48 protein-coding genes (2 of these 48 running past the window's edge) are annotated in these 57,671 nt (G+C 48.2%); 12 read left to right on the top strand and 36 right to left on the bottom strand.

Translation table 11 applies throughout. The features are described 5' to 3' along the window. The 10 genes from FXO21_RS22450 to FXO21_RS22410 all read right to left on the bottom strand — a co-directional run. Positions 1–534: the 5' end (the start) of an FAD-dependent oxidoreductase gene (locus FXO21_RS22450; protein WP_149642180.1), read on the bottom strand. Its footprint begins 1,125 nt before the window's first position; the window shows 534 of its 1,659 coding nt (coding positions 1–534); it begins with the start codon at positions 532–534; the stop codon falls past the left edge of the window. 38 nt (positions 535–572) lie between these two features. After that, positions 573–1,295: an SGNH/GDSL hydrolase family protein gene (locus tag FXO21_RS22445; RefSeq protein WP_149642179.1), complete on the bottom strand. Its 723-nt coding sequence runs from the start codon at positions 1,293–1,295 to the stop codon at positions 573–575. Position 1,296: 1 nt separating this feature from the next. Beyond that, positions 1,297–2,727 carry a RagB/SusD family nutrient uptake outer membrane protein gene (locus FXO21_RS22440; protein ID WP_149642178.1) on the bottom strand — a complete coding sequence of 477 codons (1,431 nt, stop codon included), beginning with the start codon at positions 2,725–2,727 and terminating at the stop codon, positions 1,297–1,299. Positions 2,728–2,759: 32 nt separating this feature from the next. Beyond that, positions 2,760–6,152, bottom strand: coding sequence for a TonB-dependent receptor (locus FXO21_RS22435; RefSeq protein WP_225865804.1), 3,393 nt, complete (start codon positions 6,150–6,152; stop codon positions 2,760–2,762). A gap of 186 nt (positions 6,153–6,338) precedes the next feature. Next, positions 6,339–7,463: a FecR family protein gene (locus FXO21_RS22430; protein WP_149642177.1), complete on the bottom strand. Its 1,125-nt coding sequence runs from the start codon at positions 7,461–7,463 to the stop codon at positions 6,339–6,341. 108 nt (positions 7,464–7,571) lie between these two features. Continuing rightward, positions 7,572–8,174 (bottom strand): RNA polymerase sigma factor, encoded by a 603-nt coding sequence (locus FXO21_RS22425; RefSeq protein WP_149642176.1) that lies wholly within the window; start codon positions 8,172–8,174, stop codon positions 7,572–7,574. A 126-nt stretch (positions 8,175–8,300) separates the two neighbouring features. Then, complete coding sequence (locus FXO21_RS22420) at positions 8,301–11,183, bottom strand: glycosyl hydrolase (RefSeq protein ID WP_149642175.1); 2,883 nt, start codon at positions 11,181–11,183, stop codon at positions 8,301–8,303. Between the two features lie 97 nt (positions 11,184–11,280). After that, positions 11,281–11,643 carry an SxtJ family membrane protein gene (locus FXO21_RS22415; RefSeq protein WP_149642174.1) on the bottom strand — a complete coding sequence of 121 codons (363 nt, stop codon included), beginning with the start codon at positions 11,641–11,643 and terminating at the stop codon, positions 11,281–11,283. A 92-nt stretch (positions 11,644–11,735) separates the two neighbouring features. Next, positions 11,736–11,885 carry a DUF5989 family protein gene (locus FXO21_RS28850; protein WP_015812275.1) on the bottom strand — a complete coding sequence of 50 codons (150 nt, stop codon included), beginning with the start codon at positions 11,883–11,885 and terminating at the stop codon, positions 11,736–11,738. Between the two features lie 81 nt (positions 11,886–11,966). Further along, positions 11,967–13,829, bottom strand: a complete 1,863-nt coding sequence (locus FXO21_RS22410; protein ID WP_149642173.1) for a carbamoyltransferase family protein — start codon at positions 13,827–13,829, stop codon at positions 11,967–11,969. Positions 13,830–14,196: 367 nt separating this feature from the next. Between FXO21_RS22410 and FXO21_RS22405 the strand changes: the two genes are divergently transcribed. Beyond that, entirely contained in the window at positions 14,197–15,435 is a 1,239-nt protein-coding gene (locus FXO21_RS22405) for a hypothetical protein (protein ID WP_149642172.1), read from the top strand. Positions 15,436–15,542: 107 nt separating this feature from the next. Here the strand turns inward: FXO21_RS22405 and FXO21_RS22400 are convergent, their stop codons facing one another. After that, entirely contained in the window at positions 15,543–16,238 is a 696-nt protein-coding gene (locus FXO21_RS22400) for a VOC family protein (protein WP_149642171.1), read from the bottom strand. 122 nt (positions 16,239–16,360) lie between these two features. Here FXO21_RS22400 and FXO21_RS22395 point away from each other — a divergent pair, with 122 nt between their 5' ends. The 7 genes from FXO21_RS22395 (at position 16,361) to FXO21_RS22365 (ending at position 22,150) form a co-directional block, all read left to right on the top strand. Further along, positions 16,361–16,723 carry a winged helix-turn-helix transcriptional regulator gene (locus FXO21_RS22395; RefSeq protein ID WP_149642170.1) on the top strand — a complete coding sequence of 121 codons (363 nt, stop codon included), beginning with the start codon at positions 16,361–16,363 and terminating at the stop codon, positions 16,721–16,723. Positions 16,724–16,787: 64 nt separating this feature from the next. Continuing rightward, on the top strand, positions 16,788–17,690 hold the full coding sequence (locus FXO21_RS22390) for a helix-turn-helix domain-containing protein (RefSeq protein ID WP_149642169.1): 903 nt from the start codon (positions 16,788–16,790) through the stop codon (positions 17,688–17,690). Positions 17,691–17,777: 87 nt separating this feature from the next. Next, positions 17,778–18,617 (top strand): oxidoreductase, encoded by an 840-nt coding sequence (locus FXO21_RS22385; RefSeq protein WP_149642168.1) that lies wholly within the window; start codon positions 17,778–17,780, stop codon positions 18,615–18,617. A 59-nt stretch (positions 18,618–18,676) separates the two neighbouring features. Further along, complete coding sequence (locus FXO21_RS22380; RefSeq protein WP_149642167.1) at positions 18,677–19,126, top strand: hypothetical protein; 450 nt, start codon at positions 18,677–18,679, stop codon at positions 19,124–19,126. A 182-nt stretch (positions 19,127–19,308) separates the two neighbouring features. Continuing rightward, on the top strand, positions 19,309–20,595 hold the full coding sequence (locus FXO21_RS22375; RefSeq protein WP_149642166.1) for a hypothetical protein: 1,287 nt from the start codon (positions 19,309–19,311) through the stop codon (positions 20,593–20,595). Positions 20,596–20,737: 142 nt separating this feature from the next. Next, positions 20,738–21,562 (top strand): metallophosphoesterase family protein, encoded by an 825-nt coding sequence (locus FXO21_RS22370; RefSeq protein WP_149642165.1) that lies wholly within the window; start codon positions 20,738–20,740, stop codon positions 21,560–21,562. Between the two features lie 3 nt (positions 21,563–21,565). Next, the gene (locus FXO21_RS22365) at positions 21,566–22,150 is read left to right on the top strand and encodes a hypothetical protein (RefSeq protein WP_149642164.1); all 585 of its coding nucleotides are present in this window, start codon (positions 21,566–21,568) and stop codon (positions 22,148–22,150) included. A gap of 223 nt (positions 22,151–22,373) precedes the next feature. Here the strand turns inward: FXO21_RS22365 and FXO21_RS22360 are convergent, their stop codons facing one another. From FXO21_RS22360 to FXO21_RS22290, 15 genes are all read right to left on the bottom strand, one after another. Next, positions 22,374–23,117 (bottom strand): RraA family protein, encoded by a 744-nt coding sequence (locus tag FXO21_RS22360; RefSeq protein ID WP_149642163.1) that lies wholly within the window; start codon positions 23,115–23,117, stop codon positions 22,374–22,376. Positions 23,118–23,172: 55 nt separating this feature from the next. Further along, a complete protein-coding gene (locus FXO21_RS22355) occupies positions 23,173–26,037 on the bottom strand; it encodes a glycoside hydrolase family 2 protein (RefSeq protein WP_149642162.1) in 2,865 nt (954 codons plus the stop codon). Between the two features lie 5 nt (positions 26,038–26,042). Continuing rightward, positions 26,043–26,843 (bottom strand): SDR family NAD(P)-dependent oxidoreductase, encoded by an 801-nt coding sequence (locus FXO21_RS22350; protein ID WP_149642161.1) that lies wholly within the window; start codon positions 26,841–26,843, stop codon positions 26,043–26,045. A 12-nt stretch (positions 26,844–26,855) separates the two neighbouring features. Continuing rightward, positions 26,856–28,049: an enolase C-terminal domain-like protein gene (locus FXO21_RS22345; protein ID WP_149642160.1), complete on the bottom strand. Its 1,194-nt coding sequence runs from the start codon at positions 28,047–28,049 to the stop codon at positions 26,856–26,858. A gap of 55 nt (positions 28,050–28,104) precedes the next feature. Beyond that, the gene (locus FXO21_RS22340; protein WP_149642159.1) at positions 28,105–29,445 is read right to left on the bottom strand and encodes an endo-1,4-beta-xylanase; all 1,341 of its coding nucleotides are present in this window, start codon (positions 29,443–29,445) and stop codon (positions 28,105–28,107) included. Then, entirely contained in the window at positions 29,442–30,662 is a 1,221-nt protein-coding gene (locus tag FXO21_RS22335; RefSeq protein WP_149642158.1) for an MFS transporter, read from the bottom strand. Before FXO21_RS22335 ends, FXO21_RS22340 begins: the two co-directional genes overlap by 4 nt. Before the next feature lie 111 nt (positions 30,663–30,773). Continuing rightward, complete coding sequence (locus tag FXO21_RS22330; RefSeq protein WP_225865803.1) at positions 30,774–31,601, bottom strand: LamG domain-containing protein; 828 nt, start codon at positions 31,599–31,601, stop codon at positions 30,774–30,776. Between the two features lie 68 nt (positions 31,602–31,669). Then, positions 31,670–33,118 carry a RagB/SusD family nutrient uptake outer membrane protein gene (locus tag FXO21_RS22325; RefSeq protein ID WP_149642156.1) on the bottom strand — a complete coding sequence of 483 codons (1,449 nt, stop codon included), beginning with the start codon at positions 33,116–33,118 and terminating at the stop codon, positions 31,670–31,672. 27 nt (positions 33,119–33,145) lie between these two features. Continuing rightward, positions 33,146–36,136 (bottom strand): SusC/RagA family TonB-linked outer membrane protein, encoded by a 2,991-nt coding sequence (locus tag FXO21_RS22320; protein ID WP_149642155.1) that lies wholly within the window; start codon positions 36,134–36,136, stop codon positions 33,146–33,148. 197 nt (positions 36,137–36,333) lie between these two features. Further along, entirely contained in the window at positions 36,334–37,077 is a 744-nt protein-coding gene (locus tag FXO21_RS22315) for an IclR family transcriptional regulator (RefSeq protein WP_149642154.1), read from the bottom strand. Positions 37,078–37,225: 148 nt separating this feature from the next. Next, positions 37,226–38,728, bottom strand: a complete 1,503-nt coding sequence (locus tag FXO21_RS22310; RefSeq protein WP_149642153.1) for a RagB/SusD family nutrient uptake outer membrane protein — start codon at positions 38,726–38,728, stop codon at positions 37,226–37,228. Positions 38,729–38,756: 28 nt separating this feature from the next. Beyond that, positions 38,757–42,257: a SusC/RagA family TonB-linked outer membrane protein gene (locus FXO21_RS22305; protein ID WP_149642152.1), complete on the bottom strand. Its 3,501-nt coding sequence runs from the start codon at positions 42,255–42,257 to the stop codon at positions 38,757–38,759. A gap of 22 nt (positions 42,258–42,279) precedes the next feature. After that, entirely contained in the window at positions 42,280–43,281 is a 1,002-nt protein-coding gene (locus FXO21_RS22300) for a FecR family protein (RefSeq protein WP_149642151.1), read from the bottom strand. A 39-nt stretch (positions 43,282–43,320) separates the two neighbouring features. Further along, complete coding sequence (locus FXO21_RS22295; protein WP_149642150.1) at positions 43,321–43,998, bottom strand: RNA polymerase sigma-70 factor; 678 nt, start codon at positions 43,996–43,998, stop codon at positions 43,321–43,323. Positions 43,999–44,507: 509 nt separating this feature from the next. Next, a complete protein-coding gene (locus FXO21_RS22290) occupies positions 44,508–44,768 on the bottom strand; it encodes a TFIIB-type zinc ribbon-containing protein (RefSeq protein WP_149642149.1) in 261 nt (86 codons plus the stop codon). A 200-nt stretch (positions 44,769–44,968) separates the two neighbouring features. On the opposite strand from FXO21_RS22290, the gene FXO21_RS22285 reads away from it, so the two are divergent. Then, on the top strand, positions 44,969–45,559 hold the full coding sequence (locus FXO21_RS22285; protein WP_149642148.1) for an HD domain-containing protein: 591 nt from the start codon (positions 44,969–44,971) through the stop codon (positions 45,557–45,559). 99 nt (positions 45,560–45,658) lie between these two features. Here the strand turns inward: FXO21_RS22285 and FXO21_RS22280 are convergent, their stop codons facing one another. Continuing rightward, on the bottom strand, positions 45,659–47,926 hold the full coding sequence (locus FXO21_RS22280; RefSeq protein WP_149642147.1) for a glycosyl hydrolase family 95 catalytic domain-containing protein: 2,268 nt from the start codon (positions 47,924–47,926) through the stop codon (positions 45,659–45,661). Positions 47,927–48,136: 210 nt separating this feature from the next. On the opposite strand from FXO21_RS22280, the gene FXO21_RS22275 reads away from it, so the two are divergent. Then, the gene (locus FXO21_RS22275; protein WP_149642146.1) at positions 48,137–48,331 is read left to right on the top strand and encodes a hypothetical protein; all 195 of its coding nucleotides are present in this window, start codon (positions 48,137–48,139) and stop codon (positions 48,329–48,331) included. Between the two features lie 56 nt (positions 48,332–48,387). On the opposite strand, the gene FXO21_RS22270 is transcribed toward FXO21_RS22275, so the two are convergent. The 3 genes from FXO21_RS22270 to FXO21_RS22260 form a co-directional block, all read right to left on the bottom strand. After that, a complete protein-coding gene (locus FXO21_RS22270) occupies positions 48,388–48,834 on the bottom strand; it encodes a DUF2141 domain-containing protein (RefSeq protein ID WP_149642145.1) in 447 nt (148 codons plus the stop codon). Positions 48,835–48,936: 102 nt separating this feature from the next. Next, positions 48,937–50,325: a zinc metalloprotease gene (locus tag FXO21_RS22265; RefSeq protein WP_149642144.1), complete on the bottom strand. Its 1,389-nt coding sequence runs from the start codon at positions 50,323–50,325 to the stop codon at positions 48,937–48,939. Beyond that, complete coding sequence (locus FXO21_RS22260) at positions 50,297–50,716, bottom strand: hypothetical protein (protein ID WP_149642143.1); 420 nt, start codon at positions 50,714–50,716, stop codon at positions 50,297–50,299. Before FXO21_RS22260 ends, FXO21_RS22265 begins: the two co-directional genes overlap by 29 nt. A 142-nt stretch (positions 50,717–50,858) precedes the next feature. On the opposite strand from FXO21_RS22260, the gene FXO21_RS29110 reads away from it, so the two are divergent. Both FXO21_RS29110 and FXO21_RS22255 read left to right on the top strand, forming a co-directional pair. Then, on the top strand, positions 50,859–50,981 hold the full coding sequence (locus FXO21_RS29110; RefSeq protein ID WP_255486701.1) for a hypothetical protein: 123 nt from the start codon (positions 50,859–50,861) through the stop codon (positions 50,979–50,981). Positions 50,982–51,085: 104 nt separating this feature from the next. Then, on the top strand, positions 51,086–51,529 hold the full coding sequence (locus FXO21_RS22255) for a ribonuclease inhibitor (RefSeq protein ID WP_149642142.1): 444 nt from the start codon (positions 51,086–51,088) through the stop codon (positions 51,527–51,529). Between the two features lie 68 nt (positions 51,530–51,597). On the opposite strand, the gene FXO21_RS22250 is transcribed toward FXO21_RS22255, so the two are convergent. The 6 genes in view from FXO21_RS22250 to FXO21_RS22225 are tightly spaced (at most 24 nt apart) and all read right to left on the bottom strand, a layout consistent with a single transcriptional unit that may run on beyond the window. Continuing rightward, positions 51,598–52,908, bottom strand: a complete 1,311-nt coding sequence (locus FXO21_RS22250; RefSeq protein WP_192579298.1) for a DUF5690 family protein — start codon at positions 52,906–52,908, stop codon at positions 51,598–51,600. Positions 52,909–52,930: 22 nt separating this feature from the next. Further along, entirely contained in the window at positions 52,931–53,896 is a 966-nt protein-coding gene (locus tag FXO21_RS22245) for a metallophosphoesterase family protein (RefSeq protein WP_149642141.1), read from the bottom strand. A gap of 3 nt (positions 53,897–53,899) precedes the next feature. Then, positions 53,900–55,057 carry a TIGR03364 family FAD-dependent oxidoreductase gene (locus tag FXO21_RS22240; protein ID WP_149642140.1) on the bottom strand — a complete coding sequence of 386 codons (1,158 nt, stop codon included), beginning with the start codon at positions 55,055–55,057 and terminating at the stop codon, positions 53,900–53,902. A 24-nt stretch (positions 55,058–55,081) separates the two neighbouring features. After that, positions 55,082–56,167, bottom strand: a complete 1,086-nt coding sequence (locus tag FXO21_RS22235; RefSeq protein WP_149642139.1) for an alkaline phosphatase family protein — start codon at positions 56,165–56,167, stop codon at positions 55,082–55,084. A gap of 12 nt (positions 56,168–56,179) precedes the next feature. Further along, on the bottom strand, positions 56,180–57,658 hold the full coding sequence (locus tag FXO21_RS22230; RefSeq protein WP_149642138.1) for a SusD/RagB family nutrient-binding outer membrane lipoprotein: 1,479 nt from the start codon (positions 57,656–57,658) through the stop codon (positions 56,180–56,182). Positions 57,659–57,669: 11 nt separating this feature from the next. Further along, positions 57,670–57,671, bottom strand: a 2-nt sliver of a protein-coding gene (locus tag FXO21_RS22225; protein ID WP_225865802.1) for a SusC/RagA family TonB-linked outer membrane protein. Its footprint extends 3,223 nt past the window's final position; just 2 of its 3,225 coding nucleotides fall inside the window; its start codon lies off the right edge, out of view; its stop codon straddles the right edge of the window (only 2 of its three bases are visible, at positions 57,670–57,671).

Raw genomic sequence — 57,671 nt, 5'->3', positions numbered from 1 at the left:
TTTCAATGAAGTAATGCGGCCCTTGTTTTTCTGAACCCCAGCTTTGCTGCGGTCGAGCCACTCTTCGCGGTATATTTTAATTTTGTTTTCCTTTACAAAATCCTCAAAAACCTGCTCTGCCACGTGTGGTTCAAAAATCCACATGGTACGCTCGGCCCCATCCATCGCGGGTGTCCCCTGGCCTTTGTTACCGTATTCCTCTTTCTTTTGCCATTTCCAGGTTTCAGGCTTGTCGTATCGCATGTATACACGATGATAGAACTCGCGCGCCAATCCGCCGATAACCGATTTGTCGCCGGTGTCGGTAAAGCCCAGCCCGCCGGACGAAAGCCCGCCCAGATGCTTGTCGGGAGAAACGACCAAAACGGTTTTTCCGGATTGAACCACCTGCATAGCTGCCGTAACAGCTGCCGAAGTTCCCCCGTAAACGATCACATCAGCCTCAAAAGATTGTGAAAAAGTGGACGTCCGTATTCCTGTGAAAAGGATACAGACCAGTATCACCGATCGTATTATTTTTATTTTCGAAAACATAAATTCTGATTTGTGTTAAATAGCTAAGAGCACGCGCATTAATAGCCGAGCAGCTTTTTCAGGCGCGCCGGGTAGCTGCTGCCTTCCACCTCTCCTCCGCCATTGGTAATGCTGTCACCAAAGCAGACGAGCCTCCTGTAAGGTGCATTGATCGAGACCAGCTTTTCGTAAACTGCCACAGCAATGGTCCGATAACCGTCGGACGTAGGGTGAATACCGTCGTTTTTATTGCTGTTGGCAATATTCTGGATCAGGCTGCCGGCATCTTCGCCCACATTGCCCACTTTGTCGAAGACGTGATGCAGATCCAGAAAATGCAGTTTTAATTCTTCTGCTACATACTTAATCGTCGCATTTACCTTCGTCAGTCTGGACTGATAACCGTCGGGCTCGTAAAATGCCTTTGGGTGACGTGTGAAAAGATAAGGTTCGTATCCCGGTAAAATGGTCATCAGCAACACCTGGCTGCCCGAGCCGGTGATCATCCCGATAATCTTCCGCAGATTTTGTTCAAACTCCGGCAGTGGAATGTGTTTGCGGCTGTTCATATCGTTGGTACCAATCATCAGGATTGTGAAATCCGGCTTGTGCGAGAGACAGTCTTTTTCAATTCTCGCAAGCAGGTCAACCGTATTGTTCCCTCCCACTCCCGCGTTGATAATGAACGGTTCCCCGGCTGCTGATTGTACCGGCATCGCATTACCGGCCAGGGCTATGGCCGGTAACGCAAATGCGGTATGCAAAAAATGTCTGCGATGCATATCAGTACCCGGGGTTCTGTGTCAGGTTTGGATTTACGTCGCGTTCCGTTTGCGGGATCGGCAAAAGCAGGTGGTTTTCCGTAACCTGGATCGTCGGGTTTTGCGCTTTAATCGCCGCCACCAGCTTGCCGGTGCGAACAAGGTCATACCAGCGGTGCCCCTCGAAAGCCAGCTCCAGCCTTCTTTCCAGCAAAATTGCATCGCGAAATGCAGCCTGGCTGAGAGATGCCGGAAGCGCCGCCAGTCCGGCGCGTGCGCGGATTTTGTTCACGGCTGCAAATGCTTCGGCATTTCCAGCACCCAGCTCGTTGAGCGCCTCCGCATACATCAGGAGTACGTCGGCATAGCGGATTACCGGGAAATTGTTACTGCCTTCTCCATTTGCAGTGGCCGACGGATCCAGGTATTTGTACACATAGCCTGGAAAATCAACGCTCGCGGGAGCTGCCGGCGTAGTTGTGGCCGAATAAATGCGGATGTTCACGTCCCGGCGCTTGTCAGCAGCGGTGTAGGTTTCGTAAAGGTTTTTGGTAACCGGGTCGTCGCCGAAGCCGGAAATGTTATTGACGCGGTCAAAGTTCGGGCGCATATAACCCTGCATCCAGCTTCCCTCACCGAACCCGCCTCCGAGTGCCTGCACTTCAAATACCGCTTCTTTCCCGTTTTTATTGGCAATCGCGAATGCTTCGGGATAAGTAGCCCACAGATCATAAATGCCTGAGTCGATTACCTCTTTTGCCTTCGCAGCTGCTTTTGTCCAATCCTGACGGGTAAGGTATACTTTTGCCAGAAAGGCCGTCGCTGCTCCCTTGGTCGCGCGTCCGCGGTCCGCACCCGAGTAGGTAGCCGGAAGTACCGCTTCCGCTTCGGTGAAATCCTTGATGATTTGGGCATACACTTCCTCCTTCGGTGTTCTCGCTATTTGCAGGTCAGTCAGCGAAGTGGTTTCCGTCAGTGTCAGCGGCACATCCCCGAAGAATCGCACCAATGTGAAATAGTAAAACGCGCGCATAAACTTGGCTTCCGCGATCAGGCGGTCCTGCAATGCAGCGTCCATTGTAATCGCGGGAATACGCTCGATCGCCGCATTTGCCCGGTTGATAGCTTTGTACTGCGCGGTCCACGTCGACTGAAATGTGCTGGTAGCCGGCGTAAACGTGTATTTGTCTAGATCGTTTTTCGCCTGGTTCGCAGTAGAGCGTCCGCCGCCCCATTCCGCATCGTCCGTGGCCTGGTCCTGAACAATCCACATCACCTGGTTATACAGGTCCGAGGTGTTCAATTGGTCATACACAGAGCTGACTGCAGCGATGGCGTCATCTGAATTTTTATAGAAATTGGTTGGAGTAAATGCTGATTCGGGTACCTGGTCAAGGACGTTGCACGACGATACGACCGACAGTGTTACCAGAAATACTACTATTTTCTTCATGTTGATTCTGCTTTAAAATGCTTTTGAACTTCTTAAAAACCTACATTCAAACCAAAAATCAATGTTTTGGCTGCCGGGTAACTCGCATAATCGAAGCCCTGGCTGCGGCTGTCCTGACCGAAGCGGTTCACCTCCGGATCATAACCCGAGTATTTCGTCCAGGTCAGATAGTTCTGCGCGGAAACGTAGAAACGCACGCCTTGCAAATGCAATGCTTTCGTCGCGGTTGCCGGCAATGTGTAGGCAAGCTGGATATTTTTCAGGCGCAGGTACGAACCGTCTTCAATCTGGCGTGTCGAAATACGGTTGGCAGGGCGCGTGGTTGAAGCTCTCGGAATATCCGTATTGGTATTTTCCGGTGTCCAGCGGTTGAGCATATCGCGGCTTTGGTTGTTGGTTCCGTTCAGGTATTCAAGTTCGAAGCGGTTTGCATTGAGGATCTGATTCCCATAAACACCCTGGAAAAAGACAGTCAGGTCAATGCCTTTGTACGAAAATGTATTGCTGATACCACCGATAAATTTGGGCTGTGCACGACCTATTATGGTACGGTCGTTGTCGTCGATCCGGCCATCAGCGTTCAGGTCCTTGTATTTGCGGTCACCTATTTTGCGGGCGTTCGCATCCACGAGTGCTTTGAGCTCCTCTTCGCGCTGGTAAAGTCCATCGGTTTGGTAACCAAAAAACGATCCAAGCGGCTCCCCTACCCGGATAATGCCCGAATTGACATTCTGCGCAATATTGGCAACCCCACCTGCAAAGATCTGCGGCGCACCACCAATGTCAAGTACTTTGTTGCGGTTCAATGCATAATTGAAATCGGTTTTCCACTTGAATGCACCATCGATATTGTAAGACGTGATACTCAGCTCGATTCCCCTGTTTTCAACCTTTCCAAGATTTTGGATGGCGCTGGAAAAACCGGAAGTGCTCGGAATCGTTACACTCAGGAGCAGGTCGCGGGTGCGTTTGATATAAGCGTCGGCTGTAAAGCTCAGACGGTTCCTGAAAAGGCTGAGGTCGATACCAATGTCCGATTGCGTGGTAGTTTCCCAAGAAAGGTCCGGATTCGCAATCTGGTTAGGCCCTATACCCGTCGATACATTGTTTCCAAATACATAATTCTGTGTTCCCAGCAGCGAATAAGCCGGATAGTTACCAATCCCATCCTGGTTTCCCGTAGAACCGATCGTGGCCCGTACTTTCAATTCACTGATGGACTGAATGTTTTTAATAAAGGGTTCCTCCGAAGCACGCCATGCCAATGCAACCGACGGGAAGAAACCATAACGCTTGTTAGCACCGAAGCGGGAAGAACCGTCCGCACGGAAGGATGCTGTCAAAAGGTATTTTTCATTAAACTCATAATTCACGCGCCCCAGATAAGATTCCAGTCCCCAGGTACCAATGCCCGACGACGGTATCAAAGCGACAGAACCGGACCCAATGTTGCCTGTACCCAAATTGTCATTCACAAAATTCCGCGAAGCCGCAGAACTGTTTTCAGTGCGGTTGGCCTGCTGTGTATAGCCTACCAGCAAAGTCAGGTTATGCAGTTTGTTAAAATTTTTGGTGTAGGTCAAAAGGTTCTCGTTCAGCCAGGTAATCGACTGTCCGTTATTAATTCTACCCACTCCACCCTGCGACAAGCCACTCGAAACGCTTCTGGGCAGGTAGCTATCCTGCTTCTGCATAATACCATCAATACCAAGAACAACTCTCAGGTTCAGCCCCTCGATGATCTGATATTCACCGAAAATATTCCCGAACACACGGTAGGCTGTATTCTTGTTTTTGCTTTCCCGCGCCAGCGCAGCCGGGTTATCAGCTGTAAAATTCAAAGCGGGGTGGTTCATCAGGTAGGATCCGTCCGGATTGTATACAGGCAGGATCGAAGGGAACTGAAGGGCGGCCATCGTGACAAGGCCAGCGCTGCCCAGGTCACCATCAGTGCGTGACTGGTTGGTAACAGTACGGTTGACGGTCAGGCTGTTGCCTACCTTGATCTTGTTTGTCAGCTTTCTGTCCAGGTTTACACGGAAGGAATAACGGTCGAAGTCCGAGTTGGTAACGATACCTTCCTGCTTATAATAGCCCCCGGAAAGTGCGTATTGCGTTTTGTCATCTCCGCCGCTCATGGAAAGCTGATAATTGTACGTTGGTGCGCTGCGGAAGATCTCGTCCTGCCAGTCGGTGCCTTCGCCGAATGCTTCCACCTGCTGAGCAGTATAAACCGGGTTGCGGCCCTCATTGGTATTGGCATCGTTTACAAACTGAGCATATTCCCGCGCATTCAGTACAGGATACTTGCGACGAACTGTTTGCACGCCATAGAAAGCGTCCAGGGTAACTGTTGATCTGCCCGCCTTCCCTCTTTTTGTAGTGATGATCACCACGCCATTTGCTCCTCTTGAACCATAGATGGCGGTAGAAGAAGCATCCTTCAGAATCGTCATCGACTCAATGTCGCTCGGGTTGAGCGTACTTAGCACGTTGAAGTTCGAGCCGCTGTTGGACGCGTCATTTTTAAATGGGATACCATCGATCACATAAAGCGGTTCATTGTCGCCCTGGATCGAGTTTCCTCCGCGTATACGAATTGTCGTTGCACCGCCTGGTGCGCCTGAATTTTGCGTGATCTGCACCCCTGCCGCCCGGCCTTGCAAAGCCTGATCCATCGAAGTCACCGCTACTTTTTTGATCTCATCAACAGGAATGGTCGATACGGAACCTGTGAGATCACTTTTCTTTACCGAACCATAACCGACGACTACCACTTCCTGAAGGGATTGATCTTCCGGCGCCATACTTACATTGATCGCACTCTGAGTGCCCACAGGCACTTCTTTAGTCACATAACCCACGAAACTGAGCACCAGTACCGCATCGTCGCTTTCGACATTCAATTGAAAAACACCTTCCACATTGGTGGTCGTGCCGGTTTGTGTGCCTTTGATCACTACGCTTACCCCAGGGAGCGGCTGATTATTTTCATCCGATATCTTCCCAGACACCTGCCTTTTGACACCTTTTCTCTCAGCCGGCATTTCCATTCCCGGAGCGTCCAGCCTTTTCAGTATTATGATTTTGCCTGAGATTTCGTATTGAAGATCGAGCGGTGTCAAAATTTCATCCAGGACTTCGTAAAGTGGCCTATCACTAGCATTTACAGTTACTCTTCGGGTGGATTTGATAAGTGTTGAGCTGAACACAAATCGGACGTCGACTTGTTTTTCCAGCTGTGTAAGGACTTTCCGGATTTCGCTGCCGTTGGCAGAAACGGTAATTTTTTGAGAAAGAAGAGATTGTCCATGACTGTCGTGCGCATACCCTGCACCCATAAACATGATCGCAAGCATCAGCTGTGTAATTGTTATTCGCATCGTCCAAAGTAATACCCAGCGGTATTTAAAGGGTTTTTTCATAGATTTGATTGTTTTGTAAGATTGAAAATCTGGCAAAATAATCCCTGCCTCCTTCACAGGAGGAAATGGCGACGAACCAATCGGGGATATTTCGGAGCCGGTGATGCTGGAACATTGCCGGCTCTTTTTTTATAGGTAAGCTTTCTGTTTTTTGTTAATTGAGAGGTTTATGCGTGATGAAATTGGTTAATTCTTGCACCCGTTGCTATGGATGATTACCTGCCCGTCGACGATCTCATAACTTGATTCGACAGCCTTGCAGATGATATCCAGCTTGTCGTGAAGTGTGAGTCCCTCAAGAAGGGCTGTGAGCAGGCAGTGTTTTAAAAGCGTGGTATCATAGATAATATCAATACCATAAGCCTTTCCCAGCGTGTTCAAAACGTCACTTGCCGGGGTATCTTCAAAAACAAATTTTGGAGTTTCAGATATAGAGACGACTATTTCGGGCTTTTCAACCAGGGTTTTCACCATTTTAACCTCCTTGCCGGCGTAAATGATCTTCTGGTTCGGCTTCAAAATCGTCCCCTGCAGTGCCTTGTCTTCCAATTTCTTGTACGCATGCGGGTCAGCTTGCGCAAATACGGCCACCTTACCCGTCTTGACTTCAACCGTGACCTCTCCCCTGTCTTCGGATGCTTTTACCCGAAAGCTGGTTCCTAATACCTTTGTTATCAGTCCGTTTGCAAATACCAGGAAGGGCTGGTCAGGATTTTTCCTGATGTCAAAAAACGCTTCTCCGGTAAGATGAATTTCCCTTCTTTCCTTTTGGAAGGGCTCGCTGTACCGCACACTACCTTTCGGGGCCAGGCTAATATGGCTGCCATCACGCAGGGTAAGCTCCATGGTACGGGTGGTCGTATTGGTTTTCTCAACAATTGAATAATGTGCCGCTGGTGCAGTGAGTTGTTCTTCGACTTGTGATTTTTCCTTTCTGTTGACCAATACAGAGTAAGCCGTCCAGCCCAGCAATGTTACCAGAATAATTGAAGCCGCAAACCGCATCCAGGTGCTGAAAGGCGCTGATACATTTCGGTGGGTCAGTTTTTGGATTTTCGTATTGGTGCCGTCATATAAGCCGACAGTTCTTTTTACAATCTTATTGATCTCTTCATCACTGATTTCAGGCTCTTCGATCTGCATGGAAAGCAGGATAGCCCGGGCCCGCTCCACTTTTTCCGTCATTTCGGAATGGGCGTCGAGCCAGGTATTCCAAAATGTAATACTGTCATGATCAGGTGACAAAATCCATTGACGAAAGTAATCGTCCCAGACAAAGTCATCAATAGAAAAGTTGGAGTAGCGGTCCATGCCAGTTGATTGTGTCTATATGATTATAGACGAAAATCCCGGCGGGATACCAATAAATTTTAAATTATTTCTAAAAAAAAGGAAAATAAATACTGGATCGCGTAATGATCAGCGTGTTAGGAGCAAGTGCAGAAGAACAACTATTAAATAGGCTACTTTCTGGCAGTGTTTCAGCTGTCGGATAGCAATTTGAAGAAGATTGGAAACCGTTTGAGGGGATATCCCCATTACTTTAGCGATCTGCTCGCGGCTTAATTCCTGGAAAAATTTCAGGTAAACCACTTCTTTCTGACGCTGCGGTAGTTTGCTGATGAGGTCCCGTATCTGCCGGGCCCTGGCAATCGTCATTTCATCGGCAATAAATTGTTCTTCCACCGAGAATTCAACGTAGAAATCATACTCCACTTCCTGCAAAAGCTCTCCGTCAAAACTGCGGGCAGCGAGCTGCCTGCGCATCAGTCTTCGGAGCGAGGCCATCAGATAGGGCTTCACTGCCGCATCGGGATTCAGATTGCCCCTTTTCTCCCACAAAGTCATGAAAAGGTCCTGGATGCTATCCTTTACGAATTCTTGGTCTTTGGAGAATTTGCATCCATATCTGAAAAGCAGGCGAAAATTACCTGACATCAGCGTTTCAAATGCTTGCACGTCACCGTCCAAGAAATCCTGCCAAAGCAAAAGGTCTTCGGGATTAGTGGACGCTGATTTCATAATTGAGTGAAAAAGATTACTAAATAAGTAAATCTTGATCGCAAACCCAATTTATGCTAAGAGAAAAGTTTTATTCAATCCGTGTATCATCCAATTACGAAATTCCAACCCAACAACCCTGTTTTATCATGGTGCTGTGGTCAGCAAACGCACCGGCCCCAGAAGACCGGATGGGGTCAACTGCCAGCTATCCAGTACGGTCACATTGGTTTTAGTCAACCGCTTTTCAACAGGCTTTGTCCTGTCCCCGATCAATCTGTTGCGCCAGGTATTGATGACTTCTACCTGCAGTTCATTGTCTTTCTCGCGTAAAATCCCGCTCACATCAACTCTGAGTGGTGGTGCCCACAGTATCCCGAGATCCTTTCCATTCAAAACCACTTTTGCGATCCCAATGTCCTTCACCTCTCCCAAATCCAAAAAAGCTGATTTGCTTGTCCTCAAAGTCTGGCTTGCATCAAATTTTTTTGAATAAATAGCTTTACCCGAGTAAAATTTGATCCCCGCTTCGTTGCGATCGGTCCAGCTGGTAAGCTCGGTGAAAACCGCCTTAGCCGGACCACCCCAGCTGGTATCAAAAGCCACATCCCAGGCGCCGTGCAGTGTTGTTACAGGTTGGTATTCCTGAAAATTAGTTTTAGCAACGCCATTGTCAGCTTTTTCGATATCCTTTTGAAAAACAACAAATACCGAACCATACGGATCGAATTGGAGCGGCACATAGGTAATGCCGTCTTTTTGGGTAAATGCGGTAGCTGGTCTCGTTTCTCCTGTCACTGCATTCCATAGTTCCGGTTGCTTGCCCGCAATGCGGAATGCAGCGGTCATTTTCGAAGCCGCACGGTTCTGGCTGCTGATAAAATAAAGGTCCGTATCCGGCGTACTGCGGTGAATGTAGTCATAGCGACTGCCCGATTCTTTTTCCACGATTTCCATATCAAAAGCCACACCTGCCGAACGCAGGTATGCAGCCGCATTTTGCCCCCAAACCACCAGACCTTTTCCAACATGGCGGGACCCGCTCGGCTGGCTTTCATTACCCCAGAGGGAGTCAGCGATTTTCCTCAGACTTTGCTCAGAAGCAGGGTACTTCACCAGACTTGCAGTAGTAACAGGTTTGTTGCCAATGACCACCGCACCTGCTTTTACCAATGATTCAACCTTTGTCAGAGCTGCCAGCGATAATGTTTTATGGTCCGGCAAAGCCAGGACACGATAAGAAACGCCGTGGGGCAAAAAAAGCTTACCTTCCCTTACTTCAAGCGCCAGAAGCCTGTCTTCATTGATCAGATCATAGTCGAATCCCGGCAATGCCCCGGCCGGATCATCCTCTTTTAATCTTCCTATATTCGGTGAATGGTCGCCATAATAGTAGAGTACGTCGGCAACGGAAGTCCCCTGCTGCAGCATGTACTGGCAGCGGGTTAGATATTTGATAAACTCAGTTGAATGGTTCCACCAGGTCACATTGGGGTTAAAATGCGTTCCTGCAAAGTATTCCTGCCCCGGAAGTCCCATTGTTTTGGGCGAGGAAGTGAAAGTGTGCAGGTAAACGAGGTTAAGGCCGGCGCAAAACTCGTGATCTGCACTTGGTTTCATATCCGACCACATGACATCGTTCCAGTGGGGACCAATAGTGGTGAATGATTCAGCTCCAACGATTTTTTTATTGAATATCTTCGCAGCGCTTCCCGCTTGTTTGACAAAAAAGCGATCGACCGGTCGGGCGCGGTGCGGCGAAGGCGACCAGAATTCGCTCATCATAATTTCGCTGTGCCCATAATTTTTCAGTCCGTCGAATGGCCCGGCATGCGGTCCTGCCGATTCCGGTTGCAGCCCGATCCCGTGCGCACTGGCGCGTTTTGCAAACGTGCCATAGTGTTTTTCGGAAATCAGATCGCCGAGTGTTTTGCGCAGGTCCGATAGAAAACGGTTGCTCACCTCGCGGCTTTCGATGATTTTGCCAGCCAGCACAGGTAAATAGGGAACAGGGTCATAACCACGGTATCTGATAAATTCTTTCTCAAAACCTTCGGTCCAGTTCAAACCGCCCGCTTCAAAACTGTCGGTCTGCAGGTACCGCAGCGTTTTGCCTGCCATCGGGCCAATCGCTTTTAGCAAAGGCTCCACATGCGTATCCCAATAGCGGTTGAAATTCTTCTCGCTCAGATAATCGATCACGTGCCCCTGCCATTTTCCGCTTGATGTTGAAACTTCCGCATCCGTGGGCGTGAATCCCATACGGAGGATCGTCCAGTCGCCCGCAGGTGCTTTCCAGTTAAGTTTGCCGTTGTTAAAATGTTTGGTAATGTTAAGTACCTGCTTCAACCGGGCATCTTCCTCACCCGGGGTGCCGGGAATATCGGTAAGTAAGCGCCGCGTTTCCGGCGCAGATCCACCGACCTCGCGGGTAGCTGCTTTATTGGCAAAATCACCGATCGGAGCCCGGTTTGTAAAGGCTTTGGAAGGAATAGCGAGTATCACAATGTCGCGGTAATAATCATAGCGCACTTTGGGCATCGGTAATTCAACATTTACCGTCGCACCACCTTTTACTCTCGTTTCTGAAAACACCACCTGTTTTGCAGTTTCGGCTGGCGTAACATCTGGCCCGCCCAGGTTCCAGCCGCTCTGGATACTCATCGACATGATCAGTCCCAGCCGGTCTGCTTCCTTGATGGCGTGCACATAAAGCGCTTGCCAGGCCGCCGACCCAAAGAGAGGTCCTTCCGGAACCTGACCATTCCCACGCTGCTCAGCCCCACCCGCATCAAAAATACAGGCGCCGCTGAAACCTTTTGCCTTCATTTCTTCCAGGTCCCGCGTGATGGTTTCCTTATCAATATTTCCATTCAGCCACCACCACCAGCAACGGATGCCATAGTTCGAAGTCGGGTTTTGAAACGCCGGGGCTTCGATGATAGCGGTACTTTTTTGAGAAAACGCAGATGCGCATGATAGCACCAACAATGCGGCGATCAGGCAACATAAACTTGATTTGCTAAACATTTAAAATTTGGTGGGACAATCCACAAAGATCTTCATCTTGCTGCTCTTAAAACCTACTTTAAAATCAGCCGCGTAGTTCCGGCCTCACTTAGTGACACTACCAAACTTGTTCAAGATCTTTCGATGAATATTTGTGATTTCTTTCAACGAATACAGAACCTTTAACGCCGCGTTTAAGTGACAGCGGGTTTTTCCTCCCGAGTTTTGCGATAGCCGCAACGGGAAACAGGATTACGAAGAACACAAGTGACAGCAAAATCCGTCCGTTGATGAAACCTAAAACCTCTGCGATTTTGTACCATCCTTTGACGATCAGGTTGCCCGCGGCTGGGATTGCAATGCTTAACACGCCGACAATCGCTGCCGCTATCAGAAAATATTGTGATTTGAAAATAAAGTATAGAACGACCAGTCCGGTAACAATAACCAATTGTGCTTTGGCCTTATCAGATTCACTCATTAGAATATTTGAAAGATTGTAACATGCAGTGATTTGAATCTCAATAAAAATTCAAAATCACTGCAAAAGCTAAATTTGTTTGACTTGTCAGATCAGAATAAGGTGTAAATAAATGGAGCAACTGCTGAGCCTCCTCCGATTACGATCAGTACACCAATCAGAAGCAGCACAATGATCACAGGAGCTAACCACCATTTTTTCCGTTCCTTCATAAAGGCAAATAAGTCGGTCAAGAAATCCATTTTGTTCGTTGTTTTATATGCATGAAATGATTCCAGAAAAGCTAACCATTAGGTATTCGCTTATATTTAAGGACTTGACTGTTAATCAAGTACAAATTCTTCTTTCCAATTGTCCTTTTCCAGCCATTCGGGTTGCTGCTTTTTATCAAAAATAAAATTGCCGACAACAAGATAGTCCATCTCCGTACGCATGAAGCACCGGTAGGCATCGTTTGGCGTGCAGACGATCGGCTCACCGCGAACGTTGAAGCTTGTATTGACGATAACCGCATAACCGGTAAGCGCCTTAAAGGCATCAATCAGCTCGTAGTAACGCGGATTGGTTTCCTTGTGGACAGTCTGGATGCGAGCCGAATAGTCAATATGCGTAATGGAAGGTAGGTCAGACCGTTCAAAATAGAGCTTTTCACGGAGGTCCATGGCGCCATAATTGGCTGGTACCGGTTTCCGTCTTTCTTCTGCAACAGGATGTACCAACAGCATATAAGGCGAAATTCCTTCATAATCGAAAAATTTTGCACAGTCCTCTGCCAGCACGGAGGGTGCAAACGGACGGAAAGACTCACGGTATTTGATTTTCAGGTTGAGTTTCTTTTGCATTTCGGCGTTTCTGGGATCACCGAGGATGCTCCGCCCACCTAATGCGCGCGGCCCGAATTCCATACGCCCCTGGATCCATCCAACTACATTCCCTTCCGAAAGTAACTGCGCCGCTTCCTGAGACACTTCCTTAAAATTTTCGTAATACCTGTAAACCGCTTTGTATTTTTTTGCCGTAAGCGCTACATCCAGATCTGAAAAAGTAGGCCCCAGATAGGAGCCTCTCATGGCATCGGCCTTCCAGGTTACCTTTCTTTCCTGTCCAAAGAAAATGTGATAAGCAGCCTGAGCGGCTCCAAGCGCCCCACCCGCATCACCGGCGGCAGGCTGGATAAAAATGTCTTTGAATATATTTTCCTTCTGCAGCTTTCCGTTGGACACGCAGTTGAGGGCAACACCGCCGGCCATGCAAAGGTAATCCGCTCCCGTAAGGCGTTTTGCTTCCTTTGCCATACGAATTACTGCTTCCTCGGTGATGTTTTGGATTGCAAGGCCCAGGTTACAATGTACAGGTTCAAGCGCATCCTCAGGTTTTCTGGTTTTGAAACCGAATAATGCCTCCCATTTGTCCTCATTGACCATTTTCAGGCCCGTTGCATAATCGAAATAATCCTGATTAAGCCAAACGGAACCGTCTTCATTCAATTCAATCAGGTTTTTGAGAATAAGATCTTCGTATTTTTTAATATCGGGAGAAGCAGGGTTACCGTAAGGGGCAAGACCCATTAACTTATACTCTCCGGAATTGACGCGAAAACCAAGGAAATAGGTAAATGCAGAATACAGAAGTCCCAGTGAATGCGGGAATCTCAGTTCTTTCAAGATGCTGATATCCTTCCCCTCTCCCAAACAAATGGAAGCCGTTGCCCACTCCCCGACCCCATCAATGGTAAGAATAGCAGACTTTTCAAACGGCGATGGATAATATGCGCTTGCGGCGTGGGAGAGGTGATGCTCGGGGAACAGGAGCTTCACTTTCTTCTTCTTATCGTAACCCAGTTTAACCAATTCTTCATTGATCAGACGCTTTAAGAACATCTTTTCCTTGATCCAGACGGGCATTGCAGTCAGGAACGATCTCAACCCTTTCGGTGCAAATGCGTAATAGGTTTCGAGCAGTCTTTCGAACTTGAGCAGCGGCTTGTCGTAAAAGACAATCGCGTCCAATTCGTTCAGGGTAAGTCCGCCGTATTCGAGGCAAAATGCAACCGCATTCGAGGGAAAGCCGGGGTCGTGTTTTTTTCTTGTAAAGCGCTCTTCCTGAGCGGCTGCAACAATTTCACCATTATCAATAAGAGCTGCTGCTGAATCGTGATAAAAGGCTGAGATACCTAGAATTTTCATTTAAAATAATGTCATGCTCGGAGAGATCCATATCCCTTTGTGGGACGGTCATTCTTGAAAAAAGCTAAGCAATTGAGTAGTATCTGCTCTTCAAATACGATTCGAAATCACCTGCTGCATAGCTGTACAAACTTCTATCAAAATTGCCAAAGATTTTCTTATATCTGTTATAGTTACAATAAAATAATTTCAGCTGTACCCATCCGATATTGCTCTGGCTTACCTGTCAGCCCGAACAAAATCGCCGCAGAACCACGCGGAGACTCGCCGGCTAGTATACTAAAATGATTTAAATTGTCTAATTTGGCTGCCTCAACATAAAGTAATACTACTTTTTTCCTCTATTGACTTATCTCCTGAATTTAGTATGGCTACTAAAATATCCAGGTTTGCGTTCATCGCTTTTGCGTTGGCTTTGATCTGCACTACACTTGGCCTCTCCTTCCTCATTTATCTTTTCGAATATGCATACGGAAATGCCGACGGGATTTGGCGGGACAGAAATATAATCCAGGCAACCTATAAGCTACTGCTGGCTGAAGCACTCGTTATCCTCATCGTCGCCGGGCTATTTTATACCCGTAAAACGGTCAGTTATATTCTGTTTTTAACGCTTTTTACGCTCCTGCTCATTTTTGGACTGGAAAAAGCCAGTCTTTTAATTGTAAACCTTCAGAGCAAGCAAGCCGTTAAGACCAATATCATTTCAGTAGAAAGGCAAGATCATGAATTATCGGTTGAGCCGGATTCGATTTTAGGCGTCAAAGCCCGCCGTAACGCCAGTATCCTATGGTTACCACGCAATAAGAATACCCGGTTTGACTCTGTAAAAATCAATATAGACAGTCTTTCCCGCCGAATCACTCCGGCATCCTCCGACACTTTCCCCGACAAATATGCTTTGTTCCTGGGCTGCTCGTATACTTTCGGTGACGGCGTTTCGGATGATCAAACTATGCCTTATTATTTTCAGCAAAATTCACCTGCATTCAAAGCATATAACCTGGGTTACCTGGCCTATTCCCCTCTTCATGCATTAGCCCGCCTTCAGCACGAATCGCTGGAGCGTCAGGTCACGGAGCAGGATGGTGTCGCTATTTTTACGCTTATCAATGACCATATCGACCGGGTTATACCTGCTACGCGCTGGATCGCATTGACAAAAGGAAAACTCCCTTATTTAAATACGGAAACGATGCAGACAGAAGGTTTGTTTGCAGACCGGCGGCGTGTCTACACGGATATGATACTTGGATCTGAAACGAGCGGAATCAAGCAGCTATTCAAGTTGGGGTACCCCAAATACCATACTGAAAAACACTATCAGCTGGTGATAGATATCCTCAAAAAAACCGAAGAAGAATATATCAAACGCTTTAAAAAAAACCGTTTTTACGTCGTGATTTTCCCCGGCAACCCGTTACCAGTTGAGATGAAAAAGCTACTACAGGATAGTAAAATCAAATATTTCGACTATTCCGGGCTGACGAGTACGGATGACAAAATGCTGCCATTCGACAATGCACACCCTGCTCCCGTTTTGTATAAAATGGTTGCCAAAAAGTTATCTGAGGACCTGGCGTTGATTGGGGGCATTAACAATTAGGTGACAAACGATCCAACTGTTAGCCGGGCGGATTACGGTGCAATGGCTGAGATCATTCGTAATGGCTTAATAATAGTTTAAGTCAGTCCATCCGTAGACAGAAACACTCAGTCATTCCAAGAATGTTTTACTTTTAAACGCTGCAATTCTTCCTCCGGGATCGCGACGAGGCCAAGTAGAAAATTGCATTCAGCATACTTGTCCGTATCGCCGAGTACCCGGGCCAGTTCGCTACGGATCACCAAGGCTTCGGCCCTTTCTGTCTCTGTGATTTCACTTTCCAGCTTTATCAGTTCATTATCCAGCACTTTGGCCGCGGCTACATAATCCTCTTTGAAGTCGCGTAACCGCAATGCAAGTGCGATTGCCTTTTGCATGGCTGACAGACTTTCCCGGCTGGCCTCCTCGTAGTCAGACTGGTCTTTTTCACCGATCTGAATGAAAATGACCGGGTTACCTGATACATCGGTAAGCGTAAAGCGGGTTTGTCCGGGCCTTATCCTTGAAATTCGCGGGATGCCCGTTAATGGAACCTTTCCCAACTGCATTTTCAGAGAAGCACAGAAATCGCTATGGACTTTCTGAATGTCCTGCACCATAATCAGACAACCTACCAGACTAAATTCCACGCCCTTTACTCGGATAAAATGCAATTGATGACCACCCTGCTCGACCACGCCATATTGATAAGGCCTGTCATGGCGATAAGTAGTGGTGAAGCCGATGTTTTCCCAGAAAGAAAGCGTTTCGCTAATTGCACGGCAGGGGAGCACGGGTGTGGTAATCCAATTTTTTGTTTGCATAAAAACGAGCTTTTATTTGAAATGGCAAACCTAACTGAATGCTATTTAAAATGCCCTTCATATACTTTTTTGACGATAAAGGCGTAAGCCAATAAGCCGGCTCATAATCCCTTAATTTGCGTATGCAAGATTTCATTTACGAAAACCGCGTTTATTACAGCCCGATAGAATTCGCCATGTCCTATCTCGGAGGTACCTGGAAAATTCCAATAATTTTAAGCCTCCGTGACGGAGCACTTCGGTATGGAGATTTGAAGAAAGCAGTTCCACACATTACCGATAAAATGCTCAATACAAAAATCCGGGAGCTGGAAAGAAAGAAAATGGTCCTGCGCATAATTTATCGTGAGAAACCGCCGCGCGTTGAATATTTATTAACCGACAGAGGTCGCCAGGCGCTCCCAGCTATTGCCTTACTGATGACTTATGGACAGGCATTGATGCAGGAAGAAAGTGAACATATCCGGCCCTTAGGCAGTGAATAGCGGCTCAACCAAGCGGACATCACCGCATTTTTTGCAAATAGTTTGAATTTGGTAAATTTACCGGATGCAAAAATCAGAGAGTCTCGAAGAATTTTACCGTTTCCATTTTCAGGAAGTTCCTTCGACCCTGAAAGTCGATATCGGACAGGCCAACGTTTTCCGTCTGGAAGACTGGATGGCGCCAAATTGCGGGGAAAAGCCTTATAGCCGCCGGGATTTTTATAAAATAACCCTGATACGAGGCCATAATGTATACCATTATGCTGACAAAAGCATTGAGATCAAAGGGCCGACACTCGTTTTCTTCAACCCACAGGTCCCTTACACGTGGGAGCCTCTTTCCGACGAGACAAACGGCTTTTTCTGCATTTTCCGTGAAGCATTTTTTCAGGGAAGGTTCGACAACGGACTGAGCGATCTGCCTGTCTTCAAGCCTGGCGCCAAGCCTTCTTACCCGCTTAATCCGCAGCAAGACAAAGAAGTGACCGGCATATTTGAGAAAATGCTGAATGAGATCAATTCCGATTATTCGCTCAAATATGACCTTGTGCGAAATTACGTTTTCGAGCTGATTCATTATGCCTTGAAAATGAGTCCAACCGAAACGCTTCACAATCAAACGAATGCGCGTTCGCGTTTAACGGGGATTTTTATCGAGTTACTGGAACGGCAGTTTCCTATTGAAACACCCTCGCGCAGGTTCAGCCTGCGCTCCGCGAGCGACTTTGCGTCGCAGCTCTCCGTGCATGTCAACCACCTTAACCGTTGCGTGCGTGATACCACCGGTAAAACAACCACCGACCACATCGCCGACCGCCTCGCCAGCGAAGCCAAAGCATTGCTAATGCATTCAGACTGGAACATCGCCGAGATCGGTTACAGCCTTGGCTTTGACGAGCCGGCCCACTTTACTTACTTTTTTAAAAAACGAACCGGTATGGCGCCCTCTGCTTTCAGAATTGTTTGAATTTAATAAGTAACGAATTGATTTCCGTAAACAACTCCCTTGTCCGCCGTCCTAATTTTGTATTCGTCAAACAAACAAATGAAGGACATGGACAATCAAAAAGTTTGGTTTATCACCGGAGCATCAAAAGGTTTCGGTCTGGAACTAGTTAATCAATTGTTACAACTCGGCCATAAAGTCGCAGCTACTTCACGAAACCTGGCGGAATTGCAGGATGCAGCCGGCGGTGAATCCGAAAATTTCCTGCCGCTGGCACTTGATATTACGGACGAAGCCGCAGTTTCCAATGCAATTGAAATCACCGTTGTGCGCTTTGGCAGCATCGACGTGATTGCCAACAATGCCGGCTATGGTCAGCTTGGCGGGATTGAAGAGCTTACCGACGCGGAGTCACGCAGCAATTTTGACGTGAATGTTTTCGGCACATTGAATGTGATCCGTCAGGCGTTGCCGCAGCTTCGCAAACAGCGTTCCGGACATATTCTTAACATCTCGTCGATTGCTGGTATCACGGGAAATTTCCCTGGCTGGGGCATTTACTGCGCCACCAAGTTTGCGGTCGAGGGCTTATCCGAATCGCTGGCGACCGAAGTTGCGCCGTTCGGGATCAAAGTAACCCTGGTAGAGCCGGGTTATTTCCGCACCAACTTTTTGAAATCGGGCTCATTAAGATTGCCTGCAACCAGGATCAACGAATATCAGCTGGTCCGCGACTCAGAAGCATACCACGCACAGCTTGAAGGCAATCAGCCCGGCGACCCTGTCAAAGGGGTAACCGCGATCATCGCCATCGCCGATGCCGAAAATCCGCCTGTCCACTTCCTGCTGGGGCAGGATGCAAACGATCTTGCCGAAGCGAAGATCAGCGCTTTGCAGGACGAAATGGCCACCTGGAAAAAACTTTCTGTAGAAACGGCTTTAAATTGAAATTTGAGGAATTAACCCTATTTTCCAGGGTTAATTCCTCGTTTCTATTTTAGCCATTTATGAAATCCTCTTGCTCATTCCCGACACTGTCATGCACTTTGATCTTATCACTGATTTTTCTGTTTAGCTGCGGCGACAGGGTCGACTGCCAGGCTCCTCCGCCGGTATTTTATTTCCAGGTCAAAGCAAACGGTGTCACCTATCCGAATTCAGGCAGCACATCGGATATTAGGATTTTTTACGCTGACGGGGCAAATTCCAAAACGTACATCAGCGACCTGGACAGTTATGAAGGCATTTTCACTACCGGAGCACTTATTATGAAGTCGCATGCTCTCAACAATCCGGAAATCACCGTTGAACTGAGAGGCGAGCCTTTTGCGAAGCTTCGGCTGGAAACTTTCATTAATACTGCAAAATGCCAGGGCTGGGCGACTGTTTCAAAGGTTTATCAGGACAACAAACCACTAACACCATCTTCTGGAAATATTTATATTATAACTGACTAAGCAGTTAAGGACCGGGGCGGTCAAATAAATATTTTTTTATCTCATACAACCAATTTAACTCTTCCCTGCCACTTTAAGCCGAAGTTCTGATAAGCTGGCATGGCCTTTCCAGGTAAACAATTTACCAGCCTGCAGATCGGTCAGAGTATGGAAACTAACTGTCAACAATAACCCGCCCTAAGTTGAGAAGATACATTGCTGTTTTCGGTCTGTTGCTTAGCTGCGCTACTGCGTATAGTCAGGATAGTACAAACATCAGTTTCAGCGAAGAACCCGACACGCTGAGAAAGCAACGCTTCATTGACCGGTATGAAAATGTGTTTATGACCAAGGTACCGACCAGGAATATGTTCAAATTAGGTTTATCGCAGTATTACCAGGCTGTGCCCTATCCTTTAACGGACGATAAAACCTTGAATAATTTGTCGCTGCACGTTGGCTACGAGGTTAAATTTCTGCCGGCTTTTTCATTGGCATTGTCGGGTCACTTCCCGCTTTATGGTATTCAAGCGCCTGTGAAAGAGTCCTTGCAGAATACCGTCATGGATGCGCAGCTTCGCTGGTTTGTAGATATGCGCCGACGGATCAAGAAGGGCAAAAGCGCAAATAATTTCAGCGGCAACTATGTCGCACTTTTTTATAATATGCCGGGTACATTTGATAATGATCCGAAGGCTGGCTTTAAGCTCGGGTTCCAGAGGCGGTTCTTGAATCATGGCTATATGGATTTTTCTTTCGCCGTATTTAAGTCTGTATATGACTATTCGTACGGCCTGACGGCGACAGGTTTGCAATTCTCCACGCAAGCGAGCTTTGGCTTTGCCCTCGGGGACTGGAAAAAATCAGCAACCGCTCGTTTCTGTGACATCCTGCTTTGTGATGAGTTCCAGCACCAGCAATGGAAAATACGCCTGCCAGAGCTCACCGTTGGCTATTATCTAAACAGGATCAGGACCGGCGTGGCTTTCGAGCGTAAAATTAAAACCTCGCCATGGACCATCAATGTGCAGCTGGACGCAGCCATGAACAGGGGTTTCAATTACCTCAGGTATGATCATACGGTTGAATTATATGACGGGGAAAAGGTATCTGAGTATACATTCAAATACGCCAGCGTTTATTCCCGCGAGAAAATTATAATTTTTTCTGTGCAGCCCAGGTATTATTTTTTGCAAAAGCGCCAGCGGCTTAATGGGAAGGGCGGAAACGGTCTTTCGGGCTGGTATGCCGGACTGAACACGGAATACAATTACTACAAAGGCTGGCACGGAGGCTGGGAGATCGCCGGCCGTGAGTTTGAAAGCGAAACCAATACCATTCAAGTCGGGCCGCTGGCAGGATTCCAGCTCAGGCTATTCCGCCGCGGTTATCTGGATCTGAACACATCCTATAATTTTAAGAGCCAGTTAGGTAATAACAAAACGTCTTTCGGGCTAAGATCCAATATCGGCGTCGGCCTGGCCCTTTAAAACACAACGTTACGAACCCGCAAGCACCTCGCTTCTTACAGCGAGTGACGTCCTCTTCTATGCATGTCAGATTTATTTCCTCATGCGGGAGGAAGCGCAATGCCCATATTAACAATACATCGAAACCTGGCCGTCACTAATTATGCGGGTACAACATCGATTGAACATTGGCTTAAAGATTTTTCTGTTCGCCATGTTGATTTCTGCATTAGGTGCTTGCAGGCAGTTTGAATTCAGCCCTAATCAGGCGAGTGACAAGCATTCTGTGACGAATTCAAATGCGAAGAATCTATTAAAACTGAATGAGCAGCCCCTCGACGACACGGTTTCGATCGTTTTTGTCGGGGATTCGCAGCGCTGGTACAGCGAACTGGACAGGTTCGTTGATAAAGTCAATGCGACCGCCGGCGTCGATTTTATATTGCTGGCAGGTGATATATCTGATTTTGGGCTTTTGCAGGAATTCGAATGGGTAAACCGCAGGCTTTCAAATTTGAACAAGCCCTACTTCGGAGTGGTTGGAAACCATGATCTCGTTGCCAATGGCGAGCAGGTTTTTACGAACATTTTCGGCCCGACCGACTATTCGTTTGTCTATGATAGCATCAAATTTATAGCGCACAACACCAACAGTCTGGAATATTCGAAACGAAAAATCCCGGACATGGACTGGTTAGCCTCAGAAATGAAGGATTGCAATGCAATTAAACACATTATCACCGTCTCGCACGTGCCACCGTTCAGTGCTCTAGAATTTGACCAGGACCTGTTGGTGCCTTATACCAATTTATTGAAGCACCATCCGAAGACGCTGCTATCCCTCCACGGGCACGTGCACCAACACCTTGACTTCTTCCCTTTTGAGGATGGTGTCAGGTATATGACCAGCTATGCCTTTAATCAAAATGCATTTGTCCTGCTAAAAATCGTGGACGGAAGAGTCTTCAAAACAATCGTTGACTATTAGACCATGAAAAAAAACTTACGGATTTTGATCCTGCTCCTGATTGGAGCAGCAGCCCCGCTGTGCCATGCACAATCAAAAAAAGGTGCTTATCCCGATCATATCACTGCACAATATGCCGGAAGTACAGGGTGGATGTCAGTTGGTGCGGGCTACGATTTATTCACACAACGTGCCAGGGTTGGCCTGCAATATGGCGTTGTACCAGAAGAAAAAGGCGGAAAGCTCCACATATTGTCGGCCTCGTTTTTTTATAAACCTTATGCATTGAATGTTTCGGACAGGGTCAGCCTCAATCCGCTTGATCCAGGTTTGAAAATCAGCTACCATTTCGGGGAACAATTTTATCTGAACTGGCCCTCACGGTTTCCGAAGGGATATTACTGGTGGAAGTCGGCGCTGCGACTGCACCTGGCGACAGAATCATCGATAACTTACAAGCTAAAAAGCACGGCAAAAGTTAAATATGTCACGACATACCTTCAACTGAACTCCAACGATCTGTATATGGTTAGCTACATTCTGAACGCCAGATCGCTCTCCTTACCGGACATAGTCAAAGCAGGAATTGGTGTAAGGCTTGGGATTTAGTTTTTATCATTCATAAATGAATTCTACCTGATCCATGGGAGCATGGTTCAAATCCGGCAACCAATACTGAGCAGGTGATGAGTTACATCCGAATCCTGCATGATAAGCACCCTCCCCTTAAAACTGAAAGAAAAACAGAGGTTATGTAGCCTGCGTACCAGCTAATGAGCAGAACGCCCTGCTTTTCTCATCAGTTATAAATAACCCGGAATGCCGGGCTTAATCAGAAATAACCTCCCTTATCCGTGATATCCTGAATGGACTGCCCTTCCTTTACCCAACCAAAAATCACTTTTTCGTTTTCAATGATCTCCTCGGCCCGCAGCAGCACATCGTAAGCAATCGTCCGGGGTACTACCAGCACGCCATCGATATCGCCTAACACGATATCACCCGGTTTGATGGTAACGTCACCTATCTGAAGTGTAACCTGGTAGTGCGTAATCAGGCAGCGCCCCAGGCTGCCGTTTGAGATTCTGTATTTATAAAACATCGGAAAATCCGCTTCCAGGATCTGGTGCGTATCCCGGATACCACCGTCGATGCAGGCCGCCTTTACTTTTTTCGCTTTCGCGGTTGCGGTCATCACCCCACCCCACAACGTTGCTTTTTGGTCACCCGTCGTATCCCATATCACGAATGCATTTTCATGCATTTCGTCGAGCATTTTCACCCTGAACTCCATTTCGCCCCTGATCATCGCATTGGGGGCGCTCTTAACGGTGAAGGCAAAGCCTGCCACCGTCCGGTATTCGCGAAGCGGCACAATATGCCCGGGCAATGCCTGGTTGAGCAGGCAAAATTCACGTAATACATCATTTACAGCACCGGTATAAAGCCGCTCGAAGCGTTCGAGCATCTCCTGGTCGCTAACCGGAAAAGGGGCCACTGACCTATCCTCCCGGAATCCGATGAGATTTTCCAGGTTCATCATTCCAACCTCCTTTTTATACTGATCTACACTCATGTTTTCAAAATTTATTGTTAATGTTTGTCTGTCTTTTTTGTTGATTTTTGTTCGATCATTTAACAGTCATATCAAGTTCTGTCTTTGCTTCATTCGAATTGAAAGCTTTTACTGTTACGACAGGGCGGCGCGCTTCGGAAGGATCCCTCCAAAGGACTTCGAGATCAATATTTCTGGACTCGCCGGCAGCCAGCCAGAAGTAATTATCGTCGGCCACGATAGCCCGTTTTGCGCCTGTAATATCGATTTTGGTCATAAACGCAGGTACCGTACCGGTGTTGGATACCTTCACTTTAACCCTGCTGGTATTTCCTGAACCATTTTCCGAGGTACCGGCAGAAACTGTTAATACGGTCTGAGGCGCTGTTGCCACTGAAGTTTTCAGCCACGGCCCTTTTTCCAATGCGATCCAGGGAATTGGTGTGGTTGTGTATTCTTTGTAAAATGCAGCATCATCCATTTTCGACAATACCCGCGGATAATAGAAAGACCTGGAAACCAGCTTTCCCGAAGCGTCCTTCAATTCTGCGAGCACGAGCAAAAAACGGTCACGGTAGCCGGCTGGTATTGTAAACTGCCCCATTTCCACAGCGGTGACCGACGTTCCCGCGGTAACTGCCGTCGTTTTTTCATTCTCCCACAACACTTTGAACGAATCGTCCATGACGCGAACCAGGACTTTCGAGCCCTTGATTGCGCCAGGTAAAGCGTGGGTGATTTTAACCGGCAGCTGCATCACTTCACCCGACTTCCAGAGCAGCCTTGGAATATCTACTGCCACGTGCGTTGCCTCATAAGTCCTTTTCAGAAAATAATAAGGTGCCCCGGCATGGCCGAACCAGTCCATCATCTGAATCGCGATCACCGGCCAGTGGCGTTTGAACACCCATGGCATCAATCCTGCCGTCACCGGATAATTGCCTTGGATCTTTTCGGAAAACACCTGGTAAAACTCTCCTGCGCCAATCTGTGAGGCTTCTGAAATATCGTCAATCGTCGGATCAGCCACATCCACGATATGGGAAGCGCGGCTCAGCATTCGCGGGACCCTGCCGGGACCATATTCTGTAAAGTGATGGATAAACTCAGGATGGTCTTTTGCGAAAGTTTTCTCCCACATTTTGCCCAGGCCGGTAAATTCCGTGCTGTCGACCACCTCGCGAAAGACCCCGGCCTCCGGCAGGGAGTGCATCCCTGTTTCCGAGACCCACGGCACCTTCGCATAGCTGCGGTTGTACCACACCGGATCCATATCCGGATAAGTGTGAATAGCCCCGTGATCAGGCGTAGTGCGTTTGAAAGGACGGCTCGGGTCAAAGGTTACCAGATTACGCTCCAGAATTCCGATAGACGATGCATTGCCTAAAGAATACGGGTTGAACTCATTACCCCCACACCATATCGCAAGGGAGGGGTGGTTGCGAAGCCGTAAAATATTTTGCACTACCTGGGCCTCCCAGACGTCCTGAGGGTATCCGGGCGTGTCCTGATTGCCGATCGGAAAATCCTGCCATACCATGATTCCCAGCTCATCACATATATCGTACAGGTGCTTCGATTCAAGCAATCCGCCTCCCCAGATCCTGATCAGCTGAACACCCATTTTCTTCGCCGCCTGCAGTGTCCAGCGGTAGCGCTCATAGGAAAGGTCGAGAAGAATGTCCTGAGGGGTAAAATTCATTCCTTTCACAAATATTTTCTTTCCGTTTACCACAAATTGCCAGTTATCCCAGCGGTCGCGAGTACGTGGCCCGGCAGTCGGCAGGTAAGCAATTGTGCGGATACCGTATTTAAATTGGATCTGGTCCAGTTGGATATCGTTGTTCAAAAGCAGGATCCTGACGTCGTAGACATCTGCATTCCCGAGGCCGGTCGGGTTCCATAGCTTCGGGTCGGGAAGTTTAATATCCTTTTCAAGCCAGTTCCTACCCTGCGTCAGCTCTGTTTTCCAGTCTTGCCTGTGTACTGTTTTACCTTGAAAAAGAAGCTCCATTCTGACCTGATAGTTACCTTTCACCGCCTCGAATTTCTGTCCGAAATTGTCGGGATGATCAATCTGGGCATTGTTCCAGGGGTGCAGTGTCAGGCTCGTGGAAGGCTGATTGGCGAGCACTTCCAGGGATAAATGGAGGTTGGCCTCTTTTTCCGAACATTGCAGCGTAGTCATGAACGGACGTTCCAAATGTACCCTGGGCACTATTTCCAGTCGCACCCCCTGCCACATACCTACGCTGAAAAAAGCTTCTCCGCCCGAACCGCCTGAGATAACCCAGGGTTTTATAATTTTTCCGCTCATGCGGGGGTTAAAGCCTTTTCTTTTGGAATAATCCAGCTCTCCGGAAGCAAACCTTGGCAAATCCTCTATCCTGGTGGCTTCGTTGCCCCAGTTGCCCGCCCTCACTTCAACAACGATCTCATTATCACCTTTTAAATACTTGCTTATTTCGACCGTCGGCCCCCCGAACATCCCTTCGTGCACGCCTATGAGCGAATCGTTTACCCAAACTCTGGAGAAATAGTCGACACCGTCGAAACAAAGGAAAACGTAGTTATCTCCGGCATTTTGCGGCATTTTAAAGGAACGCCGGTAATACCACGCCTTCTCGTCAAGCCAGTTGTATTGCTCCGAGTTCTTATGGTAATAAGGATGCGGCAGCTTTCCTGCCTTGTAATATGACCAATGGACCGAGTTGGGAACACTGGTGGCAAAAACGTCTTTTAATCGCGACAGCCCGGCGATATTGCTGACAGGCTCGTCGGTGTGGCCGAGCGCCCAGCCTTCTCCCGACAACTCTATATGTTGTGCACCCGTGCGCTCCGTAACCCTGTAAGGCTGCCAAAGCGTCTTCTCCGCCGGTTGCGCGTCAGCCGTGGTTTGCGAACAAAGGCAAATAAGTAGAATGAATAGACTACGTTTCATAAGCATCAATGTAAGTTTTCTGGATCATAAGGCCCGGGTTTTCCGTAGCCACGCATCAGTAATAGCCCCCCGTCGATGGTGATGGATTCGCCGGTGAGATAACTGCCTGAGATCAGCAGGCTGACCACCACGGAGGCGACCTCCTCTGCCAGTCCGAACCGTCCCATGGGGATACCTTCTGTCACTTCTTTCAGTGTAGCCGGATTACTCCTGGCCTCTCTGGTCATATCTGTTGCAATAGCACCGGCGGCAATGGTATTAACCTTAATGTTATGGGGTGCCAGTTCAAGGGCAACTCCCTTCATAAGTGTTTCCAAAGCACTTTTGGAAGCCCCATAAGCACTCTGGCCTATTCCCGGACGTATTCCGTTCACCGAGGTAATGGAATAAATGGCGCCTTCAATGGAATGCTTCACCATGTTTCTGGCAATAGCCTGGGTCAGGAAAAAAGTACCCCGGTAGTTGGTATTGATAAAAATGTCGACATCCTCCCGGGTCGTTTCCAGAAAATGCTTTTTATAAGAGACCCCGGCATTGTTGATCAGAAAATCTACACCGGACATGGTTTCCCAGGCATGATCTGCCAGCGCAGTTACCGCATCCAAATCCGTCAGGTCGGCCTGAAAAATGTAAGCAAGCCCGTTTTCCGACCGGATATGTGCTTCCAGCGCCTGGGCTTCCGCTTTCTGATCCAGGTAATGAATACCAACTGCGCAGCCCTCCATAGCAAGCCGGAGCGCTATCTCCCGCCCTATTCCCGAAGAAGCACCGGTAACGAGCGCCCTTTTTCCTGCTAGTCTCTTCATGGTTTGCTGATTTTAAATACCGCCCACTTTCGGGTACCACTCGGGCCGGTACGGGTCCTGGTGGAATCGCGCATAATAGTCGCCTTTCTCTTCATAATATTTTTGGTAAAATTTCATTTTGTCTTCGTCCAGCGACACGCCGAGTCCGGGACCAGTGGGTACTTTGATGCAACCATTCACATACTCCATTTTCCCGCCTTCAATAATATCGTCGGTGAGGTAATGGTAATGGGCATCACCTGCAAAAGTCATCGTCGGAATGGTGGCTGCCGTGTGGATCATGGCTGCGAGCTCGATTCCAAATTCTGCCCCGCTGTGCATGGCTATGCCCATATTGAATGCGTTGCAGACGGCCACCAGGTCCTTCACGCCGCGCGGTCCTTCCCAGTAATGAATGTCGGTGAGCACAATATCCACCGCACCCAGGCGAATAGCGGGTGCCAGATCGTCAAAGCGCGCCGGGTACATATTGCTCGCGATAGGGATACGGATCTGCTGGCGCACCGATGCATTCCCCTGCAAACCCCACGAAGGATCTTCAAAGTATTCGATGCCGAGCTCTTCCATCCGCTTGCCCATTTTCACTGCGGTACTAACCGACCACACGCCATTTGGGTCAATACGCAGGCCGAAGTCACTGCCAAGCTTCTGGCGGCAAAGTTCAAGCACTCTCACTTCCTCTTCGGGCTGCATCACACCTGCTTTGAGCTTCATCGCATTCACGCCCAGGGTCTGGTGCAGTTCCACACAATAATCCGCAAGGTCTTCGGCAGTCTGGTCATGTTTGCCGTCGCCGGGACGATCGTAACGCCAGAAAAGGTAAGCGATGAACGGTACTTCATCCCGGATCCGGCCACCCAGCAAATCGCTCATGGGCCGGTTCAATACTTTGCCCTGAATATCCAGACAGGCCATTTCCAGCGCGGCGTATAATCTGGCATTCGACATATAATAGATACTCCGCAGCACTTTCAGTTTCATCACTTCCAGCTGAAACGGGTCCAGACCGATGATCCGCGGTTTAAGCTTTTGCAATGCGCCGCACTGGTCGCCCCCGCCCACTTCCCCCAGACCGATAATCCCTTCGTCGGTAACGAGTTCCAGGATAGTCCTTAAAAAATAGCCCGGATGCACCCCGGTATTATGCCTGAGCTGGGCATTGAGGGGAATGGCAACGCACCGGGTTTTGAGATCAATAATTTTCATTTATAAACTGGTTTTTTAAAAGACTTCGTGACCTGTTGGTGATTATTTCGCCCGATCAGATATCAATAGACAATTCGTTTTCTACTCCTTTTTTAATCATGAACTTCTTTTCGATCACCCGTTTGCCGGCTGTAATTTTCACCGCATATTCTCCGTAGAAGCCGCGGAAGGCCATCGTGCTTTGATCTGTACTTTTAGTAAAATCCGTTTTCCATTCCTTATTGATCAGCTCGTTAAGCACGAAATAGGAAGGTTTTGGTGTAAGGTCTTCATTCAAAAATCCTCCCCTCCATTTGTCCTCCCCGGCCACCGCGGTGCCATCCGAAACATTCCACCAGATAATACCTTCCACGGCCTCGTGACTGAACCAGGCCCTGTAAAAGTTCTTTGTCATCTTTGCCTGGTTCTGCAATCCCGTCTCATTATACGGCAGTGTGGGGATCGTGATTTCAGAGATGTGAATGGGCACTTTGTGTTTTCCGTAGAGATCCAGCACATCGAATACCCGCTGAGGCGTAATGCTCTTTCCGGCAACGACATCATGATGAAGCGCCTCGCTGAAAAAGTGAAACTGCAGGCCGATCCCGTCAATTTTAGCGCCGCTGCATTTCAAATTTTCAATCAGCTGATTATAAGGGCTGTATTCGCGGTGATAGTTGTTCCAGATGCTGGTGGTCTCATTGATGAATCCCCTGGTTGTTGCCGGAAAGCTTTTGGAAAACTGCCCGAACGCTTTAGCTCCGTAATCATCCGGCATTTGAATGGCGTTGGCATGATAGGAAAGCAATTCATTGACCACATCCCAGGTTTTAACACGATTTCCGTAACGCTCGCCGAGTTGACGGATCCGCTGGCTGATTTTCTCCGAAATGATTGCGGTATCCCTCGGCAGCCATTCCGGTGTGGAGTGTGCCACATTGTCCCAAACCAGCGTGTGCCCCTTCGGTGTGATCCCTGCCTTTTCACAAAAATCCAGTACCACATCGGGAGGCGGACGCCGGTATATCTCTTTGCTTTCTACGCCATAGCGCAATTTACCCGGCTCCGGTTCAAGGGTTTTCCAGTAAAACGGCACACAGGCGGTGTTGAACAAACTTTGAAAGACTTCTTCATAGCGGCTGTTTTGTTCCGGCTTTTTGTAGCCATTGAGCATGAAAATGTTGGACCCAAACTGAAAAGCGTGCGTCAGCTGTTTTACTTCGACGGTGACGTTCTTCGGAAGACTGGCACTTTTCCGGTTCAGCTTAATGCGCGCGTCACCCTTGCGATGCTTTTCAATTCCCTCCCGGATCCGCTGCTCAACACCGGGGTCCGACCAGAGTGAATCATAGCGGCTTTGGCCGCATACCGCCGTGCAGGCAAAGCTCAGGGCCAGAAAGAAGATGTATTTTTTCATTGTAATCCGATTTGATCCTTTTTAAAAAATAGCAATGCTGCAATAATGATCAGCACGCCGCCCACTATATAGGCGACTGAGAGTAATGATAATCCCAGGGAAAGTCCGAGGGTAGGTTTGAGTACTCCCAGCAGATAGGGCGAGAATGCCCCGGCCAGAAACGCGCACATCAGCATCAATCCCGAGGCGGACGAGCGGATTGCAACGGGTACGACTTCATACAACGAAGCGAAAATATTGGAATCGTAAGCACCCCGAAAAACGCCGAAAAGAAACAGGGCCCCGTAAGTCACATACTCCGTGGTTGCAGCCGCCATCCAGAATATGAAAGGGGAAGCGGCCAACAGGGCCACTCCCTGAACAAGTAACCGGGCTTTCCGGTCTTGGAGCGAGAGCCTGTCTGCCAGCTTACCTCCCGCCAATACGCCTGCCAGCGCCCCGACGTGGTGATAAAAGAGCGCGCTAAAACCTGCACCAGCAAGCGAAAGACCGAATTTGGTTGCCAAAAACGACGGCATCCAGGTCAGATAGGCCACATTGACAAAAACCATGCAGGCAAAGCCGCCGGTGAGCAGGATAGCGGTTGGTTTCTTTAGGATAATCCCGGCAGTCTTTAAAATCGCCGGCTTATCAAAATTCGCGGGCGGCATATCTTTCCTCAGCCGTACGAAGATCAGGGCACCGACAATGATGCCAAAAAACCCGAAAACAAAAAAGGCATTTTGCCAGCCGTAAACTTCTCCGATATATCCTGCAATCACGCCACTGAGGATGATGCCAATGTAAACGGCCGACTGATGCAGCGACAGTGCGAAGGAACGGGTAGTGGTATGGTGGTGGCTGATCAATGCATTCGCTGAGGGCGCATAAAAGGCTTCGCCCCCGCCCGTGGCAATACCCCTCAGGATCACGAACTGGATCAGAGTGGTGCAAAAACCCGTCGACAGGGTCGCAATGCTCCAGAATACCAGACTGGAACCGATGATCATCTTTCGTGAAAAACGGTCGCCCGCAAACCCTGCGACCGGGACAAGCAGCCCGTAGGTCCATACCAGCGCGGAGGCGATAAGGCCCAGCTCGGCATCAGTGAGCCCGAGATCCTCGCGGATGAGCGGCAGTACGACACTGAATATTTGCCTGTCGGCCTGGTTGAGAAAAAAAGCCAGCCAGAGTAAAGCCAGTAACTCCCATTTATAACGCTTCTCAGGTACCCTCATGCGGCGTTTGTTTTTAAAACAATCATCATTTCTTTAATGCCAGTGTGGCACTCATTTATTACGGGATTGATTACTAATAAACAGAAGCGATAAAATCATCCAGCCTGTTTTTCATTTCTTTCCAAACTGAGATAGCTCCTTAATTTCATGGTCTGCCAATGCCCGGTTGAAGACAGCCACACCTCCGATCAATCCCTTGAAGAAATTACCCATTCCTGCTTTCAGCAAAACAGCACCCACCGTAAAGTCGGATCCATTGTTCCCTATTCCGTCGGTAAACAGATAAGGATTTTTGGAATGAACAATTCCGTCCGGATACCCCTCGAATCCTTTCGTATGGGCAATCAACTCCGGCTGCCGGGCCTCAAAGTCCCCGTTCAAAAACGATTTAATATATTTTCCATCGTAGGTGAAGGCCACAAAGGACCATTCGTTGGCAGGAACCCGCTGTTTGCTTGCCGAATAATCAAGGGAATACGGAAAAGGCGGGGTCGGTTTTCCTGTTCTGGATATGTGCCCGCAAACCTGATTTCTGCCATTGTAATAAGGCAGAGATACAAACAAGCCGTACTGACGTTTTCCCCCATCCTGGTACTCATTCCACATCCCTCCTACGAATCCCGTCTGCTGGCCTGACCATTTCACCCAGGCCAGTACGGTCACTCCCTGACCTGCTCCAAAAATATTCAGCTCACGCGTCTGGCTATGCGGTAATGAAAGAAACGCATTACCATCAAACTGCGCTGAAAAGCCTGAAACAGGCCCTTCGCTGATCCTGGGAACCGATCCGTTTTGCTCTTTCAAAGAAAATGCGGATAAGCCATAGGCGGTTTTGTCAACGCCCTGAGGCTCTTTAAAATCCCAAAGCGCCACCAGCCCGCCGGTAGCCAGTACCTTGTCTGCTAAGCCTCTATCGGCTTGTCCCTTGACCTCGCCCACGCAAAAAGTTAAAAAAAGTAAAAGAAAACCGGCCAACAAGTACCGTGCTAATCCACTGTTACGCATAATCAATATCCCGGGTTCTGATCCTTGCCCGGATCAAGTGCTGTATTAAAATTGAGCTCACCTACTGGTACCGGCCACAACAAATGTTTATCGGCTACGTCTTTACCGGTAGCGGCCTTGATGATTTGTTTCAGGCGTGCAGGCCCTAATCGTTTAAGGTCCAGCCAACGCTTTCCTTCATATTGCGTCTCATATCCGCGCTCACGGAGCACGAGTTCATTGAAGGTATCTGCCGTATTTCCCAACAAGGCAAAATCAACAGAAGATGCAGCATTGACCGGCTTTCCGTAAGCGCGCCGGTGTACCTGGTTGAGCGCTTCCAAAGCTGCCGCCGTTGGGCCATTGTTTACACGGTTTTCTGCCTCTGCAAACATAAGCAGGATATCGGCATAACGGTAAACAGGGAAATCGTTGCCTGCGGCAGTTTGGGTTGGCGCGAGCGGGTCGGAGAATTTTTTACAAAGAATACTGTTTGGCCCCAGACCAATATCCCACTTGTACCAGTTGAAGCTTTTCCGCAGATCAGCGGCGTCCCATGTTTTTTGGACCGGGTTGCTTTCCGAATCACTATAATGTGCGTAGAAACCTCCGGCTCCATGCAATTTTGAGCCCGGATGATGCGCGAACATGGCCAGATACTGCCCCTGATTGTTTTGACGCGTCATTTTCAGATAAAAAATTTCCTCCGGAGTCGTCACGACGGTGGGGCCAAAAATTTTATCGAAATCGGCAGCCACGGTAACAGGTACCAGCGAGAATTTTTTGGATTGAATGATCTCATCGGCTTTATCGCGCGCTTCTTTGTGTTGATTCCGGGTGAAGTATACCTCCGCCAATGCAGCTTTGGCAGCCCATTTGGTGGCCCGTCCGACCTGTGACTGCGTATCAGGCAGGTTCGATTCAGCTTCTTTCAAATCGGAAGTAATCAGGTTGTAAACGTCCTCAATACTACTTCTGGCAATATTAGGTTCGTCCAGTGTCTGCTCGGTCCTGATCGGCACCGGGCCCCAGTTCCTCACCAGCCAGAAATAGTTGAACGCCCGCAAAAACCGGGCTTCCGCGGTAAACCTGGCTACATCCGCTTCACTGATACTTTTTCCTTTGGGTGCATTGGCGATTACGAGGTTGGCATTGCGGATCCCCAGGTAAAACAACGACCAGCCTGCATCCGTGCGCGGAATGTTCGTGCTGTTAAGCCCCTGGAAATCGCTCATAGCCTGATAGCTTCCCCTGCCGTAGCTGTAATCGGTGTAGGCTTCCAGCTGCGCACCCAACTGCCCGCTGATGTTATTGGTTGCTCTCAGCTGGGCATATATCGCGTTCACGGCCGCCTCCACTTCACCGGCAGTATTGTAAAAAGTCTCTACCGCGAGTGCCTTCGGCGATTCTGTCAGGATATCTTCACAGGACATCATGACGAATAATGGTATCAATAAGAATAGCTTTTTCATGATTGTTTTGACTAACGAATGAGGAAATTAAAACCCTACCCTGATACCAGCCGTAACCGCTTTTGAAGTTGGATAGCTGTAATGGTCGATGCCCTGCCCCAGTGAATTGGCACCGCCCTGGGAATTGGTTTCAGGGTCCCACCATGAATACTTTGTAAAAGTGAGCAGGTTTTGACCGCTTACATAGAGCTGGGCCGACCGCATCCATTTCACGCCCCATTGTCCGAGCGGAAAATTATACGCCAGCTGGATGTTACGCAGACGCATATACGAACCATCTTCCACGAGCCTGTCTGAATAACTGTACGAGTTGGCACGGGAAAGGACCGGGTATTTGGCATTTGGATTGGAAGGGGTCCAGTGATTGGTATACACTTCCCGCGGCATGTTCAGCCCAAATCCGTAATCGAGGGTATTATTGATCGAACTTACATTCACCAGATCATTTCCCTGTGTGCCCTGCAGGAAGATCGTCAGTTCAAGCCCTTTGAAGGACATGGTGGAATTAATACCGTAAATAAAATCCGGATTAGGATTGCCTATTATGGTCTTGTCCAACTGATTGATAACTCCGTCTGCATTCAGATCTTTGTAAATTTCCTTCCCAAGCTCGTTATACCCGTTCTTTAAATACCCGTAAAAAACGCTCATGGGCTCGCCCTCACGCAGCAGGTTCGCAGCGTCGCTGATCAGCGTTACCCCGACGCTTCCTCCCAAAATATCGGCTCCATTGTAGAGCTTGACGACTTTGTTGCGGTTAAATGAAATATTTCCGGCCAGGTCCCATTTGAAGGATTTATCTATAATGCGGCCATCCAGTGCTATCTCAAGACCCTTGTTACGTATCTGTCCCACATTTCGGATCGTACTTGTAAAACCGTAACCCAGTGGCAACTGGACGGTATTGAGCAGGTCGCGCGTGTTTTTGATATAATAATCTATTGAAAAATGATAGCGATTGCTCAAAAACGCTGCGTCCAGACCGAAATCTAATTGTTCGGTCGTTTCCCATTTCAGGTTTCCGGGTAAGCGGGTCCCGGGAGCAAAGGTATTGTAGAGCGCGTCATCAAAAACCGTTTTCCCGCCTTCCAGGTTGTTCATAGTAGCATATGCGTTGATCGCCTGGCTGCCGGTCCGGCCCCAGCTCGAACGCAATTTAAGGTCGGTAATCGCAGCGATGTCTTTGATAAAATTTTCCTCTGACAGCCTCCATGCCAGTGCGGCCGACGGGAAAAAGCCCCATTTGTTGCCTTCACTATATTTTGAAGACCCATCGGCCCGGAAACTGACGGTTGCCAGATACTTGCTGTTGAAACTGTAATTCACCCGCCCGAGGTAGGACAACAGGGAACTCAATGAATAGCCCGAACCCGGTATTCCCGGTGTGTTGGCCGCTTCCAGGTTCGCAGTTTCCGTGATGTCGCTAAGGAATCCGACGCCGGAACCCTGCAGTGATTTGTTCGTAAAATTCTGATAGGTAAAACCTGCCACGGCCGAAATGCTGTGTTTTTCCCTGATCGTCTTGATATAACTGATGGTGTTCTCACTGAGCAGGCTGGTATTTCTTGTATTTGAGACGCTGGCCGATCCCTGCGAGTTGATGAACCTCGTTGTGGTATAGGCTTCATTCACATCGTCACTATTTTCTATGCCGCCTGAGATCTTGATCGCCAAACCTTCGAACGGTTTGAATGTCAGCGCGGCATTAGCCAGGACGCGGTTCGCGTCGACGGCGTCGGTTTGCTCGTTGATATAGTTAAGCGGATTGATGAGCACATTGGAGATAAACGGATATGCGGTAGCGAGTACCCTGTAGCTGCCATCCTCATTATAGGGGGTCAAGGTCGGCGGTGCCGAAATGGCGGCCGATATCATCGACCCTCCCCGGTTGCCTCCCGCGTTGTTCCGGCGTTCGGTCTTGATCTTGGTCAGCGTCGCGCCATAACTCAGCGCAAACATTTTGCTGATATCCGAATTCACGGAAGCACGGAGGGAATACCGCTTGTAATCGCTGCCAATGACAATACCATCCTGATCGAGTATGCTACCGCCGATAGAAAATCTCGTTTTCTCATTCCCTCCGCCTACGGTAAGGTTATGCGCTTTCATAGGTGCCTTTCTGAATATCAGGTCCTGCCAGTCGTACCCATTGCCGAAACCGGCAATCTGATCCTGCGTAAAGTAGGGAGCTACTTTGTCGTTGGCTGCCTGTTCGTTGTAAAAATTGGCGTATTCAGTCGCATTCATCAGGTCGAGCTTTTTTCGCAGGGACTGTTGACTGAAACTGCCCTCGTAGTCCACCTGCATCTTACCCGATTTGCCCTGCTTGGTGGTAATCAACACCACCCCGTTCGCCCCTCTGGATCCATAAATAGCGGTCGCCGACGCATCCTTGAGTATCTCAATGCTCTCGATGTCGCTGTTATTGATGATCGTCGGATTGCTGCCCGACGTGGGAAAGCCGTCTACCACATACAATGGTTCATTGCTACCCTGTACCGAATTTGTCCCACGGATGCGAACGCTTACGGCCGCACCCGGCGCACCCGTATTCTGGGTGACCTGCACGCCAGGCGCACGGCCAGACATCGCCTGCAGCACATTGGTTGCCGGAAATGCATTTATTTCCTTGGTCTTTACCTGCGACAGCGAGCCGGTCAGATCGCTTTTCCGGACAGTTCCGTAACCGACCACTACCACTTCCGACAGTTGCTGGTCATCCTGCTGCAATGTCACCGAAATTGTGGACTGATTAGCTACGCTTACTTCTTTTGAAACGTAGCCGACGAAAGAAAACACAAGGACCGCGTCCGCAGTGGAAACCTGCAGGCGGTAAGCTCCGGTTTCGTCGGTCGTAGTACCCTGCGTCGTTCCTTTGATCAGAATGCTCACCCCGGGGAGCGCTTCGTTCGTCGCCCCTGTGACTTTTCCTGTAACCGACTGGCCCTGCGCTGCCACGCGAAACCCTGGCAAGAGCAGGCAAATCACTAAAAACCACATGTAAATCGTTGTTTTCATTGGGTAGCGGATTTGATACAAATTTTATATTATAAAATTAAATTTTATTTTATGTCAATATTGCTACATTCAGATATTGAAAGCAAATATTCTATTAACTTTTTTACATTTTTTTCTGATAATGTCCAAAGCGATCCTTGCCGGCACAAAAAAAGGAAGGCCGTGTGACCTTCCTGGCAATCCGGAAAATGTGTATATTATTTTCCGCCTAATTTTGAAGATATGCGGTCGGACGTAGCTTTGAGGTCAGTAACCAATTTTACTTTATCGATGGCCATATAACGGTATTCGGGCAGGTAGATACTGAGGCTTGCGATCACTCTTCCATTGTTTCTGATTGCCACACCCAGCCCGACAACCTGCCTGCCCGGGAGCATCTGGAAGGAGCACTGCTCTCTGCGGATTAGGTCAACAGCCCTTTTCATACCTTCATGGGTGCTTGCTTCCGCCCACATTCCGGCTGGTGGAAGGCCATATTTGTGAATGAAACGGTCTATCTCAGCATCTGTCATCATGCCGAGCAACAACCTGCCTGACGCAGAATCGTAGACATGCTTTTCATCCATGGTTCTCACCTGCAGTTCCTGTTCTGCATTGGCACGATGGATCACGATGCGGTTTTCCCCGTGAATAACTGCCAGGATACTATTTTCCCGGATTGCAGCTGTCAGCATTTCCATTTCAGGCGCAGCTGCTTCGATCAGGTCTTTCCGATATGCATCGTTTCCGGATAAGGCGAAGGATTTACTGCCCAGCACATACCCTTTCTTGGCGCCCAGTTGTTCAAGATATTTTCTGGACACCAACGTCTTCATGATGTTTGCGCACGTGCCGTGGTTCAAGCCGAGGGCGTCGGCAATTTCTCCCAGAGATTTGGGTCTTTCGGGATCTGCCGCAACCAGTTCCATGATGTCCAATGCGCGATGAAGTACTTGTATCATTAATCACGTTTTATTTTGCAATATAAAATTTAATTCGATCTCAATGAAATGCATGCCCGGACAGATTGACGCTAAAATAAAACAGCACGGAAACCAAAATGCTCCCGTGCTGTCTCAACAAACTTTGGATATTGGCTCTACGCGGGCTTCAATACCCTGGTGTACGTACCAGATTGGAATTGTTATTCAATTCATAAGCAGGAACGGGAAATACGAGTTCTCTCTCGGTCAATACCGGCCCGTAGGTAAACTTGTGCCCTACGTAATTATTGAATTGTTTGGTTTTCAGGTCAAATGCTTTACGAAGGCGGACCATATCGAACCAGGTAATATTCTCGAAACACAGCTCATACCAGCGCTCCCTCCAAACGGCTTCGCGGAACTTGTCTTTTGCCAGCCCGGTCAGATTTGGTAATTGCGCCCTGGTCCTGATGGCATTCACTGCCTCGTAGGCTTTGGCAGTCGGCCCGCTTACTTCATTGGAGGCTTCGGCATAAGTCAGCAGTATATCCGCATAACGGATAAGCGTCCAGTTCAAATCACTATTAGCTGTGGAGGTATGAGCCGCCACGTCAAAAAGTTTGTAAACGAAGTACCCGCCCAGATCCACTGTCAATTTGCGGTCAGCTTCATGTGTGAACTTGGTAATGAAAAACTGTCCTTCCTTCGCACGCAGATCCGCCGGATCGTACGATCTTATAAAATCGTTGGTTGCATAGATCCCGCCAGTTTCAGCCGAGTAGGCTGAAATAGCCTTGTTGTAGGGAATGATCAATTCCTGCCAGTTCCCCGGTAAGATTTGCGTCCTGAACTGCGCCATGAAAATATTCTCCTCGACGTTCTTTTTTGTCGGATCGTGCAAATCAGCATAACTGGAAAATAGCTTAAACTGCTTGGAATCAATCACCTCTTCTGCTTTTTTCGCTGCCAGCTCATAATAGGCGGCTCCTTTTTGTAATGGATAACCTGCCATGGTCAGATATACTTTCGCAAGCAAAGATTTCACAGCCCCGAGGCTCGCTTTCCCCGATGCGTCAGTCCATGGCAACCCGGCTGCCTCCGCAGTTTTCAGATCTTCCACGATCAGGTTATAAACGTCTTCCGCAGGAGCCTGAGATGGCCTTAATTGCTCCGACTCCAGGGATACAGGTTCCGTAATCAACGGTATATCTTTAAAGAGCTGCACCAGCGTAAAGTAGTACCAGGCACGAAGGAAGTGTGCCTCTCCAAGCAGTCTTGTTGCCTCAGCGGCATCCATTTTAATTTGCGGGATCTTGGCTATGGAAAGGTTGGCGTTGCCGATACCCCGGTAATAATTTTGCCAGTAAGCTGTACCATAGGCATTCTCCGCCGTGTTGGTGAGGTCCTTTACAAAATAGCTGCTGGTCGCCTGGCCCAGATCGGTGCCGGCCTGTCCGGTAGCAAATTCTGTCATCACCCAGGGGCCACCGCCAAAGCCACTGGCAGTTATACTCCTTAGAGCGTCATAAGCGGCATTCACAGAGCTTCTGGCATGTTCCGGTTTGTTGAAATAGGTGTCCTCCGTGAAGTTACTGGGATCATTCTCGTTCAAAAAATCGGAGCAACCCGTTATACACAATGTGCCGAAAAGGGCGATCAGCAATTTATATTTTCTTGTTATCTGTCTCATTGTTTCTTCTTTAAAAGTCCGCCTTTAATTAAAACCCAACATTAACCCCTAACATAAATACCCTTGGTCTGGGATAGTCGTACAACGCAACACCCTGCTCCAGAATATCGCCGGAGTTGGAAACCTCGGGGTCATAGCCTTTGTATTTGGTGGCCAGAAAGAAGTTCTGAACCGATCCGTATACTCTCAATCGGTCTAATTTCAGCCTGGAAGTTAACTCAGGGGAAAACGTGTAGGCCAGCAGCAGGTTGCGTCCACGGATAAAGGAAGCGTCTGTAATTTTGTGGCTGTCATTAACGGTCGTATAGCCGGCAATCAGCGGACGAAGTTGTGCGATTTCAGTATTTTGATTGGTTTCTGTCCAGGCATTCAGTACCGTTTTGTAGCTGTTAGCCTGCCCCTGCCGGTCTTCGGCGGAGTGAATGCTCCTGTTGAGAACATCATTGCCATACATGAATTGCAGGTCAACGGTCAGCGACAATGCCTTGTACTGGAAGGTATTCAGGAATGTACCAAACCCTTTGGGGACACCACGACCGATAATAGTTCTGTCGAGGTCGTTGATGGTACCATCGTTATTCAGATCCTGGTGCTTGATATCCCCGGATTCCAGGCCGTATCTTTTGGCTTCATCGGCCTCGTCGCTACCCCAGGTTCCTTGGGTAATCCTTCCAAAAAAAGATCCCACGGGCTCACCCACCTGTATAATGGTGTTGCCCTGAATAATGGGGGCATTTTTATTGGCAAGGGTTAAAACCTTGTTTTTGTTCACGGAAATATTGAAAGTAGTGTTCCATGAAAATGCTTCCGTTCTGACGTTCGTGGTATTCAATGCGAATTCTACCCCCGTATTTTGCATACTTCCGACATTCGAATAAATATTGGCGTACCCACTGCTGTAAGGTAGTGGCGCATTCAGTAGCATATCTTCAACTTTTCTGCGGTACAAATCCAGTTCAAAATTCAACCGGTTGGAAAACAAACCCAATTCAAGACCTACATCGATCTGTTGTGTTTTTTCCCAACGTAAATCCGGGTTGGCGATACGTCCTGTGCCTATCCCGCTATTCCGTACCCCGCCAAAGATTACGGTGTAATTACCAAGCCCCGCCAATGCTCTGTAAGCCGGTATTTCAGAGTTACCCGTTACGCCATAGCTGGCCCTGAGTTTCAGGTTAGAGATGGAAGGAACACCTTTCATGAATTCCTCTTCCATGACCCGCCATGCCACAGCTGCGGAAGGGAAAAAGGCAAACTGATTATTTCCCCCGAATTTAGACGAACCATCAGCCCTGCCAGTGAAAGTGAACAGGTATTTATTAAGCAAAGTGTAGTTCAAACGGGCGAAATAGGAGTTCAAACCATAAGCCAGTGAATACGAGGAAGGTGCCTGCGGACTTGCTCCTACCCCCAGGTTATTATACTGAAAAAAGGAGTCCGTAAAGCCCTGGGTACTTGCCCTGTTTCGGAACTGGTCCATATGCTGCCACGACAACCCGGCCATGGCATTGATATTATGGATTTTGCCGAATTCTTTGTTATAAGTCAGGTAGTTTTCAAACTGCCAGGAGTTAAACCTGTTATTGTCGACATAGGCATCGCCGTTATCAGAAATGTACTTCATTCCTCTGGGGGCAAAGTAGTCAGTTCGCTGGTTGATGATATTGGTTCCGATCGTAGATCTCAGCTCCAGACCTTCCGCCAGATTGATGGCAACGTACATATTACCCAGCACGGTCTGGGTTTTCAGTAAGTTCAACACATCAGTACCTACGCGCAACGGGCTGTCGCCGCCTTCCATTCCCGGATAGTCCCGGTTGCTGGCCCAGCTGCCGTCCGGATACTTCACGGGGATGATCGGTAGTCCTTCCAGTACCTGGCGCATCATCGTAATCCCTCCGCCGCCCAGGATATCCACCTGCTTTTCGTTCTGGTCGGTATAACCCAGCGTACCACCCACTTTCAGCCAGCTTTTGATCTGGGTATCAAATACGAAACGACCTGCAAATCTTTTCTGCCACGAACCGGCCGCCAGACCGTCCTCGTTACGATAGTTCAAAAACGCTCCGAAGGTTCCCTTCTCGGTACCACCCGTAAATCCGAGCTGGTGGTTTTGTGTAAAAGCCGGCTTAAATGTTTCATCCTGCCAGTCGGTATCATACAACGGATTTCCCTGTGTGTCAAACAATAACGGGTTCGTCCTTTTCAGTTTCGGGTCTGTATACTTTGTGCTGTTCCCGGCAGCATCGAAAGCATCCGGATCGTATTTCCTGGCATTCAAAAAAGCACGGTCTTCTACTTCCAGAAATTCCTTTGCATTCAGCAGAGGCAATTTTTTCGGCAGGACACCCAAACTGAAATCGGAGTCATAGGTTACTCTTCCGCCACCCGAAGTTCCGCGCTTTGTTGTGACGATAATTACCCCGTTGGCACCGCGGGCCCCGTAAATCGCCGTGGAGGAAGCGTCCTTGAGAACTTCAATAGATGCAATATCATTTGGATTGAGGTAATCTATCGGGCTGCTCCCGTTCACAAGTCCCACTCTGCCCGATCCCACATCCTGAACAGGCGAACTGATGATCACCCCGTCTATTACGTAAAGTGGATCATTGGCAACGCTCAAAGAGCTGATACCGCGTATCCGGATCGTAGTCCTTCCGCCCGGCCTTCCGGAGTTGGACGACACATTTACACCCGAGAGGCGGCCCGATAAGCCCTGGCTCAATGAAGAAGCGGGGCGTTCCTGCAAAGCTTCCGCTTTTACAACCCCTACTGCTCCCGTCAAATCCGATTTCCTGACTGTTCCATAACCCACGACCACGACTTCATCCAGCGCGTTATCATCGGGTACCATGCTTACGGTCAGATTGGTTTGATTGCCAACTACCACTTCCTGCGCTTTGTAACCTACAAAGCTGAACACCAGCGTAGCCCCGGCCTGATCGTCCGGAATGTCCAGTTTGAAATCACCCTCGGCCCCGGTGGAGGTACCTCGCTGCGTACCTTTCAGCAAAACGCTGACTCCCGGCAATGCGGCCCCGTTTTCGTCGGAAACTTTACCGGTTATCTGCTTTTCAGCAATCGCGGCAACCAGGGAAACAGGCGCAGTTTCCAGTTCCCGCTCCGGAATTTGCATCAGGGCCGACTCTTCCGGTTTTGCCGACTCGGCTTTTTTATCCTTATCAGCTTCGGTAATTACAAAAGTATTTTTTCTGGTTTTTTTGTATTTCAACCCGCTTCGCCGCAATACATTATCCAGATTCTTTTCAATAGACTCCGTGAAGTTGACGGTATGGGCAGATATACTCATCGCACCAACCAACCTTTCTTCAAATACGATTTCCACACCATAGTGCTTTTGCATATTCAAAAGGACATTCCTCAGTTTCATTTCCTGCCTTTCCGCTCCCGGTAGTTTCGCAGGCAAGGAATGAAAGGCAAGAGATTGCGCATTTGCCGCGGGTGAGGCCTGAATCATCATCGTCAGTCCTATTGCCAGCCACTGTTTTGCGGATAACTTTAGTTGCATAAATAAAAAGGTTAAGGATTGATTAATTGGGACTTAGAAGAATTGAATCTCCGGAAACGCTCATTTTCAGATCGAGCGCTTCCGATATCGTTTTTAAGAGCTCATCAGCATTTTTGGTTTTAAAATTTCCGGTAATAGTCCGTAACCGCGTCTCCTGGTCCGCTATGGCAACCGGGATCCCGAAATTCTCTTCAACCATCGCAGCGATATCATTTAGGGATGTGCCATCAAAAACATAGCGTTGCTCTTTCCAGGACGAGAAAGTTTTGGTATCCTGGTTTTTTTCCACCTGAACTTCGCCCTGCTTGTCCAGGACGACAAGATCTCCCGGTTCCATCATGACCTCTCTTCTTTTAGAGTCATAATCTACCCGCACGCTCCCGCTGATAAGCGCCACTTTGGTACCCCTTGGCCGGGCAAATACGGAGAATTGCGTTCCGAGTACTTCCACCTGAAACTTCTCCGAAGTTTTAACGATAAACCGTTTGTTGTCAACTGTATGGCTCACACTAAATTCACCCTCGCCCGCCAGGAAAACCTCTCTCGCATCGCTGCTGAAACCAAAGCGGGGTACTTTCAGGGAAGAATTGGCATTGAGGGCCACTTTGCTTCCGTCTTCGAGGAAAATGTCTGTCGTTTGCCCGTAACCTGTCTGGTACGTTTTATACATAACAGGGTCACGAAACCACCATCCTGCGCCAACAGTCAGCAAAACGCAAGCGGCTATCGACAATATCCGCTTGACAGGATATTTGGTTTTGTGCACATATACGCTCCCACCTGTCTCGATATAATCCTCATCCTGGCTAACGTTCTCATTGATCTTTTGCAGAAGTGAAACAATTGCTTTTTCCTGATCAGGATGGAACTGAGGGCTTTGCATTTCGTACTGTAACAGCCATTCGTAAAAGGTTTCGGTATTTTCCGGATTGGAAATCCACTCCATGACGAGCTGCTTCTCCAGCGGGTTCGACCGGCCCGACAAATATTCAAAAAGCGTGTATTTAGATATAGATGTTCTCATTTCAATAGGGTCTCACGAGCAGCTGGTCCGCAGCTCCGTTCAGTATTCAATAAGTGAGGCACTTAATATGCAGATCAGGCTCGAAATCATCCATTCATCGTGGAGAGCGGTACGCAGATATCTAAGTGCCCTTGAAATATGGACTTCCACTGTCTTGGGAGATATGTGAAGCTCACTGGCGATTTCATTGTACTTTTTACTTTCAAACCGGCTCATCAGAAACACACGCTGGCATTGTGTGGGGAGCCTTCCGATCACATCATTTACTTTTAAAAAAAGATTATTGTAATGCATCTCAGCATCGGGTTGCGGCCGCGTGTCCCAATGGCTTTCTTCGGTGGATGACTCTATGGTGTTCATCCTTCCAAACTCCCGCTGCATGTAGGTATAGCATTCGTTACGGACACTCCTGAAAAGATAGCTGGTGTATGAGGAAGTTATATTCTCATAGGCTTTGGTGCGGTAAAACTGAAAAAAGACTTCACTTACCAGGTCCTCCGCGATTTGTTTTGAATAAACAAACCGGGCTGCATGGCTGCACAAAGGCTTGTAGAATTTGCGAAACAGCAATTCCAGTCCTTTGCAGGGCTCTTCCTTAAACGTCATTCTCAAAAACAGGTTGGCATCCAATTCTCTGGCCTCCGGTTCGCTTTGAGCTGCTGGATTTAACGGCCAATTCTGCTGCTTTTGCTCTTCTTTGTTGAGGCTATCCTGCATTGATAGGATTAAAGTTGGTACATTACAATTACAAGACTTTTTTGCATTAAACTTCCCCTACTCTTACTTAAGAAAAAACAAACCTAATTTTTATTCAAAATCAAAAACGACGTATATAAGGAAAGGCGGGTACGGCGGGCAGAGCCTGTTTGATGCGAATCTGTGGGTCACACAGTCATACCGCAAAGTCGCAGCATTCGAGATTTGCCACTTGCGTAAAGAAATTCAAGGGTTGAAAAAGAGTTACTGCCTTATACGATGTCAGTAGTTTTGCTATTCGCTATTTGCAAAAACGCTGACTCTCAGGTGAGGATATTGATTGAGTGAAAGGAAGAAAATCCTTTCTGAGAAGTCAGTACTCTGCCACATTTCGTATTTACTCACTGCGACAGAGTACTAAAAAAACCGGGAAACCGCTACCATCGCTTCAAAGAGAGAACCAAAGGTTGACGCGTATCAGGTTCTGAAAACTGACGGCAGTAGCCTGCCCCCGGGTTTACTGAAAATCACTAGTCAAATAGTTCGCTCAAAAAGGACTTCTTTTTATGCGGGTACTTATGCCCGTGATCGGATCGGTACTCGCCATAACCGTACTTTTTGTAATCGGAGTCGTAGTTTTCCTTTTTTGAGTAATGGTCAGCCGAGCGCTCGATTATCTTTTCCAGTTCGCCCCGGTCGAGCCAAATGCCACGACAGTTGGGGCAATAGTCAATTTCAATTCCTTTTTTATCGCTCATCAAGAGCGTTTCGTTGCAAGATGGACACTTCATATTATTGTGATTTGATTTGAAGAAAAGCCCGGTCTCAGATCAAACCAGATCCGAAAACGGCGCACATTTTTACTGATGGCAATACTGAAGTAACGCAAACCGGTAAGGGTTTAGTGAGGATACCATGAAAACAAAGGGCAGCAGGTTCCGGAGGCATCGCTATTTTTCCACTAATTTGCAGCAATCCAAAACATAGACAAATGGAATTGACTAACCTTTTAAAGCAAATTGAGTTCATCAAGGAAGTGGACAAGCTTAAATACATTATTCGTAAAACGAAACTGTTAAACAGTGACCGGAACGAAAATGACGCGGAGCATAGCTGGCACCTTGCTTTGATGGCCGTTATTTTATCCGGGCACGCCAACTTTCAGATTGACCTGCTCAAAGTAATTAAAATGCTGCTGATCCACGATATCGTCGAAATAGACGCCGGCGACACCTTCATCTATGACGTAAACAAAAGCCACAGCAATACGGAAGAAGAAAGAAAAGCTGCCAACCGGATCTTCGGGATATTGCCGGACGATCAGGCAAGTGAATTGATTGCTATTTGGGAAGAATTTGAAGAGGGGCAAACAAATGAAGCCAAATTCGCCCGGGCTATGGACCGACTGGAACCGTTGCTTCAGAATACTTCAAACAATGGCGGCACGTGGAATGAGTTCGGCGTGAACTATGAAAAGGTGCACAGCAAAAAACAGGTTATCCAGCAGGGCTCCGATCTGATCTGGAAATACGCAGAGCAGCTGATCAATGACAGTGTTGAAAAGGGTATTTTAAAGAAGTAAAAGTCCCGGAGACGACTCCTGCAGCAGTGAAAAAATCGAATGCAGGAATTGTCCTCGATAGCCTCCATTCTTTGCTGCCTGGTTTATCCGGGCCAGCTGCTAAATCGAGTTCTCGAAAATGATGGTTTGCCCTTTTTTCATAGTCACACTTACCAATCCGTTCTGGTCTTCTTTGGCCTCTACGCCCGCGAAACCTTTGATCTTCCAGTGCTCAAACGGCAGTTTGATTTTCAGTAACCCGCCTTTTTCGGCAGTAACCTGCACGTGCTTTGCTACGCCGCCCTTTTTTGCTGCGCTGATCAGGAACGCGCCTTCTCCTCTCAAATCAGTAAAAGCAACGTCTTTCCATCCCCCCGGAACCGCCGGAAATACCTGCAGATATCCGCTCCTGCTCTGCAACAGTAATTCGTGAACACCCTGAGCGAACGCGAAATTACCTTCCAGCGTGAATGGCCGGTAGGTCGAGGCCGAATATTGCCCGCCTTTCTGGTCACCGTTTAAATGAAAACTGTTGGGTGAGCAAAAATTGGAAGCGAAGATTTGCAGGTGCCTGACCGCGCTGTCGGCTTTGTGAGCGCGTGCATAAAGCGACGCCATCCAGCTGAAAGAATACCCGCACCAGGCGCGGGTACCTTTTTCTTCAATGCGTTTCAATGAGTTTTCGATAATAACCTTATCTGCCGGCTTGGTCACATCCAGCAAGGCCAGCGGGTAAATCGCCATATACTGCGACATATGCCTGTGCGATTCGTTCAAATTTTGCCCGGGTGCAACTGTGAAGCCGGTCTCATTCACTTCATAACCAGGCAGCTGCGCCAGAATTTCTTTCCAATGCGCCGCTTCCTGCTTTTTATCCGAGGCTATCGCGACTTCGCCGGCTATTGTAAACAGGTAACGTGCAAGCGACAAATCGAAATTGCTCCAGTCTTTAAACCACGCGTCGATCCTGTTGTTATTATACTCGGGACTAGAACTTAACGGTAGTTTCCGTACGCCGCCTTCAAGCCTCGTGATATTTTCAAGGTAGGTGGCGGCTTCATGAATGTAGGGATACGCGCGTTCCTGCAAAAACCGGTCGTCCATGGCGTATTTCCATTGCCAGTAAAAATGCTGCGCACACCACGCGCTTACCGTCGGCGACAGTGAGTACTGGATCCAGCCGCCCATCGGATCGCCGTTCAGTGTCACCACGCCGGGTACATTCAGTCCGTCCACACCAAAGTATTGCTTTGTATACTTCTTATTCTTTTCCCTGATTTTCCATAGCCAGTCTGTAAAAGTGGCGCCTTCGGCCAGGTGGTTGCCTGTATACGCGGGCCAGTAGCTCAGCTGGGTATTGAGATCATTGTGAAAATCGCCTTTCCAGGGCGGCAGGCTGCCATTATCTGCTGTCCACACGGCTTGCAGGGTAATCGCGGGCGCCCCGGCCCGGGCTGTGCAGCCAAGTTTATACAATTCAAGGTAATACTGTTTTTCGAGCAACGGGTCCGGCAGGCTGACAGCCGATTGCGCCCAGAATTTTTTCCACCAAGTGAGGTGCGTATCCCAGCCGGTCGGCTCTTTGGCTGTACTGGAAATAGCAGGTAACACCGCCGGTTTATCACTGGCAATCGTCCAGCTCCCGATTATCTGGTTCGACGCCAGTTTTTGCCATTGTACCGAAACTTCATAGTAATGCCCGTCATAGGTTGGCTGGCGATAGTGAATGCTATTGTCTTTTTGTGTGGATGTCCCTTTCGCGTATCCGAGCTTCTCCAAACCCTGGCCTGCGTGGCTGTTGTCATTTTCTGCGGCATTTTTTCCGCTGTTATAGTTATGAATAATCAGTTCCGGCGCCAGCTGCAACGATGCGGGCAAATTTTCAAAACTAAAATAGCCTATGTCGTTTTCCGCATGGATATAGCAGTTGAAAACTACCCCATTTTCAAATTTCACGGTATTTAACGCGGTATTGATATCGAGTGTGTTCGAAATCACTTTTCCGAACGATGCAACATTGAATTCCATAGCTGCTGCCGGCAATTTGGTGGGATAAGGCACCTTATCGTACGGATGATCACCCAGTTTCTGAACCGGCAGGTAGTCATTTTTCAACACCTGCTGCTCTACCCACTTGAAGTCGAACTTGGTCAGGTCCAGCGCTTTTCTTTCATCCCACAGGTCGGCGCGGTCGAGCGACAGCCGCAGGCGATCCCCTTTTCCCCACACCAGCGCACCGATCATACCATTCCCCAGCGGCATAGCCTCGTCCCAGCGCGTCGCCAGCTGGTCGAATGCCAGATTGTGCCTGGGCGCAGGCTGCGCGGTGAGGTTTGCACTTACAGCAATCATCCATGTGATCGCCAAAATAATAGAGCCTGTTTTCATAATTTTTGAGCAAGAAAAACACCTGTCCGTCACCAACCGACTTTTCTCCGATTGAAAGTTTTTACAAAAATTATTCAAACTTATGATGCATTAATCCAGTGTACTGATTTCAGATTGACTATTTCCGATACTATGTTTGCACGAAGCGATTAAACAATCGAATCCAGCGCCAGTGAGTCGAAAAGTATAGGCTGCCCTGACTCATCCCGGATGGAAGGAGGCATCGTGAAAGTGAGCAGCGAGGGCAAACGCCGGGAAGAGGTAGTAAAGTTTGAGTTTGGTGATCCTGAAACCAGAAAAGCCGATTTCACAAAACCTGTTTCCAGGCGGTTTGTCAGGATAGAATCAACAAAAAACGCAGGTGACGGTAAATCACTTGCCATCACGGAGGTTGAGCTCTGGTAACTTATATTGAAATGTATCGAAAACCATTTTGCGGCTGCCAAAAATAACGCACCGACTCAGAAATACCGCATCCTGCATTCTATGTGGCCTGAGGGTGATTGTTGCTCAACCTTGAAGTCACTGAACTTTGGCTTGCTCATTCCGGACAGATAAAAGTTGGAAAACGCAACCCCCTCTTTTGGGATCCCGATCAGATTTTTGTCCAGCTTGCCATTGCCATTTTCATCATCAACCAGCGCGAGACCGTATACACCCTGCGGAAGGTCTACCGAAATATTTAAGGCGCCGTGGCTGAGTGCCGTTTTGGGAAACCGGTGTTTGGCACTCGGCTTTTCTTCCCGGAAGCTCTTTTCGTCGCGGAAAACTGCAAGCAAAATCTGCCCGTTTTTTGATTTGATACCCGTCACACTAACATTTGAAGGATGGGTTTCAACTGTGAAATTTGAATAGAGCAGGCCAGTTACCAATACGAGCCCCATAGTCAATGCATTTTTAACGAACATATTACTTACTGGTATTAATCAGGAACGAACGTGATCAGCTCACCTGCATGCATCAGTTGAAGTAAAATTATGATGCCTGAAAACCCGCTGGCCACGCCTGCATCACTCTCCCGCCAGGCAGGTGGCTGGAAAATGCTCTACAATGTAATCCCAGGTCTGTTTCGCCTCTGATAAAGTAAATTTAGGATCATTCTGGAAATAGAGCAGATTGGGTATCGTCCGCCACGTAAACCAGCTGTTTTGCCGCGGAGAATACATAATTCTGTCCACACCATCCACGTGGCACAATCCAAAGTAATGCCCCAGTTCGTGAATAGTCACAAACTTCCAGATAGTATCCGGAGAGCTGTCGATATAAGTGACGCCCGAAGCCCGGTGCGTAGCCTGGCAACTGCTGCCCCGGAGACACGCGGCTATTCCCCTCAATTTGTCGGTATATCTGAACACGCCGACCGCTACCGGCTGGCATATCTCACTGATATCACCGGTCCTGCCAATCACGGTGGACAAAAAGCTCACCAAAGACGAGCTTGCAAGCCCCGTATCAAATCCATTATGGACAATATGCTCTTTCTGAGTCACTTCAACCTCACTTTTCCTCCAATTAATCATCAGGCCCAGCTCCCTGCCTTTTTCTTCTGCCCCCTTTAATTTGCTTTGCAAAGCTGCGTCGGTCATCGGCAAAACGATAAATTTTGGTTCGCCGGCACCGTTGCTGGAAATATAGGCGTCAAGTTCATCCCTGGATATCGGATTGGTCACTTCACCTCCTCCTCCGCCCGTCACGATCAGGCCCTTTTTAAGTGTTTTGTAACGCTTGCGGTTCCAGAATCCTTCGTTGAATTCGAAGCCGCATAGTTCGTACAGGTTAATTTCGCCCGCCTGGTGCAATGTCACCAGGTTCGGGGCCGGCTGCTCATTTACAATCGTTTCGGAATCCAGGAAAGTCCTCACGGAAGACATGGAAATCCGGTAACCGAATGCGCCGTGATCGATCCGGAGGTTGTCTATGATTTTTTCCAGTTCGTCCCCCTTGTATTTTTTTTCGAGCAGCGACCTTACATATTCTTTAAGTCGGTACCGCTCAATTTCAGAAATGATAAATGCGATGGTATCCCCGAGCAAAATGACACTGATCAGCTCAAAGATTGTTTTGACGATAGCTATACCGATCTTGATCAGTCCGTCGAGAATACGTCGCCAGTCCAGCGTCACAATTCCGACGATTACATCCCATAAACCCGTCAGCACTTCTACTAACAGGTGGATGATTGCACCGACCAGCTTACAAACCGTCCGGGTTACCCATTTCCAAACCTTTTCTACCACCCACACGATCACTTCAACCAATGTGGTCACCAGCTTGCAAAGCCAGTTAAGCGGCCATGGCCAATCTTTACATACTTCTTCTGTTTTTTCAACCCATTCGGTCACGGGTTTACTCACTTCTTCTTCTACCCATTCACCGATTTGAGTACATTCCAATTTCATCGTACTTATGAGTTTTAGTGAACAAATGATCTAAATAAATTCTGATTCCTATTCTTAAAAAAAGCATCGTTCCAAACTTTCCAATTACTGCTCCTGCAATAAAAGAACCGACTGATAATCCGGTAAGGGAAAGGCTTAATGGTTTTCCATTAGCAAATGATAGTATTAAAAATAAAAGCAAACATATCAAGCCGAATAGCAGGCCTTCCTTGCATCCGCAACTATTTTGATAATGGTTTATCCTTCGTGTCAGATCCTCATTTTCTTGATGCTGCAATTGTGGAATTTGCACTTCAATCACTTTTTTCTGGGGATATAACCGGGGATTACCCAGGAGCTTATTTAACTCCATTATATTGGTAATCAATATTTTACTATGTATTTCTTCCATGTTTCAGACTATTTTTTGAATAAAATCAATAAAATATTAACCGCACAAATTCACCTAAGTATTTTTGCTTAGATGATAATTAAACCGTCAACGGACAACGCTAAATTCGTTGAACTTTGACTATAAATTAAATTGGTGGGTGATGAATGAAAGCCTGATAAAAGAAAAAAAAGAAGCGGGGCTTTCAGCAGCGATAGATGAAAGTTATGTATTAATATATTATTTAAAAACTTGCACCCGTTTTATTGAGTTAACGGCTTTATAGCTAATCGATCTGAAACTTAATCGTTGATATTAATTCACAAGAAATGCATTTGGTAAGCCAGGATTTCTTTTATTTACATCCAGCGCATCAGTCTATGATAATATATGAGAAGCCAGGTACCCGAAGAAATCATTATTGACGGAAATGCAATTCATGATATCGGTTCTTTTTATGACGAGATCAACCGGGTATTCATGGCTGGTGAAAACTGGACGATCGGGAACAGCCTCGATGCATTAAACGATCTTTTTTACGGTGGGTACGGTGTCTTAAAAAACACTGAATATGCATCGGTACTATGGTATAGTATCGAAAAAAGCAGGAGTGTATTGGGCTACGAAACAACCAAAGCTTATTACCTGGAAAAGCTCAAACCCGGCTCTCCATTTAATAAGAACGTGTTTACAGAAAAGCTTTCAGACCTTGAAAGCGGGACAGGGGAAACTTATTTTGACATCATTATTTCGATTATAGCCGCGCACCCGAATATATCTCTCAAAACTTCGAACGCCTCCGCACATGAAATGCCTGCTCGCAGCCCTGATTAAAATCTGCCCAGCCGTTTCTTTTGGCGGTTTTAGAGATCAGTGACGGGAGAAGAAGCCGCGGTTGACCGTCAAACCACAACCTCACGCTTCCCATCTCCAATCGCGACTGAATAGTTTTTCGATTTCTCCGAAAAGTAAAACCAGGCGAAACAGAGCGCACATAACCCCAGCGCTGCGAGCAGATAGGAAAAATGTATCAATACCTGGGACCATTGTAAATCTTTGAAAAAAAACTCCTTATAAAATAACAGGACCACACTGCCCAGGTACCCGAATGCATCGGATATATAGACGAAAAACCCTGCATTTCCTTTGATTTTAAACAATGCGATCATGCGTTCATACAAGGCCACCTGAATGGGCGTGTAAGCCAGGAACATCCCCGCGCCCAGCGTGAGCATCCAGGTAAACGGACCGATAAGTTGCCTGCTGAATGCAAAAGTACTCGCCCCGCAAATCATTAATCCCAGCGCGATCAGTCCCTGCACCGCCGCAAAACCTTTGGCGTTGCTGCGGAAAATAGAGATACAGGCCACCGAAACGAGCACGACGAAACCGATAATGGTTTCCGTTTTTGAAAATACGTTTGCATTCCAGCCCGGCTGTATCTCGTCCCAGATCTCGACAGAAAAGTTATCCCGGAAATCGCGCATGGTCGATAGCAGCATGTAGATCAGGACGAACGCCATAATGCCCCAGCGATAGTTTTTTAAAACCAGCTTTTTATCCGCCGAAGTCATCGGAAGTCGCTCGGAGCGCAGGTTTTTATCGGTCAGATCAGGTTCGGGGATCATGTTGAGCATCCACGAAAAAAGCAGGAATGCCGGCAAGAAAAGTATCCCTATGATCGCTGGCAGCCAGAATTCGCTCAGATCGGGCAAGAGACTGCCAACCTGGAAATAAATCGTTTTCAGAAACCCGGAAGATACGATCAGGCTGATACTAAGCCCCATACCCAAAGCTTCCGTGAACTTCCTGCCTTCCAGATAACTAAAAATGACACCCCATACCATTCCCAGCGGCAGGCCGTTCAGAAAAAGCAACAGAAAATTATAAGGTGCCGGCACAATCCCAAACAGCACCAGGGCAATCTCTGCAAAAACGATCAGCCCAATGATCAGTACCTGCCGCGATGAAGGTTTCAGCTCCGATATTACCTTGATACCCATCCATTTGGAACACATATAACCCAACACCTGCGACACGATCAGGATGGTTTTGTAATGCACGCCCCAAAGTGAAATATCGGCGTAAGTCCCGGCGGTGAAAGGCTTTCGGAAGGCATACATGCAGAAATATGCACCGAAGGCGGCCACGATACACCAGGCAACAAAGAGTATTGGAGAGCGGCCGAGCCAGCTCCGGAGCAGTAATTTCATGAAGTTCTATTTTTTGTAAAAATCAAAAACCGAGGCTGTGATCGCTGATTTTCGTCGAAAAACGGGCGCGCACGGTATCCGGCGTTTTCTCGTCCCGGTAAGTGGTACTCCGGCCTTCGATGGTCAGTTTGCCGGCCGGGTCAAGGGTGATGAATGCATAAAGGGGATCGTTGTAATAATGCGCGCCGCTGTCGGTATACACATAGGAGGCGCTGTTGATAATGAAATAATGCACCCCATTGCGCTCGCCGTGGCGGTCGTCGTGGTCGTGGCCCATGAATACTGCCGCTACTTTATTGCCGGTTTTCTTTCGGGCTGCGTTCAGGTTGGCCTCGTCGAATATTTTCAGGATATCGTTTGCATTTCCCAGCTCCTCGTAAAAGTCACTCAGGAATACCGGCTGATGCATGAATACGATAACAGGGTATTTCGAATCGGCGAGGTCAGTTTTGAGCCAGTCGAGCTGGGGCTGGTCTGTAAAGCTGCGTTGCGGCGAGGGCAGCGGGCCCCAGTTGGAGGTATTGTAATCAACCAGTGTGCCGTCCTCTTTTTTCAGGAAATTCCGGTCCATAACCACAAAATGGAAGCCGCCATGATCAAAGGAATAATAGGGTTTCTGCATTCCCCAAAACTGCATGATCGTGGCTTTATCGCAAAAATCCATGTCATGGTTTCCGAGCACGTGGTATTTGGGACCTTCGAAACGGTTCCACTCGGTCATCAGCGCGTCGGATTTGGTATGCCTGCAAAAATCTCCGTTCTGGATGATAAAGTCGGGACTCTCTTTCAAGACCACATCCATAAAACCTTTCATCCTGGCCACTTCATCTTTGTTAAATTGTAAGTGGTGCAAATCTGTAATCAAGCCGAAGCGTAGCAGCTTGCGATTTGCCGCGGTGCTTGCCGGAATCGAAAATGTGCCGGATGCCAGCCATGTTGTGCCCGCCGCGAGCCCGATGCTTTTGATAAAACCCCTCCTGTCCTGCATAAGCTATTCTCCAAAAATCCTTTTAATATTTTCCTGTGCATAACCCGCCGAGCAGGTCATTCCCTTTCCGCCGATGCCGACGGCAATGTGGATCCGGCCGTCGACCGTATTTTCAAAAATCTCCTCACTATCGTGCAGACCATAGTGTCCCGCCCAAGTTTCGGAAAGACCTGTCATATCGAAATCCGCAATGCGACCGGCTTCATTCAGCATCAGCGCATTGATATGCTGGTTCAATGCATAACCCAGATTTTCTTCTTCCCCTATTCTCGCATATTCGTGTGAATCGCCGATGATCACCGTGCCGTCGACGGCCTGTTTGAGCAAAATATGAATGCCATAACTTTCCAGCTCCTGCAAATGCTCCGGCGTTTTTATGCCCGCATATCCCGGACATTCGCGGAAGGCTTCATAACGGCGGATGCTTAAACCTGTTCCGATATTTCCCGACAGCGACAATGCGGGCAGTGGCTTGGTCCGCAGCATTTGCAGTTTGCTGACAGACAGGTTTTGCAGTTTGAATACCTCTGGAAACAACAATTTGAATTCATGCCCGGAGGCGACTACGACCTGCTCTGCCGCAAACTTCTCCCCGCCTGCCACGGTCACCTGCGCTTCCCCGTTCGAAACATCGCAGCCGGTTACAGCCGTCGACCGGCGAATGCTGAGGTTTTCAAAAGATTGCTGCATAAATGCGTGGATCCTGTGAATGAACAGATTGGGCTCTACACTTACTTCCTGCGGAAAATACAGCGCCTCGCGGCAGTAGGTAGCTTTTAATGTCGGATATTTGGCCAGAATCGCGTGCTGTGAAAGCAGCTCGCAACCATAACCGATCGTATCGTAATGCGCTTTCAGTTCGTGTATCAGCTGCTGCTCATCGTCATCGGATGCAATGTAGACAGACCCATTGTTACGTACCGAAACATCGAAACGTTCCTGGATGGATTTGTAAAGCCCGGTACCGTACACGCCATAATCGAACCATTTGCCCGACATTCCGGAGGCGATCACCATCCCGAAATTGCGCACGGTAGCCTGGATCGGCCGCTGGTCTTTTTCAAGCATCAGCACTTTTTTACCCGCAGCCAAAGCATGGTAGGCGTGGAATGTTCCCATCGCACCCGCGCCTACCACGATCAGGTCATATTTATCAGACATAGTTTTCAAATAAAACCCTAAATATTATTTCTTGATCGCCGTCTTGACAGGCTCGCCCACGGGATGATTTGCCTTGAATTCAAACCCCATCATATTAGCCGCAGTCTGGGCAATCTGATCCTGAAAAATCTGCATTTTACTTTTCATTTCACCGCCAGCAGGTGTATCCGGACCGATCGCCGCCAGCCAGGTTTCATTGGAGCGCGGTGCCGAAGTACCGTGCCCTGTCCAATGCTTGTCAACGCCCCTTCCGTGGTCAGGGTAGATCAGGAATGTCGTTTTTCCTTTGTAGAAGGGATCTTTCTGCATCGTTTCCCACAGCCCGCCGATCATCGCGTCGAGGTAATGCCCTGAATCGAGATAGGAATCGTATTCGCCTGCGTGGCCGAAATCGTCCGGGTCGGCGAAATCGATGTGCAGTACGCGGGGATGATTGGCCGTTACGTACGACTTCGCCATCGCATAGGTATGCACATCGAAACGTATTCCTTGCCCGAAATAATGAGGGAAGTTATCCTGGATTTCATTAGCCAGTTCCTGCGCCTCAGTCAGCTTTCCTTCCACCATTTCGCCGGGAATATTTACCAGCATTCCGTTCCTGTCGCGGTTTACAATGTTTTTGACCGCATCCCAGGAAGCGAATGTTACTACCTTGCCTTTGAAGCCGTTTTGCTTATCGAAAAATTCGAGCACGTTTTCATTGGGGTTGTTCGGATAACTGTTGCTGTTGATCTTTTCGTCGTAAAAACCGCAGAGCGTTTCGCTGCGCCCGGGATAAGAAAACCAGTATTTGTTACGCACATTCACTTCATTTCCCAATTCCCTGTTACCGTAAAGCTGACCCTGGCTGTTAATTGTTTTCCAGAAAAACGGCATCAGCTTCTCTCTTCTTTCCTTTGCGGTCACAGCCCAGTATTTTTTAAAAAGGGCGGCAGAGTCCTGTTTGCGGTACTTTTTATTATAAATTAAAACTGAATCCGCACCCTGGAAGATTTCCTGCCAGCGATAACCGTCGATCGAAATCAGGACGATATTTTTGGTTTGCTGGGCCTTGCCAGTGAAGGCAAAGGCCAGCAAACACAAAGTCATGAGCTTATTTTTAATGGACATGTTTTTGATGATTTACTTGGTTAGCCACATTTCAACATTCTGTGTATCGGCCCCGCTGTACTGCGCCTGGATCGATGCTTTCACATTGGCCTCATTGGTCGTGTATTCCGAAGTCGGGTATGCCCAGCGCACCGGGATCTGGTTGTTATTGGCATTGGACTGTCCGATATCGAATGTCGGCACGCCCGTCCGGCGATACTGGAAATACGCCTGTTTCCCCGAGTTTTCAAAGAATGCCATGTATTTCTGTTCCAGGATCTTATTGAGTGCAGCTCCCTGAGCGGCAGGATAGGGATTATTTGCGATAAAAGTCGCCACATCCGCGGCAGCAATGTTGTAAAACTTCATTGATTCCTCGATACCAGTTTTATAATAGTTGGCCGCATTTCCTGTTGCCCAGCCACGGTTAATGCCTTCCGCGATCAGGAAGTTAACTTCCGGCGCGCCAAGCTGGATCGCAGGTACACCGGCTGCGGAAGCTTCCCAGAAATCAAAGTTGATCATGGACAAAAGTCCTTTTCCAGCCTGGTCGAGCAATGTAGATTGCAGATCGCCCGTTTTTCCGCCGGCATATTTTGCAAATGTGTCCGCATTATTGGCCAGTGCCTCCGCGGGAAGCGCTACTACCGTCAGGCGAGGGTCGCGGGTATTTTTTGCTATGTTCGCGTAAGTTGCGCCCAGCGTGTTCCTTTTATCATTTTTAACCACTACCCCATTGCTTGGCCACAGTGGATACGTATTGAATGTATTGTAAACGATCTGGAAGTTGTCTGCGTTGGTCAGGATCAACGGGTACTTCGCGGGGTCTGCCAGGATCGCTGCGAACTGCTGCTTGATATTCAGATCGGGCGTATCGCCAGCCCTTTTGCTCAGACTCATCAACGTCCTCAAACGGAACGAGTTGATCAGCTTCTGCCACCTGGAAAGATCACCGTTATAGATAAAATCTCCCGGTAAAGTAGCGCGGTTGGCGATCAGCGCGGGCATTTCGGCATTGGCCTCTTCCAGCCACTGCAATACCTGCACATAAATCTCTTTCTGGCTGTCATATTCCGGCCTGAAATTCTGGTCGCTTACTCCTTGCATCGCCTCGGTCAATGGTACGTCGCCGAACATTTCCGTGGCACGGGCATAAAAATACGCTTTGAAAAACTTGGCCATCGTTTTGTACTGCGCACCCAGCTCACCTGTCTTTTCTGCCACCTGTTCCATCTGGTTTACATTGCGGAGACTCGTATAAGTCACATCGTAAGAACCTGTTGTCCAGCCATATGGTTGCCCCTCATAATAGGCTTCGTTCTGCGTCATATACTGGTTATGACGCTGATCAAGGCTCCATGGGGAGTCGTAGGAATTGAGCAGGATGCCGGAAAAAATCAGGTCGGCCGACGGGTTTGTGATTGCGCCCGGATCTTTTTGCAGCTCGGTAATATCTTCACAGGATGCCAGGCAAACTGCGAGGGAAAGAATTAAATATTTTAGCTTTTTCATTGCACTGATGATT

The sequence above is a fragment of the Dyadobacter sp. UC 10 genome (genome assembly GCF_008369915.1).
Taxonomy (GTDB): domain Bacteria; phylum Bacteroidota; class Bacteroidia; order Cytophagales; family Spirosomataceae; genus Dyadobacter.
This window is presented reverse-complemented; position numbering and strand designations above follow the sequence as displayed.

What these genes read in the sequence shown, in the direction of transcription:
- FXO21_RS22270 (WP_149642145.1), bottom strand. Translation starts at nt 48,834, where the DNA reads ATGTTCGTTAAAAATGCATTGACTATGGGGCTCGTATTGGTAACTGGC.
- FXO21_RS22280 (WP_149642147.1), bottom strand. Translation starts at nt 47,926, where the DNA reads ATGAAAACAGGCTCTATTATTTTGGCGATCACATGGATGATTGCTGTA.
- FXO21_RS22390 (WP_149642169.1), top strand. Translation starts at nt 16,788, where the DNA reads ATGCAAAAATCAGAGAGTCTCGAAGAATTTTACCGTTTCCATTTTCAG.
- FXO21_RS22245 (WP_149642141.1), bottom strand. Translation starts at nt 53,896, where the DNA reads ATGCAGGACAGGAGGGGTTTTATCAAAAGCATCGGGCTCGCGGCGGGC.
- FXO21_RS22430 (WP_149642177.1), bottom strand. Translation starts at nt 7,463, where the DNA reads ATGGACCGCTACTCCAACTTTTCTATTGATGACTTTGTCTGGGACGAT.
- FXO21_RS22230 (WP_149642138.1), bottom strand. Translation starts at nt 57,658, where the DNA reads ATGAAAAAGCTAAAATATTTAATTCTTTCCCTCGCAGTTTGCCTGGCA.
- FXO21_RS22380 (WP_149642167.1), top strand. Translation starts at nt 18,677, where the DNA reads ATGAAATCCTCTTGCTCATTCCCGACACTGTCATGCACTTTGATCTTA.
- FXO21_RS22255 (WP_149642142.1), top strand. Translation starts at nt 51,086, where the DNA reads ATGAGAAGCCAGGTACCCGAAGAAATCATTATTGACGGAAATGCAATT.
- FXO21_RS22445 (WP_149642179.1), bottom strand. Translation starts at nt 1,295, where the DNA reads ATGCATCGCAGACATTTTTTGCATACCGCATTTGCGTTACCGGCCATA.
- FXO21_RS22275 (WP_149642146.1), top strand. Translation starts at nt 48,137, where the DNA reads ATGGAAGGAGGCATCGTGAAAGTGAGCAGCGAGGGCAAACGCCGGGAA.
- FXO21_RS22405 (WP_149642172.1), top strand. Translation starts at nt 14,197, where the DNA reads ATGGCTACTAAAATATCCAGGTTTGCGTTCATCGCTTTTGCGTTGGCT.
- FXO21_RS29110 (WP_255486701.1), top strand. Translation starts at nt 50,859, where the DNA reads ATGAATGAAAGCCTGATAAAAGAAAAAAAAGAAGCGGGGCTTTCAGCA.
- FXO21_RS22415 (WP_149642174.1), bottom strand. Translation starts at nt 11,643, where the DNA reads ATGAGTGAATCTGATAAGGCCAAAGCACAATTGGTTATTGTTACCGGA.
- FXO21_RS22290 (WP_149642149.1), bottom strand. Translation starts at nt 44,768, where the DNA reads ATGAAGTGTCCATCTTGCAACGAAACGCTCTTGATGAGCGATAAAAAA.
- FXO21_RS22240 (WP_149642140.1), bottom strand. Translation starts at nt 55,057, where the DNA reads ATGTCTGATAAATATGACCTGATCGTGGTAGGCGCGGGTGCGATGGGA.
- FXO21_RS22265 (WP_149642144.1), bottom strand. Translation starts at nt 50,325, where the DNA reads ATGAAATTGGAATGTACTCAAATCGGTGAATGGGTAGAAGAAGAAGTG.
- FXO21_RS22370 (WP_149642165.1), top strand. Translation starts at nt 20,738, where the DNA reads ATGCGGGTACAACATCGATTGAACATTGGCTTAAAGATTTTTCTGTTC.
- FXO21_RS22250 (WP_192579298.1), bottom strand. Translation starts at nt 52,908, where the DNA reads ATGAAATTACTGCTCCGGAGCTGGCTCGGCCGCTCTCCAATACTCTTT.
- FXO21_RS22355 (WP_149642162.1), bottom strand. Translation starts at nt 26,037, where the DNA reads ATGAAACGTAGTCTATTCATTCTACTTATTTGCCTTTGTTCGCAAACC.
- FXO21_RS22395 (WP_149642170.1), top strand. Translation starts at nt 16,361, where the DNA reads ATGCAAGATTTCATTTACGAAAACCGCGTTTATTACAGCCCGATAGAA.
- FXO21_RS22295 (WP_149642150.1), bottom strand. Translation starts at nt 43,998, where the DNA reads ATGCAGGATAGCCTCAACAAAGAAGAGCAAAAGCAGCAGAATTGGCCG.
- FXO21_RS22440 (WP_149642178.1), bottom strand. Translation starts at nt 2,727, where the DNA reads ATGAAGAAAATAGTAGTATTTCTGGTAACACTGTCGGTCGTATCGTCG.
- FXO21_RS22345 (WP_149642160.1), bottom strand. Translation starts at nt 28,049, where the DNA reads ATGAAAATTATTGATCTCAAAACCCGGTGCGTTGCCATTCCCCTCAAT.
- FXO21_RS22360 (WP_149642163.1), bottom strand. Translation starts at nt 23,117, where the DNA reads ATGAGTGTAGATCAGTATAAAAAGGAGGTTGGAATGATGAACCTGGAA.
- FXO21_RS22420 (WP_149642175.1), bottom strand. Translation starts at nt 11,183, where the DNA reads ATGTTTAGCAAATCAAGTTTATGTTGCCTGATCGCCGCATTGTTGGTG.
- FXO21_RS22400 (WP_149642171.1), bottom strand. Translation starts at nt 16,238, where the DNA reads ATGCAAACAAAAAATTGGATTACCACACCCGTGCTCCCCTGCCGTGCA.
- FXO21_RS22325 (WP_149642156.1), bottom strand. Translation starts at nt 33,118, where the DNA reads ATGAAAAAGCTATTCTTATTGATACCATTATTCGTCATGATGTCCTGT.
- FXO21_RS22385 (WP_149642168.1), top strand. Translation starts at nt 17,778, where the DNA reads ATGGACAATCAAAAAGTTTGGTTTATCACCGGAGCATCAAAAGGTTTC.
- FXO21_RS22350 (WP_149642161.1), bottom strand. Translation starts at nt 26,843, where the DNA reads ATGAAGAGACTAGCAGGAAAAAGGGCGCTCGTTACCGGTGCTTCTTCG.
- FXO21_RS22315 (WP_149642154.1), bottom strand. Translation starts at nt 37,077, where the DNA reads ATGATACAAGTACTTCATCGCGCATTGGACATCATGGAACTGGTTGCG.
- FXO21_RS22320 (WP_149642155.1), bottom strand. Translation starts at nt 36,136, where the DNA reads ATGAAAACAACGATTTACATGTGGTTTTTAGTGATTTGCCTGCTCTTG.
- FXO21_RS22410 (WP_149642173.1), bottom strand. Translation starts at nt 13,829, where the DNA reads ATGAAAATTCTAGGTATCTCAGCCTTTTATCACGATTCAGCAGCAGCT.
- FXO21_RS22300 (WP_149642151.1), bottom strand. Translation starts at nt 43,281, where the DNA reads ATGAGAACATCTATATCTAAATACACGCTTTTTGAATATTTGTCGGGC.
- FXO21_RS22425 (WP_149642176.1), bottom strand. Translation starts at nt 8,174, where the DNA reads ATGAAATCAGCGTCCACTAATCCCGAAGACCTTTTGCTTTGGCAGGAT.
- FXO21_RS22235 (WP_149642139.1), bottom strand. Translation starts at nt 56,167, where the DNA reads ATGTCCATTAAAAATAAGCTCATGACTTTGTGTTTGCTGGCCTTTGCC.
- FXO21_RS22435 (WP_225865804.1), bottom strand. Translation starts at nt 6,152, where the DNA reads ATGAAAAAACCCTTTAAATACCGCTGGGTATTACTTTGGACGATGCGA.
- FXO21_RS22310 (WP_149642153.1), bottom strand. Translation starts at nt 38,728, where the DNA reads ATGAGACAGATAACAAGAAAATATAAATTGCTGATCGCCCTTTTCGGC.
- FXO21_RS22340 (WP_149642159.1), bottom strand. Translation starts at nt 29,445, where the DNA reads ATGAAAAAATACATCTTCTTTCTGGCCCTGAGCTTTGCCTGCACGGCG.
- FXO21_RS22305 (WP_149642152.1), bottom strand. Translation starts at nt 42,257, where the DNA reads ATGCAACTAAAGTTATCCGCAAAACAGTGGCTGGCAATAGGACTGACG.
- FXO21_RS28850 (WP_015812275.1), bottom strand. Translation starts at nt 11,885, where the DNA reads ATGGATTTCTTGACCGACTTATTTGCCTTTATGAAGGAACGGAAAAAA.
- FXO21_RS22260 (WP_149642143.1), bottom strand. Translation starts at nt 50,716, where the DNA reads ATGGAAGAAATACATAGTAAAATATTGATTACCAATATAATGGAGTTA.
- FXO21_RS22335 (WP_149642158.1), bottom strand. Translation starts at nt 30,662, where the DNA reads ATGAGGGTACCTGAGAAGCGTTATAAATGGGAGTTACTGGCTTTACTC.
- FXO21_RS22285 (WP_149642148.1), top strand. Translation starts at nt 44,969, where the DNA reads ATGGAATTGACTAACCTTTTAAAGCAAATTGAGTTCATCAAGGAAGTG.
- FXO21_RS22365 (WP_149642164.1), top strand. Translation starts at nt 21,566, where the DNA reads ATGAAAAAAAACTTACGGATTTTGATCCTGCTCCTGATTGGAGCAGCA.